General features: G+C 66.0%; 54 protein-coding genes (2 of these 54 running past the window's edge). 28 read left to right on the top strand and 26 right to left on the bottom strand.

All coding sequences use genetic code 11. The features are described from left to right. Positions 1-95, bottom strand: partial view of a hypothetical protein gene (locus tag JQ633_RS07215; protein ID WP_249158900.1) — the 5' portion only. The gene continues 265 nt to the left of window position 1, outside the view; the window shows 95 of its 360 coding nt (coding positions 1-95); its start codon is at positions 93-95; its stop codon lies off the left edge, out of view. A gap of 204 nt (positions 96-299) precedes the next feature. Beyond that, on the bottom strand, positions 300-1358 hold the full coding sequence (locus JQ633_RS07220; protein WP_211983909.1) for a class I SAM-dependent methyltransferase: 1059 nt from the start codon (positions 1356-1358) through the stop codon (positions 300-302). Between the two features lie 299 nt (positions 1359-1657). Between JQ633_RS07220 and JQ633_RS07225 the strand changes: the two genes are divergently transcribed. Continuing rightward, a complete protein-coding gene (locus tag JQ633_RS07225) occupies positions 1658-2926 on the top strand; it encodes a serine hydrolase domain-containing protein (RefSeq protein ID WP_211983910.1) in 1269 nt (422 codons plus the stop codon). Positions 2927-3004: 78 nt separating this feature from the next. Here JQ633_RS07225 and JQ633_RS07230 read toward each other — a convergent pair whose 3' ends face one another. After that, on the bottom strand, positions 3005-3283 hold the full coding sequence (locus JQ633_RS07230) for a hypothetical protein (protein ID WP_211983911.1): 279 nt from the start codon (positions 3281-3283) through the stop codon (positions 3005-3007). A gap of 395 nt (positions 3284-3678) precedes the next feature. Next, on the bottom strand, positions 3679-5025 hold the full coding sequence (locus tag JQ633_RS07235; protein ID WP_211983912.1) for a hypothetical protein: 1347 nt from the start codon (positions 5023-5025) through the stop codon (positions 3679-3681). A 391-nt stretch (positions 5026-5416) separates the two neighbouring features. Here JQ633_RS07235 and JQ633_RS07240 point away from each other — a divergent pair, with 391 nt between their 5' ends. Then, complete coding sequence (locus tag JQ633_RS07240; RefSeq protein WP_211983913.1) at positions 5417-6718, top strand: PQQ-dependent sugar dehydrogenase; 1302 nt, start codon at positions 5417-5419, stop codon at positions 6716-6718. A gap of 10 nt (positions 6719-6728) precedes the next feature. Here the strand turns inward: JQ633_RS07240 and JQ633_RS07245 are convergent, their stop codons facing one another. From JQ633_RS07245 to JQ633_RS07265, 5 genes are all read right to left on the bottom strand, one after another. After that, a complete protein-coding gene (locus JQ633_RS07245; protein WP_211983914.1) occupies positions 6729-7178 on the bottom strand; it encodes a tautomerase family protein in 450 nt (149 codons plus the stop codon). 240 nt (positions 7179-7418) lie between these two features. Further along, entirely contained in the window at positions 7419-8189 is a 771-nt protein-coding gene (locus JQ633_RS07250; protein ID WP_211983915.1) for an SDR family oxidoreductase, read from the bottom strand. 43 nt (positions 8190-8232) lie between these two features. Further along, entirely contained in the window at positions 8233-9087 is an 855-nt protein-coding gene (locus JQ633_RS07255; protein WP_211983916.1) for an alpha/beta fold hydrolase, read from the bottom strand. Between the two features lie 44 nt (positions 9088-9131). Then, the gene (locus JQ633_RS07260) at positions 9132-9731 is read right to left on the bottom strand and encodes a TMEM175 family protein (RefSeq protein WP_211983917.1); all 600 of its coding nucleotides are present in this window, start codon (positions 9729-9731) and stop codon (positions 9132-9134) included. Positions 9732-9765: 34 nt separating this feature from the next. Further along, the gene (locus JQ633_RS07265; RefSeq protein ID WP_211983918.1) at positions 9766-10461 is read right to left on the bottom strand and encodes an alpha/beta fold hydrolase; all 696 of its coding nucleotides are present in this window, start codon (positions 10459-10461) and stop codon (positions 9766-9768) included. A gap of 162 nt (positions 10462-10623) precedes the next feature. Here JQ633_RS07265 and JQ633_RS07270 point away from each other — a divergent pair, with 162 nt between their 5' ends. The 3 genes from JQ633_RS07270 to JQ633_RS07280 all read left to right on the top strand — a co-directional run bounded on the left by JQ633_RS07270 (position 10624) and on the right by JQ633_RS07280 (position 12468). Next, a complete protein-coding gene (locus tag JQ633_RS07270) occupies positions 10624-11226 on the top strand; it encodes a CGNR zinc finger domain-containing protein (RefSeq protein ID WP_211984189.1) in 603 nt (200 codons plus the stop codon). 34 nt (positions 11227-11260) lie between these two features. Next, positions 11261-11947, top strand: coding sequence for a haloacid dehalogenase type II (locus JQ633_RS07275; protein ID WP_211983928.1), 687 nt, complete (start codon positions 11261-11263; stop codon positions 11945-11947). A 173-nt stretch (positions 11948-12120) separates the two neighbouring features. Beyond that, positions 12121-12468: a hypothetical protein gene (locus JQ633_RS07280; protein WP_211983930.1), complete on the top strand. Its 348-nt coding sequence runs from the start codon at positions 12121-12123 to the stop codon at positions 12466-12468. Between the two features lie 295 nt (positions 12469-12763). Here the strand turns inward: JQ633_RS07280 and JQ633_RS07285 are convergent, their stop codons facing one another. Next, positions 12764-13717: a LysR substrate-binding domain-containing protein gene (locus JQ633_RS07285; protein ID WP_211983932.1), complete on the bottom strand. Its 954-nt coding sequence runs from the start codon at positions 13715-13717 to the stop codon at positions 12764-12766. A 117-nt stretch (positions 13718-13834) separates the two neighbouring features. Here JQ633_RS07285 and katG point away from each other — a divergent pair, with 117 nt between their 5' ends. Then, positions 13835-16006, top strand: a complete 2172-nt coding sequence (gene katG / locus JQ633_RS07290; RefSeq protein ID WP_211983940.1) for a catalase/peroxidase HPI — start codon at positions 13835-13837, stop codon at positions 16004-16006. A 115-nt stretch (positions 16007-16121) separates the two neighbouring features. Here the strand turns inward: katG and JQ633_RS07295 are convergent, their stop codons facing one another. The 3 genes from JQ633_RS07295 to JQ633_RS07305 form a co-directional block, all read right to left on the bottom strand. After that, positions 16122-16322 (bottom strand): hypothetical protein, encoded by a 201-nt coding sequence (locus JQ633_RS07295; protein WP_211983942.1) that lies wholly within the window; start codon positions 16320-16322, stop codon positions 16122-16124. Between the two features lie 128 nt (positions 16323-16450). After that, a complete protein-coding gene (locus JQ633_RS07300) occupies positions 16451-17461 on the bottom strand; it encodes an aldo/keto reductase (protein ID WP_211983944.1) in 1011 nt (336 codons plus the stop codon). Positions 17462-17569: 108 nt separating this feature from the next. After that, complete coding sequence (locus tag JQ633_RS07305) at positions 17570-18001, bottom strand: PaaI family thioesterase (protein WP_211983946.1); 432 nt, start codon at positions 17999-18001, stop codon at positions 17570-17572. A gap of 78 nt (positions 18002-18079) precedes the next feature. Between JQ633_RS07305 and JQ633_RS07310 the strand changes: the two genes are divergently transcribed. Together JQ633_RS07310 and JQ633_RS07315 are read left to right on the top strand one after the other, a co-directional pair. Further along, entirely contained in the window at positions 18080-18709 is a 630-nt protein-coding gene (locus tag JQ633_RS07310; protein WP_211983948.1) for an NUDIX hydrolase, read from the top strand. A 12-nt stretch (positions 18710-18721) separates the two neighbouring features. Next, entirely contained in the window at positions 18722-19690 is a 969-nt protein-coding gene (locus tag JQ633_RS07315) for a Bug family tripartite tricarboxylate transporter substrate binding protein (protein WP_211983949.1), read from the top strand. Here JQ633_RS07315 and JQ633_RS07320 read toward each other — a convergent pair. After that, on the bottom strand, positions 19662-19913 hold the full coding sequence (locus tag JQ633_RS07320) for a hypothetical protein (protein ID WP_211983951.1): 252 nt from the start codon (positions 19911-19913) through the stop codon (positions 19662-19664). The genes JQ633_RS07315 and JQ633_RS07320 overlap by 29 nt on opposite strands. Positions 19914-20057: 144 nt before the next feature. On the opposite strand from JQ633_RS07320, the gene JQ633_RS07325 reads away from it, so the two are divergent. Next, positions 20058-21239, top strand: a complete 1182-nt coding sequence (locus JQ633_RS07325) for a hypothetical protein (protein ID WP_211983953.1) — start codon at positions 20058-20060, stop codon at positions 21237-21239. Positions 21240-21376: 137 nt separating this feature from the next. On the opposite strand, the gene JQ633_RS07330 is transcribed toward JQ633_RS07325, so the two are convergent. After that, positions 21377-21703, bottom strand: a complete 327-nt coding sequence (locus JQ633_RS07330) for a hypothetical protein (protein ID WP_249158902.1) — start codon at positions 21701-21703, stop codon at positions 21377-21379. A gap of 217 nt (positions 21704-21920) precedes the next feature. Between JQ633_RS07330 and JQ633_RS07335 the strand changes: the two genes are divergently transcribed. Then, positions 21921-22400: a hypothetical protein gene (locus JQ633_RS07335; protein ID WP_211983955.1), complete on the top strand. Its 480-nt coding sequence runs from the start codon at positions 21921-21923 to the stop codon at positions 22398-22400. A 29-nt stretch (positions 22401-22429) separates the two neighbouring features. Next, positions 22430-23350, top strand: a complete 921-nt coding sequence (locus tag JQ633_RS07340) for an HpcH/HpaI aldolase/citrate lyase family protein (protein ID WP_211983957.1) — start codon at positions 22430-22432, stop codon at positions 23348-23350. Here the strand turns inward: JQ633_RS07340 and JQ633_RS07345 are convergent. Both JQ633_RS07345 and JQ633_RS07350 read right to left on the bottom strand, forming a co-directional pair. Then, positions 23342-24559: an EAL domain-containing response regulator gene (locus tag JQ633_RS07345; RefSeq protein WP_211983959.1), complete on the bottom strand. Its 1218-nt coding sequence runs from the start codon at positions 24557-24559 to the stop codon at positions 23342-23344. The genes JQ633_RS07340 and JQ633_RS07345 overlap by 9 nt on opposite strands. Before the next feature lie 383 nt (positions 24560-24942). Then, positions 24943-26193: an MFS transporter gene (locus JQ633_RS07350; protein ID WP_249158904.1), complete on the bottom strand. Its 1251-nt coding sequence runs from the start codon at positions 26191-26193 to the stop codon at positions 24943-24945. Between the two features lie 176 nt (positions 26194-26369). On the opposite strand from JQ633_RS07350, the gene JQ633_RS07355 reads away from it, so the two are divergent. The 4 genes from JQ633_RS07355 to JQ633_RS07370 all read left to right on the top strand — a co-directional run bounded on the left by JQ633_RS07355 (position 26370) and on the right by JQ633_RS07370 (position 30891). Then, complete coding sequence (locus JQ633_RS07355; protein ID WP_211983963.1) at positions 26370-27317, top strand: TAXI family TRAP transporter solute-binding subunit; 948 nt, start codon at positions 26370-26372, stop codon at positions 27315-27317. 174 nt (positions 27318-27491) lie between these two features. After that, positions 27492-29603 (top strand): TRAP transporter permease, encoded by a 2112-nt coding sequence (locus JQ633_RS07360; protein WP_211983965.1) that lies wholly within the window; start codon positions 27492-27494, stop codon positions 29601-29603. Continuing rightward, a complete protein-coding gene (locus JQ633_RS07365; protein ID WP_211983967.1) occupies positions 29600-29977 on the top strand; it encodes a DUF1850 domain-containing protein in 378 nt (125 codons plus the stop codon). Before JQ633_RS07360 ends, JQ633_RS07365 begins: the two co-directional genes overlap by 4 nt. 107 nt (positions 29978-30084) lie before the next feature. Further along, entirely contained in the window at positions 30085-30891 is an 807-nt protein-coding gene (locus tag JQ633_RS07370) for an SDR family NAD(P)-dependent oxidoreductase (RefSeq protein WP_211983970.1), read from the top strand. Between the two features lie 66 nt (positions 30892-30957). On the opposite strand, the gene JQ633_RS07375 is transcribed toward JQ633_RS07370, so the two are convergent. Then, complete coding sequence (locus tag JQ633_RS07375) at positions 30958-32511, bottom strand: cation:proton antiporter (protein WP_211983972.1); 1554 nt, start codon at positions 32509-32511, stop codon at positions 30958-30960. Between the two features lie 136 nt (positions 32512-32647). Between JQ633_RS07375 and JQ633_RS07380 the strand changes: the two genes are divergently transcribed. From JQ633_RS07380 to JQ633_RS07390, 3 genes are all read left to right on the top strand, one after another. Continuing rightward, positions 32648-33418, top strand: coding sequence for a lysozyme inhibitor LprI family protein (locus JQ633_RS07380; protein ID WP_211983985.1), 771 nt, complete (start codon positions 32648-32650; stop codon positions 33416-33418). A 146-nt stretch (positions 33419-33564) separates the two neighbouring features. Further along, positions 33565-35475: a propionyl-CoA synthetase gene (locus JQ633_RS07385; RefSeq protein WP_211983987.1), complete on the top strand. Its 1911-nt coding sequence runs from the start codon at positions 33565-33567 to the stop codon at positions 35473-35475. Between the two features lie 194 nt (positions 35476-35669). Then, positions 35670-35942: a hypothetical protein gene (locus JQ633_RS07390; protein WP_211983989.1), complete on the top strand. Its 273-nt coding sequence runs from the start codon at positions 35670-35672 to the stop codon at positions 35940-35942. A gap of 239 nt (positions 35943-36181) precedes the next feature. On the opposite strand, the gene JQ633_RS07395 is transcribed toward JQ633_RS07390, so the two are convergent. Then, positions 36182-36883, bottom strand: coding sequence for a DUF1013 domain-containing protein (locus JQ633_RS07395; protein ID WP_211983991.1), 702 nt, complete (start codon positions 36881-36883; stop codon positions 36182-36184). A 221-nt stretch (positions 36884-37104) separates the two neighbouring features. Here JQ633_RS07395 and ispH point away from each other — a divergent pair, with 221 nt between their 5' ends. Genes ispH through rnhA form a run of 3 tightly spaced genes read left to right on the top strand, consistent with a single transcriptional unit; the run spans position 37105 to position 39514 of the window. Further along, positions 37105-38079: a 4-hydroxy-3-methylbut-2-enyl diphosphate reductase gene (ispH, locus tag JQ633_RS07400; RefSeq protein WP_211983993.1), complete on the top strand. Its 975-nt coding sequence runs from the start codon at positions 37105-37107 to the stop codon at positions 38077-38079. A 5-nt stretch (positions 38080-38084) separates the two neighbouring features. Next, a complete protein-coding gene (locus tag JQ633_RS07405; RefSeq protein ID WP_211983995.1) occupies positions 38085-39065 on the top strand; it encodes a homoserine kinase in 981 nt (326 codons plus the stop codon). Then, positions 39053-39514, top strand: coding sequence for a ribonuclease HI (gene rnhA, locus JQ633_RS07410; RefSeq protein ID WP_076860910.1), 462 nt, complete (start codon positions 39053-39055; stop codon positions 39512-39514). The genes JQ633_RS07405 and rnhA overlap by 13 nt, the downstream gene beginning before the upstream one ends. A gap of 353 nt (positions 39515-39867) precedes the next feature. On the opposite strand, the gene JQ633_RS07415 is transcribed toward rnhA, so the two are convergent. The 6 genes from JQ633_RS07415 to JQ633_RS07440 all read right to left on the bottom strand — a co-directional run bounded on the left by JQ633_RS07415 (position 39868) and on the right by JQ633_RS07440 (position 47621). Further along, complete coding sequence (locus JQ633_RS07415) at positions 39868-40353, bottom strand: peroxiredoxin (protein ID WP_211983997.1); 486 nt, start codon at positions 40351-40353, stop codon at positions 39868-39870. Positions 40354-40461: 108 nt separating this feature from the next. After that, the gene (locus tag JQ633_RS07420) at positions 40462-41019 is read right to left on the bottom strand and encodes a DUF924 family protein (protein ID WP_211983999.1); all 558 of its coding nucleotides are present in this window, start codon (positions 41017-41019) and stop codon (positions 40462-40464) included. Positions 41020-41049: 30 nt separating this feature from the next. Further along, the gene (locus JQ633_RS07425; protein WP_211984001.1) at positions 41050-42732 is read right to left on the bottom strand and encodes a long-chain fatty acid--CoA ligase; all 1683 of its coding nucleotides are present in this window, start codon (positions 42730-42732) and stop codon (positions 41050-41052) included. Positions 42733-42919: 187 nt separating this feature from the next. Then, a complete protein-coding gene (locus JQ633_RS07430; RefSeq protein ID WP_211984003.1) occupies positions 42920-44347 on the bottom strand; it encodes a D-alanyl-D-alanine carboxypeptidase family protein in 1428 nt (475 codons plus the stop codon). A 205-nt stretch (positions 44348-44552) separates the two neighbouring features. Further along, positions 44553-46331 carry a glucan ABC transporter ATP-binding protein/ permease gene (locus JQ633_RS07435; protein ID WP_211984004.1) on the bottom strand — a complete coding sequence of 593 codons (1779 nt, stop codon included), beginning with the start codon at positions 46329-46331 and terminating at the stop codon, positions 44553-44555. A gap of 228 nt (positions 46332-46559) precedes the next feature. After that, complete coding sequence (locus JQ633_RS07440) at positions 46560-47621, bottom strand: ABC transporter substrate-binding protein (RefSeq protein WP_211984193.1); 1062 nt, start codon at positions 47619-47621, stop codon at positions 46560-46562. Positions 47622-47870: 249 nt separating this feature from the next. Between JQ633_RS07440 and JQ633_RS07445 the strand changes: the two genes are divergently transcribed. From JQ633_RS07445 to JQ633_RS07475, 7 genes are all read left to right on the top strand, one after another. Further along, a complete protein-coding gene (locus JQ633_RS07445) occupies positions 47871-48308 on the top strand; it encodes a hypothetical protein (RefSeq protein ID WP_211984005.1) in 438 nt (145 codons plus the stop codon). A gap of 112 nt (positions 48309-48420) precedes the next feature. Further along, positions 48421-48822: a phosphoribosyl-ATP diphosphatase gene (gene hisE, locus JQ633_RS07450; protein ID WP_211984006.1), complete on the top strand. Its 402-nt coding sequence runs from the start codon at positions 48421-48423 to the stop codon at positions 48820-48822. 63 nt (positions 48823-48885) lie between these two features. Continuing rightward, complete coding sequence (locus tag JQ633_RS07455) at positions 48886-49467, top strand: YqaA family protein (protein WP_211984007.1); 582 nt, start codon at positions 48886-48888, stop codon at positions 49465-49467. Between the two features lie 47 nt (positions 49468-49514). Next, entirely contained in the window at positions 49515-50057 is a 543-nt protein-coding gene (locus JQ633_RS07460; RefSeq protein ID WP_249158906.1) for a hypothetical protein, read from the top strand. Between the two features lie 175 nt (positions 50058-50232). Next, a complete protein-coding gene (locus tag JQ633_RS07465; RefSeq protein ID WP_211984008.1) occupies positions 50233-51204 on the top strand; it encodes an NAD(P)H-dependent flavin oxidoreductase in 972 nt (323 codons plus the stop codon). Continuing rightward, complete coding sequence (locus tag JQ633_RS07470) at positions 51204-51977, top strand: thioesterase family protein (protein ID WP_211984009.1); 774 nt, start codon at positions 51204-51206, stop codon at positions 51975-51977. The genes JQ633_RS07465 and JQ633_RS07470 overlap by 1 nt, the downstream gene beginning before the upstream one ends. 272 nt (positions 51978-52249) lie before the next feature. Further along, a complete protein-coding gene (locus tag JQ633_RS07475) occupies positions 52250-54286 on the top strand; it encodes an ATP-binding protein (protein ID WP_349631529.1) in 2037 nt (678 codons plus the stop codon). Between the two features lie 181 nt (positions 54287-54467). On the opposite strand, the gene JQ633_RS07480 is transcribed toward JQ633_RS07475, so the two are convergent. Then, on the bottom strand, positions 54468-55558 hold the 3' portion of the coding sequence (locus JQ633_RS07480) for an AMP-binding protein (RefSeq protein WP_211984011.1). The gene runs 472 nt beyond the window's last position; only the last 1091 of its 1563 coding nucleotides appear in the window; its start codon lies beyond the right edge, outside the window — the gene reads right to left on this strand; its stop codon occupies positions 54468-54470.

Genomic DNA, 55558 nt, shown 5'->3' on the forward strand with positions numbered 1-55558 from the left:
TCCCAGGAGCCGTCATAGGCCGATCGCGCATTTGCCTCGCCTCCGAGAACCGCGAGACCGGCGGCGGTGATCACACAGAGCAAGAGCCGCTTCATGGGTTTCCTCACGCTGTCATCGACACCTACCATCGCTTCGGCGCGTCGCGGGAAGCGATACAACCCAAGCGTTTGCGCAATTATAGAACACGATTTGCGTGATGCATCCGCAATCCTGCGGCGATCAATCGACGCGCCCGCCGCAGCCTCGGCACGACCGCGGAAGCGGCATGCAGGCCGGGGCCCGCATGCCGCTTGCACCGCTTACGGCCGTGCTTCGAGGATCAGATTGAACGGCGTCTCAGCCGCGCGGCGGAAGCGGGTCAGGCCGCCCTGGCGGGCGACGTCGCGCAGCCGCGCTTCGCCGGCCTGGGCGCCGAGCGCGAGGCCGACCTCCTGGTCGAGCGAGGCCGGCGTGCATACCATCGTCGAGGCGGCGTAGTAGACCCGGCCGACCGGATTGAAATTGTCCTGCAGCCGGTCGTGGGCGAACGGCTCGATCAGCATGCAGGTGCCGTCGTCGGCCATCGCCTCGCGCGTATGCTTTATCGCGCCGACGGGGTCGCCCATGTCGTGCAGGCAGTCGAAGAAGCAGACGAGGTCATAGCCGCGCTTCGGGAACGACTTTGCCGATTGCACCTCGAAGTGCACACGGTCGGACATGCCCTCAGTGCGGGCGGCCTCGCGCGCGGCCGCGATCGAGCCGTCGTGATAGTCGAAGCCGTGGAAGGTGGAGTTCGGAAACGCCTTCGCCATCAGCCGCGTCGACACGCCGTGGCCGCAGCCGATATCGGCGACGGTGGCACCGCGTTCGAGCTTGGCGACGACGCCGTCGAGGGCGGGCAGCCATTCCTGCACCAGATGATGCTTGTAGCCGGTGCGGAAGAAGCGGGCCGTGCCGCAGAACAGGCATTCGCTGCGCCGGTTCCAGCCGACCCCCTTGCCGGACTTGAAGGCGTCGGTGATCTTCGGCTCGTCCAGGAAGGTCGCCGCGACGACGTTGGCGGCCGCGCCGAGAAACACCGGGCTGTCCTCATCGGCCAGCGCCAGCGCCTGCTCCGGCAGCATCGAGAATTTGTTGGTGGCCGCGTCGTATTCGACATAGCCGGACGCCGCCTGCGCGGACAGCCATTCGCGTATATAGCGTTCCGCCGTGCCGGTCGCCTTGGCCAGCTCCGCGGAATCCATCGGGCCGCTTTTTGCGAGCGCGCGGTAGAGGCCGAGCTTGTCGCCGACCAGCATCAGCGATGTGTTCATCGCCGCGCCGACGTCGCCGATCATTTTTCCCATGAAAGCGTTCAGGCGGTCAGTATCGATGTCCATCTTATTCCTCCATTGAAAAAGTCAGTGGTCCAGACGCAATTCCTTCCCCAATCAACGATAGGCCGCGGATGTTGCGGCACGATTTCACGGCCGGCAAATCAGTTTCGTTTGAAATACCGTTGCCGTTACGACGCGGCCGCTGCCATCTCCTCGCAGCTTCGTGATCGCCGGCGAGGCATGCGTGTGCACCAACGGGCCGCGCCCCGGCAGAGCCTTGCCGCTCCCGCCGGCGTGATCTAAGCCTGCGGCATGCGGGCCCCGATATCCCAGAAGAGCCCGCGGGTTTTGGGGAGAAAACAATGAGAACATTGCTCACTGCCGCGGCGCTCGCCGCCGGCATCGCCGTCACCGCTGCCCATGCCGCCACACCGCTGCCGGAGGCGAAGCCGGAGCAGGCCGGGTTCTCGGCAAAGGGGCTGGCGCGGCTCGACGATTTCTTCGCGCGCGAGATCGCGGCCAAGCGGGTGCCCGGCGCGGTGGTGGCGATCGCGCGCGACGGCAAGCTGGTGCATTACAAGGCTTACGGCCAGCTCGATCCGGCCAAGGGCACGCCGATGCCTGTTGATGCGGTGTTCGCGCTGGCCTCGATGACCAAGCCGATGGCGGCGGTCGCCGGGCTCACGCTGATGGAGCAGGGCAGGCTGCCGCTGCAGGCCAAGGTCGCCGACTATTATCCTGGCTTCGCCGACATGAAGGTCGGCGTGCAGCAGGCCGACGGCTCGCTGAAGATGGAGCCGCAGGCGCAGCCGATCTTCATCCACGACCTCTATCGCCACACCTCGGGCCTGATGTATGGCGGCCGTCCCGACAGTTCGAGCGCGCTGGCGCGGCTCTATCCCGACGGCACCGCGCCGGCGATCGAGGGCGATACGCAGGCCTTCGTCGACCGCATCACCAAGCTGCCGCTGGTGCATCAGCCCGGCACCGAATTCGAATACGGCTTCTCGATCGACGTGCTCGGTGCCGTCGTCGAGAAGGTCGCCGAGCAGCGGCTCGGCGAATATCTCGCCGCCAATGTCTGGACGCCGCTCGGGATGAAGGACGCCACGTTCCATCCGACCGACGCGCAGCGCGCGCGGCTGGCGCGGCCGTTTGCGAACGATCCGCTCACCGGCAAGCCGCAAGCCATCAAGCTGCTGGATACGCCGACCAAATTCGATTGCGGCGGCGCCTGCTCGTTCGCCACCGTCGGCGACTATCTGCGCTTCGGGCAGATGCTGCTCAATGGCGGCGAGCTCGACGGCAAGCGCATCCTTGGTCCGAAGACCGTGCATCACATGACCTCGAACCATCTCGGGCCCGAGATCAAGAACAACGTCGCCAATGTCGAGCCGCATCGCGGCGGCTTCGGCTTTGGGCTCGCGGTCGCGGTGCGCACCAGCGAGGGCCTGTCGTCGGTGGCGGGCAATCCGGGCGAGTTCACCTGGAACGGCGCCTACGGCACGCAGTTCTTCTGCGATCCGAAGGAGCGCCTCGTCGTCGTGGTCGGAACCGCGGCGCCGGGCGAGCTGCGCAAATATTATCGCGAGAACGTGCAGGACATCATCTATGGCGCGATGGTGAAGTGAGCGTCACTGCATCGTGAGACCGGGAACAGCAAAGGGCCCATCGCTCGGCGAGCGATGGGCCCTGATGTTGCGCGCGTGTTACCAGCGCCGGTAGGCGCCGGTCAGCGTGCCGTTGTTGTTCCCGGAAGGTCCAACGTCGCCCTGGGTCGAACTCGGCACCGGATGGTTGGAGCCGTTCATCGCGCCATACCAGCCCGGCTGCGCCGGATAATACGCTGCCGGCGGCGAGGCAGTTTCATAGCGCGAATAGGCGGGACCCATGTCGCTCTGGTAGACGTAACCCTGCGCATACGCACCGGCCGTCGTCGCAAGCAGCGACGCCGCGGCGAGCGAGAGGAACTTGATCTTCTGGTTCATTCACATTGCTCCTTGCTGGTGTCGCGACCAACGACGAGCGCCGAGCAGCGTTCCGAAATTTCGATCAACTCTCGTCCCGAATCCGGACGTGAACATTCGTCCACACGCGATCATGTTTCGGTGAGAGGGCTTGCGCAGTACGATGGAACGTCGTTCCGCCGCTAGGTGGCTGTGAATCTCCTGCGACGAGGTGGCTAAAAGCGGATGCGCGAGAACCACCCACAGCGTCGTCCCGGCGAAGGCCGGGACCCATAACCACCGATCGTTATTGTTGCGCAACGCTCTGGCCACAGCTCGTTTCAACAACCTGACCCTGTGGTTATGGGTCCCGGCCTGCGCCGGGACGACGCGTGGGGAGATGCCGATAGATTCTCGGCTACTGAGGGCGGTCCGCGCTACAACACGCTGATCTTCGCCAAAATCTGGCGTTGCCATGCCTCGCGATCCGGATCGTTCAGATGCGCCTTGGCGCGCTCGCGGATCTCGGCCGACGGCGGCGGCCGGCCGGGCGCGAATTGCCACTGTATCGCGCTGTACAGCAGGGACACGCTCCGATCGGACAACGGCATGAAGGCGAGATCGAGCAGGGGGCCGTCGGCCTCGGGGAATGCCTTCTGCTCGTTCGGCGGCAGCTGATTCATCGCGAACAGCGCAAGCTCGATTCGGCGCGGCTCGCGGCTTTCGAGTTGCGACAGGATGTGACGTTTCATGATGTCAGGGCTCTGCGGCCCATGCAGTCGCGTGACGTGCTCCGATGCGGTCTGCGCGAGGAAAGCCATCGGCATGCCGCTGCTGCCCGGAACGATGTCCTTGCTGTCGAGATAGCCCTCGATCTCGCCGAGCGTCCGGTCGAGCGGGAACGGGTCTGCGGGCTTGAGCAATAAGTCGACCGGCATGTCGATGGCGCTTGCCAGGAAGGTGTCTTCGTCGATCGGCGGGCCTGCATCGAGCTTTGGCGGACGCTTGCCGAACAGCAGCGTCAGGCCCGACATCTGCTGCGCCATCTGTCCGACCATACGGCGCGCCAGCAGTCGGTCCTTGCCGTCGATCCGTTCAAGGGTCTCATAGACCGTTCCCCGGAACGATGTCGGCAACTCGGTGGCAGGCCAATAGCGCGGGTCGGGCGTGCGCACGCGCAGGATCAGCGCATCATCGATAGCGGCGATCGTTTGCCGGGCCGCGCATTTGCCGGGAAATCCGAGCCGGAGAAACTCCAGCGCGAGCGGCGCATTCTCCGTGGCGTGACAGATCTCTCCGCTCGCTCCCGTGTAGAGCGCCCACTCGCTGTTGCGCGCGTGGCCGGAGGTCAGCGCGATGGTGTGGCCCGAGGTGGCGAGCACCTTGATGCAGTTGGTCTCGCAGCTGTGGCCGCCGCGCCAGCCGTCGATGGCGAGAAGGCGGTGATTGGTCTCGACCGGTTCTGATGTCGCGCGGGTCAACCCCGCAATGACATCCTCCTTGCGCTGCAGCTCCGATGTCGAGGTGGCAAAGGTCGCCGCCGCGGCAAGCGCGGGTCCGAGCACAAAGCCAAAGCGCAGCTTCACGAGCCCGTAGATCGAGACGGCAAGAAACGGCGCAGCGATGCAGCCGATGAACAGGACGAGCAGAAACGGCACGAAAGCCACCGCGAAGGCGCCGCCCTGGCCGCTCGCGCCGATGATGCCCCAGGCGGCCTCGGACAGGATGAAGACGCCGACGGCGGACAGCAACGTGTCGACGACAAACGCGGTGATGCGGTTCATGACAGGCGTTCGAGCCAATCCAGTGAGCGTCCGGAATTGCAGCGGGTGGATCGCGGTCTTGTGCGTCGACCCTAGCACCGCTGTTGCGGTGCTTCACGGGAGCTCGCGGCACGATTGCGCGGTGGCGTTAATGCAATCTTATCCGGCGGCGGGAGGCGGCAAGCGATGGCTCGAAAAAGCCGTGGCCGGAAAAGAAGCCCGCCGAACGCGGCGGGCGAGGTCTCAGGGAGGAAGTTGCTCCGACAAGGAACGTATTCGTGAGTTTCGCTGATTCGGCCCCGGCTGCGAAGATCGTATAACTACTGTCATCAGGTACGGCATTATGCCAATGCTGCCGCGGCGGCCCACTGGCGGGGCGCGGATCGCGGGCGCAGTCAAACAGGGGAATTTCATGAGCATGTCCGGCATCTTTGCGCGCGTCGTTGCGGGGGTCGGCGCCGTCGCGCTGGCGTATCGGCGGACGCAGGGCGCGGAGCCCAGGCCCGCCTGGGGCGCGACGCCGCAGATTCCGGAGGCGAAATCGCAAGGCGCGATCCCGACGCTGAAGATGCCGACGGCGCGGGGCTGGGACAAGGGCCAGAAGCCGACCGCCGCACCCGGGCTAAAGGTCAATGCCTTTGCAACCGATCTCGATCATCCGCGCTGGATCAACGTGCTGCCCAACGGCGACGTCCTGATCGCGGAGGCGACGCAGATCGCGGGCACGCCGCGCACCCTGTTCCACTACGCGATGCAGGCGACGATGCGGCGCGCCGCGGCGCTCGGCGTCAGCGCCGACCGCATCACGCTGTTGCGCGACCGCGACGGTGACGGCGTCGCCGAGGTCCGCGGCGCCTTCATGGAAGGCCTGAGCCAGCCGTTCGGCATGGCGCTGGTCGGCGACACCTTCTATGTCGGCAACACCGATGGCGTCGTCGCGTTTCCCTATGTCGCGGGCGCTGACCGCATCACCGCCGAGGGCCGCAAGCTCGTGACGTTCAAGCCCGCCGGGCACTGGACGCGCAGCCTGCTGGCGAGCGCGGACGGCAAGAGGCTCTATGCCGGCGTCGGCTCGCTCAGCAACATCGCCGAGAGCGGCTTCGAGGTCGAGCAGGGCCGCGCCGCGATCTACGAACTCGATCTCGCCGCCGGCACGAGCCGCATCTTCGCCGGCGGGCTGCGCAATCCGGTCGGGCTCGCCTGGGAGCCGACCACGAACGTGCTGTGGACCGTGGTCAACGAGCGCGACGGTATCGGCGACGAGACGCCGCCGGACTATCTAACCTCGGTGCGCGACGGCGGCTTCTACGGCTGGCCCTACTGCTACTGGGGCCAGATCGTCGACGATCGCGTGCCGCAGGATGCCGCCCAGGTCGCCAAAGCGATCCAGCCGGACTACGCGCTCGGTGGCCATACCGCTTCGCTCGGCCTGTGCTGGATGCCGGCGGGCACGCTGCCGGGTTTTCCGGACGGCATGGCGATCGGCCAGCACGGATCGTGGAATCGCTCGACGCTGTCGGGCTACAAGGTGGTGTTCGTGCCGTTCGAGAACGGCCGGCCCTCCGGTCCGGCGCGCGACATCCTGTCGGGCTTCCTCGCGCCGGACGAGAAGGTGTCGTACGGCCGCCCGGTCGGCGTCGCGCTCGGTCCCGACCGCTCGCTGCTGGTCGCCGACGATGTCGGCAACGTGATCTGGCGCGTCACCGGCGCGTGAGGCGAGCCGCTCAGCGCCGCCGGACGATCGACTGCATGAAGGCGCGGTCCTCGTCCGGCAGGCCTTCGGTCCAGGCCGGCTCGTCGCCGGGTTCGGGCAGCACATGCCCGAACTCGATCATCTGCCGCGGCTGCAATTCGTTGAGATAGACCCAGACGGCGCGCCTGCTGTCGACGTTGGCGGCTTCGCCTACAGCGTCGGCCATCAGCCGCACCATCCGCGTTTTGTCGACAGCGGCGCGGCCGGCGCGGATATGGCCGTACACGAACACATGATCATGTGCGACCGGGACGCCGCCCATGAACCAGTTGCCGGCAGTGACCTCGTTGAAGATCACCTGGGCAAAATAGCTTGGTGCGCCGGTCACCTCGGCGTGGATCCGGGTGATCTCACCCGCGATCCGGCCCTTCTGCTCCGCGGTGAGGCGGCCTTGCGCGCTCGTGCAGTAATAGGTCGGCATGTGCGTGGCCCCGGTCGGATGTGGATCCCATCAGCATCCGCATCGCGGCCGTGCCGTCAAGCCGGGACGGCCGAGATAGGCTCCCTCTCCCCGTTCTTACGGGGAGAGGGTTGGGGTGAGGGGCTCGTTCGGCAAACACGGTGATAGTTGGACTCGCGAAGAGTCCCCCTCACCCGGAACGCATCTGACGATGCGTTCCGACCTCTCCCCGCACGCGGGGCGAGGTGAAGTGCGGCGGCGTCACACCGACCTGATCTCGCCGCCGTCCATGCGCAGCACGGTGCCGGTCATCCAGCGCGCCGGCGGCGACACTGCGAAGGCGATGAGATCGGCGATCTCTTCCGGCATGCCGAAGCGCTTGATGCCGGCCTGCTTCAGGAAGCCCGCCTTTGCGGCGTCGACATCGAGCGCCTTCGCGGCTGCGGCCTTGTCCAGCATGCCGAGCCGGCGTCCGGTCATGACCGCGCCGGGCGAGACGCAGTTCACCTGCACGCCGTCCTCGATGCCGCGCTCGGCGAACGCCTTTGCCAGCGCCTCGATCGCCGCATTGATCGCGCCCACCGCCGCCGCGCCGGCGCGCGGCATCACCGCGGTATTGCCCGAGGTGAAGATCACGGCGCCTTGCGCGGCCTTCAGCGCGTCCCATGCGCGGATCGTCAGCCGCCTTGCGCCATGCATCTTGAGCGCGAGGCCGGCGTCCCATTGCTGGTCGGTCATCTCGAATAGATCAAGCCCCGGCACCGCGCCGGCGACGTTGACCAGCGCATCGATCTCGCCGAAGCGCTCCAGTGTGGTCTTGACGACGGCGTCCGCAGCGTCCGGCGCTGACAGATCGAGTTCGAGCACCAGCGGCGTCGCGCCGGAGGCTTCGACCCCCCGGGCGACTTCGCACAGCTTCCCGCCGCTGCGCGCGACGAGGACGATCGTGTAGAAATCGCGCGCGAGCCGCAGCGCCGTGGCGCGGCCGATTCCCGAACTGGCGCCGGTCACGATGGCGACTGATTTGGTCATGGTTGTTGTCCTTGCGTGCAACGATAGATCGGCGTGAGTGCTGTCAGCGATTCAGGAAGTCGCGGATCGCCCGCGCGATCTCGGCGGCGTGGGTCTCCAGCGCGAAATGGCCGGTGTCGAAGAAGCGCACCACCGCTTTCGGATTGTCGCGCTTGAACGCCTCGGCGCCAGGCGGCAGGAAGAACGGATCGTTCTTGCCCCACACTGCGAGGAACGGCGGCTGATGGGTGCGGAAATAGTTTTGGAAGGCGGGATATAGCGCGACGTTGCTCTTGTAGTCGCCGAACAGGTCGAGCTGCACGTCATGCGCGCCGGGACGCGCCATGTAGTAGTTGTCGAGGTTCTGTCCGTCCGGCGACACGGCTTGCGGATCAGTCGTGCCATGCGTGTATTGCCAGCTCGTCGTCTCCGGCTTCAGGAACGCACGCAGCGCGTCGCGGTTGGCTGCTGACGGATCTTGCCAGTAGGCCTTGATCGGGGTCCAGCCGTCGCTCAGCCCTTCCTCATACGCGTTGCCGTTCTGCGAGATGATCGCGGTGATGCGCTCGGGATGCTTGAGCGCGAGGCGGAAGCCGGTCGGCGCGCCGTAGTCGAACACATAGACCGCGTAGCGGTCGAAGCCGATCACCTCGGTGAAGCGGTCGATCACGCCGGCGATCGCATCGAACGTGTAGCTGAACTTGTCGCGCGCCGGCATGTCGGACTGGCCGAAGCCGGGCAGGTCGGGCGCAACGATGTGGAATTTGTCTGACAACAGCGGGATCAGATCGCGGAACATGTGGCCCGCGCTCGGGAAGCCGTGCAGCAGCAGCAGCTTCGGCGCGCCCGGCGTGCCGGCCTCGCGATAGAACACGTTGAAACCGTCGACATCGGCGGAACGATACTTGACGTTGGACATCTCTCACTCCTGTTGATCGCAAAGTTGGTGGTGGGGTTGGTACGTCAGGCTTCGGCCTGCGCCTTCGACCGGCTGAATATTTCGGGCCGCAGATAGAGCAGCAGCGCGCCGCACACGGTTGCAAAACCCAGCAACGGCATGAACGGCGCGATGGCGGCGCCGGCGGCGAAGATCAGCAGCGCGACCAGGGTCCGGCGCTGCGCCAGCGTTCGTGCCCGTGCGGAGATCACGGACTGGTCCGCCTGTGCCAGCACCGCGCGCTCGAAGGCGAGGTAGGCGAGGTCGATCAGGAAGAAGATCACCGCATAGATCACCACCGGCGCGGCGGCCATGTGCGAATCCGCGACCCAGGCGGTCGCGAACGGCAGCAGCGAGACCCCGAACAAATGGAGGAAGTTCAGCCAGATCAGCCGCGGCGTCGGGTGCCCCACCAGGTGCAGCAGATGGTGGTGATTGACCCAGATCACGGCGATGAAGACATAGCTCGCCGCATAGCTGATCGCCGTCGGCCACAGCGGCAGCAGGTCGGCCAACGCCTTGCCGTGCGGCGCCTTCAACTCCAGGACCATCACGGTGATGATCACGGCGATCACGGCATCGGAAAACGCGCCGAGCCGATCCGCGGAAACCTGTCGCTCCTGCATGGCAGCTCTCCTGTCCAAAATTGCGGAAACAACCTCAGGCCTGGATAACGCCGCGGATCGCATCCCGGATGACCTCAGCGACGAGCGCCGGCGCGGTCACGATCGGCGTGTGATCAACTGTGTGCGAGCGCACCACGGCATTCATCCGGGCCGCCATGCTGCGCTGGGTCGCGGGCGCGATCATCCGGTCCTCCTCGGCGATCAGGAACCAGGCCGGCAAATCCTTCCAGCGCGGACGGCCGACCGGCACGGTGATGCAGGCCGGCGAAATCGGCCGCTGCACGGCCGCGAGCACCGCGATGTCCTCCGACCGGGCGCACTGCGCGAAGGCCGATGCGAAGGCGGACTCCGGCAGCCAGATCAGTCCGTTGGCGTCGGGCGCCAGATTGGGCGCGAACGGATGCGGCGGCTCGCGATAGAACACGTCGGCGACCGTCTCGCCTTCATCGGGCGCCAGCGCCGCGACATAGACCAGCGCCTTGACCCGCGGCGAGCGCACTTCAGCGATCACGGCGCCGGCATAGGCGTGGCCGACGAGCACGATCGGCCCCTCGACGCGATCGATCGTGCGGTTCAGCGCGGCGACGTCGTCGGCAAACGAGGTCAGCGGCAGCGGCGCTGCGACGGCGGTGATGCCTTCCGCATCGAGCGCCGTGATCACCCGCGCCCAGCTCGAACCGTCGGCCCACGCGCCATGGGCAAGCACCACGCTGACATCCTTGATCGACATTGTCCGCTCCTGTTCCGAGTAGTAACCTATAAAAAGCCAATTGACAGGTTACATACCTTATGATCCTCTCTTCGTAACTTGTCAACAGCATTTTATCAGGTTATTCGAGGTAAGCTCGAAAGCCGCCAGGAGGGCCCGATCGTGCAACCCCATCCGCCAGCGATGTTCGTCGCGGACTCCTTGGGTCTCGATTTCATCAATTCGATCGCAACGCCCGTCGACACGCCGGTCGACTGGATCGGCGACGGCGACGGCCTGCTGCGCTGGCTGACGCAGGCCAACCTGGTTCCGTCAGATGTGCTCGAGGACGTGAAGTCGCATGCGGCCGCGGGCGAGCTCGACGACCTTGCCGATCAGGCGAGGGCCTTGCGCGAATGGTTCCGCGGCTTTGTCCGCAAGCACATGGGCCGGCCGCTCACGCAGCGTGCGCTGAAGGAGCTGGAGCCGCTGAACCGGCTGCTCGAACGCGACGAGGCGTTCAGCCGGATCGTTCCGCACCGCGACGACGGCCATGACGGTTTCGCGCTCGAGCGCACGCGGCGCTGGCGCGCGCCGGATGCATTGTTGCTGCCGATCGGCGAGGCGATGGCCAAGGTCGTCTGCGAGGAGAGCTTTGCCGATATCAAGGCATGCGAGGGTCCGGCCTGCACGCTGATGTTCGCCGACCACACCCGCGCCCGCGCGCGGCGCTGGTGCAGCATGGCGATCTGCGGCAACCGCGCCAAGCAGGCCGCGCACCGGCAGCGATTGAAGGACAGGGGCTGAGACCAGCAACCACAACCAATAAGGAGACCAATAAATGGCGACGCTTCCCTTGATCGTGTTCGACGTCAACGAGACCCTGCTCGACCTGGAAACCATGGAGCCGGTGTTCGCGCGCATCTTCAACGACAACAGCGCGATGCGGCTGTGGTTCGCGAACTTCATCATGTATTCGGCCTCGCTCACCGTCGCCGGCTGCTACGTGCCGTTCACCGATATCGGCGCGGCCGTGATGAAGATGCTGGCCGATACGCGCGGCATCCGGATCGATGAATCCGACAAGAAGGAGCTGACCGAAAAATTCTCCACCATGCCGCCGCATGCCGAAGTGCCCGCGGCCTTGCGCAAGCTGCGCGCGGCCGGCTTTCGCCTGTTCACGCTGACCGACAATCTGCTCGAAGTGCAGACCCGCCAGCTGACGCATGGCGGCATCGTCGATCTGTTCGAGCGGCGTTTCTCGGCCGACGGCGTCAAGCACCACAAGCCGTCGCGCCAGGCCTATGCCTATGTCGAGCAGGAGCTCGGCGCGTCGCCGTCGCAGTTCTGCCTGATCGCCTGCCACACCTGGGACACGCTCGGTGCGGTCGCCGCCGGCTGGGAAGCCGCGCTGATCAAGCGCCCCGGCAACGACGAGCTCGGCGTCGGCCCGCAGCCCCATGTGGTCGGCAACGATCTCAACGACGTCGCCGACCAGCTGATCCGCCGCTACGGCGCGAAAGTGTGACAGTTCCCGTGAGGCGATGGAGGGGAACTCGAATGCCCCTCCAAGCGATCGCTCTGAAGCGACTAAAACCGGAATGAAATTCGGAGCGCATTTCAACCATGTCCCTTGAGTGTTCCTCAACCTCCGCCGCCGATGCTTCGGCGCGTCAACGCGATCCACGAGGAGCACAGGGAATGCCGGCCAAAGCACGAGCGACCGCGACCAAGCCTCAGGCGCTGGAGCGCGAAGACATCCTTAACGCGCACGCCATCAGCACGCTGAGCGCGGGCGCCGTCAGCGCCATGAGCGCGGTCGGAGCCGCCGTGATCAAGAAGAACAAGGCCGCGCTCGGCAAGAACCCGGACTGGTTCTGGCACATGTTCGCCAAATGCGAGGCCAAGGCCGCGCGTCTCGCCGAGCAGGCCGCCGGCGATCCGAAAGCCTGGGGCGATGCGACCTTCATCGAGACCTACGCCAACCAGCTGCCGAAGCTGCTGACCGCCGCGCTCGACGCGCGCGAGAAGGCGCTCAAGGAAAAGTGAGGGCCGGTGCGCTGACGAGCGAGGCCTCGTTCGTAGGATGGGTGGAGCGAAGCGATACCCATCATTCTCACCGTACATGCAATTGATGGGTATCGCTGCGCTCCACCCATCCTACGAACTGTCGTCCCACCCACCGCTGTCATCGCCCGGCTTGACCGGGCGATCCAGTACGCCGCGGCCTCTCAGTTCAAGCACGACTGTCTCTGGAATACTGGATCACCCGGTCAAGCCGGGTGACGACACCGTGGTGTTGGCGGGCGACCGCGCATCAAACGAACCCGCAACAAAGCAGCCTTCACGCCACCTTTCGCCCCGTGCGCTTCGCCGCCGCCTTCGCCGCATCGCCCTTCGGCGCGCGCAGTGCGGCGGCGGCGAGGCTGACCACCTCTGAGATCTGCTGCAATTGCGCGGCGAGCGGGCTGGTCTTGCGCCAGACCATGCCGATGGTGCGTGACGGCTGCGGGTTCTTGAAGCGCGAGATGGTGACCGGTGCCGAGCGGGTCTCGACGCTGACCGCCATCTCCGGGATCAGCGTGACGCCGATGCCGGCGCCGACCATCTGCACCAGCGTCGACAGCGAACTGGCGTCGAGCACCTCGCGCGGCGGCGAGGACTGCATGTTGCAGAACGACAGCGCCTGGTCGCGGAAGCAGTGGCCTTCCTCGAGTAGCAGGAGCCGCATCTCGCGCAGCATCTCGGCGCTCGGCGCCGGCGTTCCCGCATCCTCGCCCGGCCGCACCAGCAGGAAATTCTCCGAGAACAGTGCCACCTCGGTCAGCGACGGTTCCGACACCGGCAGCGCCACGATCGCGGTGTCGAGACGGCCCTCGGCGACCTCCTTGATCAGCCTCGGCGTCAGCGTCTCGCGGACATGGATGTCGAGCTCGGGATGCAGCCGCGCGAGCGTCTCGATCACTTTGGGCAGCAGATACGGCGCGATGGTCGGGATCATGCCGACGCGCAAGCGGCCCGCCAGGCGGTCGCGCGAGGCGCGCGCGAAATCGCCGAGCTCGTCCACCGAGCGCAGGATGTCGCGAACACGATGCAGCAGTTCCTCGCCGAACGCGGTCAGCGTGACTTGTCGCGCGCTGCGCTCGATCAGGACGCCGCCGACCGCCTGTTCCATCTCGCGGATCTGCATCGACAGCGCCGGCTGCGACACCGCGCAGGCATCCGCGGCGCGGCCGAAATGGCCGTGGCGGGCCAGCGCATCGAAATACCTGAGTTGCCGGAGTGTGACATTTATCATCAGATTATCTTATCGGTGCGATCATTAAAGTCAATTTCACCTGATGAATTGAGCCGCGTAGAATCATTCTTGGAAGAGCTCCAGGCATTCCAGAATCCATCACCTCGGAGAAGAAACATGGACGCAAAAACCGACGACGGCGCGGGCAAATGCCCGTTCGGCGCAAGCCCGCGGGGACGTACGAATCGTGACTGGTGGCCGGAGGGGCTCGACGTCCAGGTGCTGCACCGGAATTCGAACCTGTCCGATCCGATGGGCAAGGAGTTCGACTACGCCACGGCGTTCAAGTCGCTCGACCTCAACGCCGTGATCAAGGACCTCACCGCCCTGATGACGGAGTCGCAGGACTGGTGGCCGGCCGACTACGGTCATTACGGCGGCCTGATGATCCGCATGGCCTGGCATTCGGCCGGCACCTACCGCACCACCGACGGCCGCGGCGGCGCCGGTGCCGGTCAGCAGCGTTTCGCTCCGCTGAACAGCTGGCCCGACAACGCCAACCTCGACAAGGCGCGCCGGCTGCTGTGGCCGGTCAAGCAGAAATACGGCAACAAGCTCTCGTGGGCCGACCTGATGGTGCTGGCCGGCAACGTCGCGCTGGAATCGATGGGCTTCAAGACGTTCGGTTTTGCGGGTGGTCGCGCCGACGTCTGGGAGCCGGAAGAGCTGTACTGGGGTCCGGAAGGCACCTGGCTCGGCGACGAGCGCTACAGCGGCGAGCGCCAGCTCTCCGAGCCGCTCGGCGCGGTGCAGATGGGCCTGATCTACGTCAACCCGGAAGGCCCGAACGGCAAGCCGGATCCGGTCGCCGCGGCGAAGGATATCCGCGAGACGTTCTTCCGCATGGCGATGAACGACGAGGAAACCGTCGCGCTGATCGCCGGCGGTCACAGCTTCGGCAAGACCCACGGCGCCGGCGATCCGTCGCTGGTCGGTCCCGAGCCGGAAGCCGGCGCGCTGGAGGACCAGGGCCTCGGCTGGAAGAGCGCACATGGCACGGGCATCGGTCCTGACCAGATCACCGCCGGCCTGGAAGTGGTCTGGACCCAGACCCCGACCAAGTGGAGCAACTTCTTCTTCGAGAACCTGTTCAAGTACGAATGGGAGCTGGAGAAGAGCCCCGGCGGGGCCAACCAGTGGGTGGCCAAGGGCGCGGATGCGATCATCCCGGATCCGTTCGATCCGTCGAAGAAGCGCAAGCCGACGATGCTGACCACCGACCTGTCGCTGCGCTTCGATCCGGCCTACGAGAAGATCTCGCGCCGCTTCCTGGAGCATCCGGATCAGTTCGCGGACGCCTTCGCCCGCGCCTGGTTCAAGCTCACCCATCGCGACATGGGCCCGATCCAGCGCTACCTCGGCCCGCTGGTGCCAAAGGAGGCGCTGATCTGGCAGGATCGCGTGCCGGCGCTCGATCACGAAGTGATCGGCGACAAGGACATCGAGGCGCTCAAGGCGAAGATCCTCGCCTCGGGCCTGTCGGTGTCTGAGCTGGTCTCGGCGGCCTGGGCCTCGGCCTCGACCTTCCGCGGCTCCGACAAGCGTGGCGGCGCCAACGGCGCGCGTGTCCGTCTCGCTCCGCAGAAGGACTGGGAGGTCAACGAGCCTGCGCAGCTCAAGAACGTGCTGGGCAAGCTCGAAGCCATCCAGAAGGAGTTCGGCAAGAAGGTCTCGCTGGCCGATCTGATCGTGCTCGGCGGCGCTGCTGCGATCGAGAAGGCGGCCAAGGACGGCGGCACCAATGTGAAGGTGCCGTTCACGCCCGGCCGTACCGATGCCTCGCAGGAGCAGACCGACGCCCACTCCTTCGAACCGCTCGAGCCGCGGGCTGACGGCTTCCGCAACTACGTCAGCGGCAAGCATCAGTTCATGATGCCCGAGGAAGCGCTGATCGACCGCGCCCAGCTTCTGCGCCTTTCGGGGCCGGAAATGACGGCGCTGGTCGGCGGGCTGCGCGTGCTCGGCGCCAACGCAAAGAAGTCGAAGCAGGGCGTCTTCACCGCGAAGGCCGGAACGCTGACCAACGACTTCTTCCTCAACCTGCTCGACATGAGCACGAAGTGGGACCATGTCGGCGAGGGCGTCTATGAGGGCCGCGACCGCAAGACCAATGCGGTGAAGTGGACCGCTTCCCGCGTCGACCTGATCTTCGGCTCGCACTCGCAGCTGCGCGCGTTCGCCGAGATCTACGGCCAGTCGGACTCCAAGGAGAAGTTCGTCAAGGACTTCGTCGCCGCCTGGGCCAAGGTGATGAACCACGACCGCTACGACCTGGTCGGCCACAAGTAAGCGGCCGGCACGGGTGACGAGACACGAGGGCGGCGCTACGGCGCCGCCCTCAGGCGTTTCAGCGGGCGTGAAGAGGGCTTTCGCGCTTGGCCGCGCCAGCTCGGTCGTGCAGCTTTCAGTCGTGCAGCTTCATGTCCCGGATCATCTCCTCGATCTCCGCTTTGGTCGGAGTTGCCGGAGCAATTCGCACCGCGCTACCGGTCGTGTACGGCGCATCGCACCGCGTTGTCTCGCGCGGTGATTGGACGATCGCGGTCAGGCTTGCCCAGCAAACGAAGATAGCCACGATCCAGTCGAGCAGATTGGATGCCATCATGGCAGCACCAGCATCAGCATTGTCATGCCGCGATGGTGCAGCCGGCGCAGGGCATGCGCAATTCGGAAGGCGCGAAACGTAGCTTCGGCGCTGCCGAGCGGTTGACGCGAGAGCCTGCGGAGGCTCGGTTACTCCGTCCGCGCCCGGCGTCCCTCGATCGGATACGCCGGGTCGTTGAAGCCCGGCGTCGAGGGATGGCCGGCGACGACGAGACCGTCGATCAGCGCCTCGTCCTCCGCGGTGAAGCGGTAGTCGAGCGCGCTGATGTAGTCGTCCCACTGCGCCTCGGTGCGCGGACCGGCGATCACGGCACTGACGAACGAGGAGTTCAGCACCCACGACACTGCAAACTGCCCGGCGGTGATGCCGCGGGCCTCGGCGTGACGCTTGATCTCCTGCGCGAGCTGCAGCGATTCCGGCCGCCACTCGGTCTGCATCATGCGCTTGTCGTTGCGCCCCGCGCGGGTGTCGGCGGGCGGCGCCGCGTCGGGCGCGTATTTGCCGGTGAGGACGCCGCGCGCCAGCGGGCTGTAGGGCACGATGCCGAGGCCATAAAAATTGCAGGCCGGGAAATGCTCGACCTCGGGCATCCGGTTCATCGCGTTGTAATAGGGCTGGCTGGCGATCGGGCGATCGATGCCGAGCCGGTCGCAGATGTTGCAGATCTCGGCGACGCGCCAGGCGCGATAGTTGGAGACGCCGAAATAGCGCACCTTGCCGGCGCGGATCAGGTCGCTCATCGCGCGCACCGTCTCCTCGAGCGGCGTCGCGTGGTCTTCCTTGTGCAGATAATAGATGTCGATGGTGTCGGTGCCGAGCCGCTTCAGGCTGGCGTCGCAGGCCTGGAACACCCAGCGCCGCGACAGCCCGCCATGGTTGGGATCGTCGCCGATCGGGTTGGCCAGCTTGGTCGCCAGCACCCAGTTGGAGCGCTGGTTGGAGATCGCGCGCCCCACCACCTCCTCGGACTTGCCGCCATTATAGGCGTCGGCGCTGTCGATGAAGTTGATGCCGGCCTCGCGTGCCTTCGCAATGATCCTGCCCGACGTCGCCTCGTCGGTCGGACCGCCGAACATCATGCTGCCGAGGCAGATCGGCGAAATCTTCAGGCCGCTGCGGCCGAGCTGGCGGTATTGCATCGGATGCTCCCTCTCGCTCATTGTCATTCCGGGGCGATGCGCAGCATCGAACCCGGAATCTCGAGATTCCGGGTTCAGCCCTGTGGGCTGCCCCGGAATGACGGTGGACTAGCTCTCGTTCTTCAGAATCTTGAACACGCCGTTCGCCATCGCGATGCAGCGCTTGTCGACGGTCACTTCGGCGGTGATGAAGATCAGGCTCCTCGTCGAGCGCACCACGCGCGGGCGGGTGATCAGGATCTCGCCGATCTTGCCGGCCTCGACGAAATGGGTGTCGAGCTGCACCGTCGCCAGCGTCGGCTTGCCGGAGACGAAGCGGGCGGTCATGCCGCAGGCGCGGTCGGCGAAGGTCATGATCACGCCGCCCTGCACCAGGCCGCGGCGGTTGTGGTGCTTGTCCTCGGTGATCAGCGCGAATTCCGGCGTGCCGTCGACCATGCGCTGCCAAAGCGGCCCGACCAGCTGCAGGAATCCGCTGGTGTCGACGACCTTCCAGCCGTTGGATTTGAGCTTGTCCGCGGACGTCGCGAGATGGTCCATTGCTTACCGATGATTGATCGCAGGAGGCATGTGCTGAGGGTCATTTCATCGAACGGGGGACTGTTGTAGTCAAGGTCAATGGCCCGCACATTTGACGATGCCACCCGGCGGAATATCGCAGAGCTCTGCGCGGCGTTTGCGCGCCTCGCGCCGGCGGACGCCGTGCCCGATCTGAAGCGCGCCGCGGTCGCGATCGCGCTGACCGAAGCCGATGACGGCGACGGCACCGCCTTCCTGCTGACCCGCCGCAGCGCCAGTCTGCGCGCGCACCGCGCGCAATGGGCGCTGCCGGGCGGCCGCTGCGATGCCGGCGAGACCCAGGCGCAGGCCGCGCTGCGCGAATTGCACGAGGAACTGGGGATGGCGCTTGGCGAGCGCGACGTGCTCGGCCTGCTCGACGATTATCCGACGCGCTCGGGCTACCTGATCACGCCGGTGGTGGTCTGGGCTGGGGAGCGGGCCGCGATCGTGCCGAACCCGGACGAGGTCGCTTCGGTGCATCGCATCGCGCTCGACGCGATCGAGGCCGATGATGTCTTCAGCTTCGTTACGATCCCGGAGAGCACGCGGCGCGTGATCCGCTTCCGGCTCGGCGAGTCGCATATCCACGCGCCGACGGCTGCGCTGATCTATCAATTCCGCGAAGTGCTGGCCGGGCGCAGCACCCGTGTCGCCGACCTGGAGCAGCCGGTCTTCGCCTGGAAGTAGGGAGAAAACATAATGAAGAAAATCATTGTCGCTGCCGCGGTGCTCGCCTTCACCGCAATGTCACATCAGGCGCAGGCGCAAAACTATCCGATGCGGCCGATCACGCTGGTGATCCCGTTCGCGCCGGGCGGCAGCACCTCGATCGTCGGCCGCGGCGTCGCCGAGAAGATGGGCGAATTGCTCGGCGAGAAGGTCGTGATCGATAACCGCCCGGGCGCCGGCGGCACCGTCGGGACCAAGGCGGTGGCGAAGAGCGATCCCGACGGCTACACGCTGCTGCTCGGCTACACCGGCACGCTGGCGATCGGCCCATCGCTCTACAAGAATGCCGGCTACGATCCGCGCAAGGATTTCGCGCCGATCGGCATGATCGGCAACGCGCCGAACTCGCTGGTGGTGCATCCGTCGTTTCCGGCCAAGTCGGTCGCCGAGCTGATCGGCTACGCCAAGGCCAATCCGGGCAAGGTCAATTTCGGATCCGCCGGCGCCGGTACCGCGAGCCACATCACCGGCGAATATTTCGCCCGCGCCGCCGGCATCACGCTGGTGCACATTCCTTACAAGGGCACCGGCCCGGCGCTCACCGATCTGCTGGGCGGCCACATCCCGATGGCATTCGCGCCGATCCCGGCGTCGCACACCAACGTCGCGGCCGGCAAGCTGCGTGCGCTCGCGGTGACCAGCTCGACGCGTTCCGGCCTGCTGCCTGACGTGCCGACCATCGCCGAAGCCGGACTGCCGGGCTTCGACGCTTCGCTGTATTACGGCCTGGTGGCGCCCGCCGGCACGCCGCGGCCGATCATCGACAAGCTGAACAAGGCGCTGCACGCGGCGCTGGCCTCGGAGGAGGTGAAGCGGCAGCTCGGCAATGACGGCACCGACATCACGCCGGGCACGCCGGAGGACTACACCGACTTCATCGACAAGGACGAGAAGAAGTGGGCGCAGCTGGTCAAGGCGAGCGGTGTCGAGCAGGAGTGAGATGGTGATGGCCGCGCGGCTTGCGCCGCTGCGGCTGTGCAGCGGCCGGCCGTTCGGCCGGCATCGCCGACGTCGCGGGTTCCGGCGGCGCCCGTGACACGTTATCGTAGCAGGTGAAGCGCGACCGCGCATCCGGGAACAGGCTGCAATCCGGACGCTCGGCGCGCACGGGCGTCGCGAGCGTCAGCGCGGTGGTCGCGGCAAGCCAGATCGCAATCCTCATCGCAGCCTCCCGGTGCTCAAGCATGGCTCCTGTCACAGAACACCGCACTCTGCCGCTTATTCTGGACCCCATCGCGGCATCCCGCCGCTCTCCGGGCCATTAATTCCGGGCTGACTTCGCGGTCGCGCTTGCTACAAGGGAGCGATGCGCCCGCAATTGATTCGCCTGTACTCTGGATTCGTCGCGCTCGCGCTGACCGCGGGCGCTCCGTCGGTTCTGGCCGCGGAGTTGCCGCCCAACGTCGCGAATGCGATGGCGCAGGCCTCGCCGCAGGCGGTCGCCGATTATCGCCGCAAGCTGAAGGAATACCAGGAGGCGCGCGCCGCGTTCGATCAGGAGGCGAGCGCCTATTGGAACGCGATCGCCGAGAAGCGGCGCGGGCGTAACGCCAAGCGCCGCGAGCGCATCCAGATCACGCTCGACGACTACGTGCTGGAACATCCGCCGCTCTATAGCGGCCCGAAGCGGCCGGTGAACCCGGAGCCCGAGGAGGAGCCGGAGCGCCCCGCCCGGAAGCCGATCCCGGTGGTCACCGATTTCATGCGCGCGGCGCAGGAACTCTACCAGTTCACGCCGCAGCGTCCGGTCAATGAGGTCGAGTTCAAGCGCGCCTATGCGCGCTACGCGCTCGCGTCAGGCCTGACGCGCGAGCAGGCGGTGCGGGTCTATTCGTTCGAGACCGGTGGCACCGGCAGTTACGACGTGCAATCGGGGATCGAGCATGGCGGCAAGCGCGCGATCTCGACCGCGATCGGCTACAACCAGCTGCTGACGACCAACAGCGTCGAGCTGCTCGCCGAGCAGGGCAGCGAATTGGTCCGCGCGCTCACCGAGAAGGTGGCGCAGAGCTCGGGGCCGCCGCGCAAATCGCTCGAACACAAGCTCGCCGTGCTGAAGCGCATGGTGGCGCATGCCAAGGCGGTGCCCGACACCTGGTCGGAGCACGAGAAGATCGGCAACACGCCGCAGGGTTGGGCGATGCATGCCATGGTGCTCGACGTCGACGTCGGCCCGATGCTGCAGACCCACAAGCTGCTGACCTCGGTGATCTTCGCCCGCAACAAGGGCTACAACCGGCCGCTGACCGCCGCCGAGCTCGAGATGATGAACTTGACCGGCGACGGCACCGGGCTCGACATGGTCACGATGCCGCAGGCGATGCGCGAGCAGGTGCCGACCTCGAACTTCTTCCAGCGCTCCGGCTACGAGCGCAACCCGGTCGCGATCCGCCACAACACGGTGGCGAAGCTGCTTGCGGTCACCAACGAGCGGATGGACTTCAACAGCAACAAGCCCGGCGCGAAGGAGCTCGCGACGGCGTTCTGACCTTACCGCGGCCGGGCTGCCGCAACGCCGCGTTGCTACGGCGCGATGCGACCAGGTTGAATCGCCATCGCGCTTTAGCTCTTTGTTTGAGCATGATCTTTTTCGGAAAGCCGCTTCGCACTTTTCCGGATCACGCGCTAGTTCGATCCGAACATGAACTTGCCGTCGCCCTCGAGATAGGGGCCGGAGCGCATGTAGAGCTGTCCGTTGTGCCCGATGAAGAACAGCGTGCCCCTCGGCACCTTCTTGGCGCCCTTCAGCAGCGTGCCGGCATTGTTGGTGCCCATCTTGTAGGACTGCGTCGTGCCGTCCTTGCCGTAGGCATAGCCCATGTCGGGCTTCAGCTCCCATGGCGTCGCGTCCTGCGCGCGCGCGGACGGCCCGGCGACGGCCAGCCCGGCGGCAGCTGCAGCGATCAAAAAGGTCCTGGCTGAAAAAAAGCGGTTGGTCGAAAAGCGCGCCATGATCCATCCTCCCGGCGAAAAACAAAACAAAAAGCAGTTGCGTCAATGTCTTGAACAAATCACGAACGCGGTTGCATCGTCAATACGACTAACCGGCAAGGCTCACGGCTGTCCGCGACTTTGTGATTTTCCGCATCGCCCATCGCGACTATGATTCCATTTCCGTCTACAAGCACCTACCTGATTGCCAAAGAAACGCATGCTGGGGAAGATTAGGATGAACCACGTCACGAAGGTCGGTTTCGGGGTCGCGCTGTCGTTCATGACGCTGGCTTCGGTCGCGCGGGCCGATGAGTTCAAGCTGTCCAACAACCAGCGGATCTCCTGCAGCCGCGGCCTGTCGGCCGGCAAGCTGAACACCGCGACCTGCAAGTCCTACGCCTATCTGTTCAACGCCAAGACCTCGGAATATTTCCGCTGCCAGGTGTCGCTGGCGCTGACGCGGGACAACAAGGAGGTCATCAACGTCCAGGCCGACGGCGGCTGCACCAAGAAGCCGCGCATCTTCGACACCGACGGCAATTATTCGTTCGACGCCACCGAGACCGAGCCGCCGAACACCAACTCGTTCTTCGGCCCCGGCGGCTATGCGATCTGGGCCAGCGACAACGCCAGCCAGAAGATCCGCGGCTGCATCACCATCTCGTCGGGCCTCGGCTCCGATATCTCCAAGTGCCTCGACATGACGTTTCAGTGACGGCCGGACATGACGACGGAGCGGGCGGTGTGACGCGTAAACTGCGTCCAGCCCCGCTCTGCCGCTCCTGGCTGTTTCTGGAAGGCGCCAACGAGGATGTGCTGCAGCGCGCCGCCGCCAGCGGCGCCGACGTCCTGATCCACGAGCTGGAGGATTTCACCCCGCCGCCGCTGCGCCGGAAGGCGCGGGCGCTGGCGGCCGATCTCTATGCATCCTGGCGGGAGCAGGGCGCGGTGATCGCGGTCCGCGTCAATCCGCTCGGCCTCGACGGCATGGATGACCTTGCGGCCGTCATGCGCGGCCGCCCCGATATCGTCGCGCTGCCGAAGGTCGCCGAGCCGCATCATGTCGCCGAGCTCGACGCGGCGGTGACGCGGTTCGAGCGCGACTATGGCATCGCCGAGGGCTCGACCGCGCTGCTGCCGAACATCGAGTTCGCCCGCGGCCTGGTGCAGACCGGCGCGATCGCCGCCGCGAGCCGGCGTACGGTCGGCTGCCTGTTGGCCTCGGAGGATCTGGCCGCCGATCTCGGCGCCGAGCGCGGCAGCGACGGCCTCGAACTCGCCTATCCGCGGCAGCGCTTCATCGTCGAATGCCGCGCCGCCAATGTCGTGGCGGTGGATTGTCCCTACACCTGGAGCGATGCGGCCGGCGTCGCGCGCGACACGATCTGGGCGCGGCGGCTCGGCTACACCGCGAAGAGCCTGGTCGATCCTTCGCATGCCGCCATCGTCAACGGTGTCCTCACCCCGAGCAATGACGAGATGCGCGAGGCCGGCCGGATCGTTGCGGCGTTCGAGGCGGCGCGGGCCAAGGGCCTCGGACGGGTCGAGCTCGACGGTTCACTGCTCGAGGTGCCGACCTATTCGAACGCCAGGCGCCTGATCGCCCGCGGCGAGGCGCTGCGAGCGATCGATGCCAGGGAGAATGCCAAGGATGCGTCAGGCTGACGCATCCTTTTCGGGCGGCAGTTGCAGGCGCGAGCGTGCGAACTTCTTGACGCCCATCGGCTTACCGAACAGGTAGCCCTGCACCAGATCGAAATCGAGGTCGTGCGCGGCCAGGAAGTCCGCGCGCGTCTCGATGCCCTGTGCAACGACGCGCGCGCCGTTGTCGTGGGCGAGCTCGACGATGCGGCGGCACACGGTCTGCTTCAACCGCTGGTCGGCGCAGCCGGTGACGAACTGGTGGTCGACCTTCAATTCGACGAAGGGGAAGTTCGGCAGGCCCAGCAGAGACGGCCAGTTGGCGCCGACATTGTCGATCGAGATGGCGATGTTGTGCAGGCGCACGCGCCTTGCGACATCGATCGCAAGATCCAGATTGTCGATGATCTCGCCGCTGTCGATCTCGATCAGGAGGCCGGCGAAGGCCGGATGATCCGGGATGCGGCGGCACAGTGCGTTCACTGCGTCGGCGTCGGCGAGGAACGAGATCGGCAGGTTGATCGAGAGATCGACCGGTCCCTTCTGCTCCACGAGATAGCGCCAATCCTCCACCGCGCGCTCGATCACGAACTCGGACAACGCATGGAAATGCGGATCGCCCTCATCGGGGATGAAGTAGGCCGGCGGGACCACACCCCATGCGGGATGCCGCATCCGGATCAGCGCCTCCGCGCCGTTCGGAGCCAGCGTCCGCAGATGGATCTTCTGCTGGTACCACAGTTCGAGCCAGCCGGCCTTCAGCGCTTCGGGCACGTCCACCGCGGGGCTCGGCGCCGGCTCGACCGGCAGCAGCGAGGCAAGCGTCTGGCGCAACGTTCCGGCGCTGAACGGCGTCGGCAACGCCGGCAGCATCGCGATCCCGTATTCGTCGCCGATCTGCCGGACCGCCTTGACGATGATCGAGTCCGGCTGGCCGATCACCAGGACCTTGCCGCCATAGTCGTTTCTCACCAAAGTCTCTAAAATCTTACTGACTTCGATGCCGTCAACCGACACGCCGAGCACCAGAAGATCGGGCCGTTCGGCATCCAGCACGGCCTCAAGCTCGGCGGTCTGACCGCACTCGCTGGTGATGAAACCGAGATCCTCAAGCGCATCGGCGAGGAAGGTGCGAAGGTGCTTTTTGCTGTCCGCAATGCATGCGCGCGGGGTCAGCTTGCGATGTCCGAACCAGCCGGTTCGCGCGTGTCCGATGTGACTGATGTGATTCATGCCCCGCCTTTTTCGGAGTTACCCCGTTGCAAGTCGTACAACTACGGATCGGCGGCAATCATGGAAATTTCTGGATTATACATACGTTGCCTCGCTAACCTTAAGGCCGCCAATTTGAATCAAATTGCGTCGCGCGCGGCGCGTCGCGCTGCTGTCATGCGTGCAATAAATGCGTCATCTGGCGTTCATCGGCGCGATTGAGCCGAGTTCGATCGCAGGCGGAATGCGGCCTGCGTGTTTCATCGAGAGACGCGCGTTAATGACTGTGTTGCCGGGCCGATGTCGGCGCGATTCTGAACCATTGTTGAACAGCGAATTCGCGAATCACGCGCGAGAAACATCGATCGCGCTGTCCGCGATTTGTCGCGAATGCGAATGTCGGCTCATCCGCCGTGAGGTGCCAGTGCGGCCGACGAACTCGCTGTCGTCGTACGTAACGTCTCCGGCATCAGCACGCAGTATCCGACCAGCCCGGCCGCTGCGATCGCTGCAAGGAACAGGAACGCCGCACCATAACCGGCGTGAACGACGATGAAGCCGGCAACCGCGGCGCTCAGCGCGCCGCCGATGCCGGTTGCGGTAGCGATCGCGCCCTGGCTGACGTTGAAATGCCCGGTACCGTGCGTGAGGTCGGCGACCACCAGCGGAAACAGCGCGCCGAAGATGCCGGCACCGATGCCGTCGAGCAGTTGCACCGACACCAGCCAGTACGGATTGTCGGACAGCGGATAGAGCGCGCCGCGGATCGCCAGCACGGCGAGCGCCACGGCGAAGATCGGCTTGCGGCCCCAGACGTCGGCCTTGCGCCCGACCACGATCGCAACCGGCACCATCACGATCTGCGCCGCGATGATGCAGACCGACATCAAGCTGGTGCCGAGATTGCGGTTGACCAGTGCCAGCTTCTGCCCGACCAGCGGCAGCATCGCCGCGTTGGCAAAATGAAAGATCACGGTGGCGCCGGCAAAGATCAGCAGCGGCCGGCAGGTGAGCAGCACGCGAAAGCCGGATGGTTTTTCGTGCGCCGCCTCGCCCGCGATGTGGTCGAGCCCTCGCGCGACCTGATGATCGATGGCGCCGGCCGGGATCGCCAGCGTCGCGGCGATGCTGGCAAGGGCCATCGCGGCGAGCAGCCAGAACACGACGACCGGCCCGAACCAGTAAGCGGTGCCGCCGGCGACCGCCGCGGCCACGGCGTTGCCGGCATGGTTGAACGCCTCGTTGCGGCCGGTCCGCGCCGCGAAGGCCCTGGGTCCGACGATGCCGAGCGTCACGGCGGCGATCGCCGGCGCGAACACCGAGCCGGCGGCGGCCGCGAGCGCCTGCGTCGCCGCGACCAGCGCGAAGTGGTCGAGCAGGGGGAGCATGAGGCAGGCGGCGGTGACGGTCATGGCGGCGGCGATCATCAGGGCGCGCTTGGCACGGCTGCGGTCGATCAGGGCGCCGGCCGGGGTCTGGGCCAGGATGCCGGCGATCGCGGCGATCGACATCACGGCGCCGATCGAGGCCTCGTCCCATCGCCGCTCGGTGAGCAGGTAGATCGCAAGGTAGGGGCCGAGCCCGTCCCGGACGTCGGCGAGGAAGAAGTTCAGCGCATCGAGCGATCGCCAAACGGTCGTTGCGGATGGCTGCAAGTGATACCTCGCCGGAAGGCTGCGCCCGTCAACCCGCCGGCAGGAATTGAGTTCCCGCATCCCCTGTGGAGCGGTGCTGGCATACGGCCCACGGTGGCCCATGCGTCGTTTGGATGGGTTGACCCGGCGGGGGTGTCCGGCCAATTTCCGGCCGGCTTAAGGGGAGAATAATACTCATGAATTGGAAGTTGGTGGCGGCCGCGACGGTGGCAGCCAGCGTGTTGACCGCGCCCGTCGCGCGGGCCGAGCAGTTCATCAACGTGCTGACCGGCGGGACCTCCGGCGTCTACTATCCGCTCGGCGTCGCGATCGGGAAGATCTTCGGCGACAAGATCCCGGGCGTTAAGACCCAGGTGCAGGCCACCAAGGCCTCGGTCGAGAACCTCGTGCTGCTGCAGCAGGGCCGCGGCGAGATCGCCTTCACGCTCGGCGATTCGCTGAAGGCCGCCTGGGAGGGCGATGCGGAAGCCGGCTTCAAGAACAAGCTCGACAAGCTGCGCACCATCGGGGCGATCTATCCGAACTACATCCAGATCGTCGCCACCGCCGAAAGCGGCATCAAGACGCTGGCTGATCTGAAGGGCAAGAGCCTGTCGGTCGGTGCGCCGAAATCCGGCACCGAGCTCAACTCGCGCGCGATCCTCGCGGCCGCCGGCATGAGCTACAAGGATCTCGGCAAGGTCGAGTATCTGCCGTTCGCCGAGTCGGTCGACCTGATGAAGAACCGCCAGCTCAACGCCACGCTGCAGTCCGCCGGCCTCGGCGTCGCCTCGCTGAAGGACCTCTCGACCTCGACCGATATCACCGTGGTCGCGGTGCCGAAGGAGACCGTCGACAAGATCGGCTCGCCCTTCGTCTCGGTGATGATCCCGGCCAATACCTATACCGGCCAGGACAAGGACGTGCCGACCGCGGCGGTGGTGAACTATCTCGTCACCTCGAGTGCGGTGTCGGACGAACTCGCCTATCAGATGACCAAGCTGGTCTATGAATCGCTGCCGGAACTCGCCAACGCGCATGCCGCCGGAAAGGAGATCAAGCTCGAGGCCGCCGCGAACGGCAGCCCGGTTCCGCTGCATCCCGGCGCGATCCGTTATTACAAGGAAAAGGGCCTGATCAAGTAAGGCCAGTTACGCTTCGAGGTGTCATGGCCGGGCTTGACCCGGCCATCCATCTTTCTAAAGACTTTCATTTTCGATGGATGCGCGGGTCGAGCCCGCGCATGACGTGCGGGGGACACGGCCAAGGCATCACACGGGTGCGACGGCCGGCGTAGGGCACGGCGGGGGACCAATCATATGCAGCAGCAGACCGAGGGCGCAGAGCAGCCCATCAAGGTTGAATTCGACAATTTCGAGCACGGCTTTCCGGAAGGGTTCGGGCCGGGCGGCTGGGGATATCTGGCCTACACGGTCGGGCTCGCCTTCGCGGTGTTCCAGCTCTATGTCGCGGCGTTCAACTACCTGCCGAGCCAGGTGGTGCGCGGCGTCCATGTCGGCTTCCTGATCCTCTTGACCTTCGGTCTGATCGGCAACTTCACCGCAAAGACCGATTTCGGCCGCGCGGTGAGCTGGATCGTCGGCGCCGCCGGCTTCCTCTGCGGGCTCTATCAGTGGATCTTCTACGCCGACCTGATCGCGCGTGACGGCGATCCGACCAACACCGACCTTGCGGTCGGCACGCTGCTGGCGATCCTGATCTTCGAGGGCACGCGGCGGCTGATGGGCGCGGCATTGCCGCTGATGTGCGGCGCCTGTCTGCTCTACTGGTTCTTCGGCCAGTATTTGCCGTCGCCGTTCAATCATCGCGGCTATGACTTCGACCAGATCGTCACGCATCTGTCGTTCGGCACCGAAGGCTTCTACGGCGTGCCGATCTACGTCTCGGCAACCTACATCTTCCTGTTCATTCTGTTCGGCTCGTTCCTTGAGCGCGCCGGCATGATCCAGCTGTTCACCGACGTCTCGCTCGGCCTGTTTGGCCGCACCCGCGGCGGACCTGCGAAGGTTGCGGTGTTCGCCTCGGGCATGATGGGCACGATCTCGGGATCCGGCGTCGCCAACGTCGTCACCGTCGGGCAGTTCACGATTCCGCTGATGATCAAGTTCGGCTACCGCCGCGCCTTTGCCGCCGGCGTCGAGGCCACCGCCTCGATGGGCGGACAGATCATGCCGCCGGTGATGGGCGCAGTCGCCTTCATCATGGCCGAGACGCTCGGCGTGCCCTATTCGGAGATCGTCAAGGCGGCGGTGATCCCGGCGATCCTCTATTTCGCCTCCGCGTTTTGGATGGTGCATCTGGAAGCCGGCAAGCACGGTCTCGTCGGCATGAAGCGCTCAGAGATCCCGAGCGCCTGGAAGGCGCTGGTGGCGCGCTGGTATCTCGTGCTGCCGCTCGCCGCGCTGGTCTACATGCTGTTCGAAGGCTTCACGCCGCTCTATGCCGGCAGCATGGGGCTCGCGCTCACCGTCGCGCTGATCCTCGGCGCCAGCATCACGCTCGGCTTCTCCAACACCGTGATCCGCTACATCTTCTGGATCGGGCTCGCGCTGGTGGTTGCCGCGGTGTCGCGCAAGGGGCTGGAGATCGTTCAGGTCGGCAGCGTCGTCGCCGGCCTGATCGTGATTGCCGCGCTCACCCGCGGCGGACGCGCCACGCTTGCCGCGTGCCGCGACTCGCTGGCCGACAGCGCCAAATCGGCGCTGACAGTCGGCATGGCCTGCGCGATCGTCGGCACCATCATCGGCATGATGACGCAGACCGGCGTCGGCACCATCTTCGGCAGCTGGATCATCGGGCTCGGCGCCAAGAGCCTGTTCCTGGCGCTGATCATGACCATGCTGCTGTCGATCCTGCTCGGCACCGGCATTCCGACGATCCCGACCTACATCATCACCGCCGCGCTCGCCGCGCCGGCGCTGGCCAAGCTCGGCGTGCCGCTGATCGCGAGCCACATGTTCGCGTTCTACTACGGCATCATGGCCGACCTCTCACCGCCGGTCGCGCTCGCCGCGCTGGCGGCGGCGCCGATCGCCAAGGAGAACCCGGACAAGATCGGCTGGGAGGCGATGCGGATCGCGCTCGCCGGCTATGTCATCCCCTTCATCTTCGTCTATTCGCCGGCGCTGATGCTGCAGGCGGGCGACCCGATGCAGGCGCAGCTCGGCTTCTACGGCGCGGTGGCGCTGGCGACGTTCAAGGCGCTGGTCGCGATTGGGCTGTTCGGCGTGGTCGCGATCGGCTTCCTGTTCACGCGGCTGAGCCTGATCGAGATCGCGGTCGCGTTCGCGGCCGCGCTCTGCCTGCTCGGCGATTTCCAGTTCTCGGACACGGCGGGCTTCACGCTGGCCGCGGCGGTCGTGCTCTGGCAGTGGCGGCAGCGTCCGCGTGATGCGGTGGCGGCGGCTTGAGCCTCTGCCTCGCCTCCGCCGGCGTGGTGAAGGCGCTGCAGGTCGCGGCCTTCACGCTCGCCTGGACGCATTCGATCGAGAAGACCGCCTGGCAGGAAGACTGGGTGGTCACGCCGGCCGGGCTCGAACTGAGGCAGGCCCGCATCAAGGGCACCGGCGCCGGCATGGAGCCGCCGCCGGAGGCGCGGCTCGTCAACGGCTGGTTTCAATGGTCGCTGCCGCCGGCGCCGCGGCCGGAGGTCGTGCTCGGCAATTCCGGTGCGGCAGGCGAATGGCGGCTGTGCCAGGCGGGACGCTGCCAGACCCTATCGGAGATTTTCGGCCATCCGATCGGTGCTAATGTCACGACGATGAGCGTTTGCAAGGATCCGTAGATTCGTAGCCCGCATGAGCGAAGCGATATGCGGGAACACTACCCCGGATATCGCTCCGCTCATCCGGGCTACAAGAACGACGAAAAACAACAACGGAGAAACAACCGATGGATCGGCTCAAGGGCAAGGTTGCGATGGTGGTCGGCGCGGGCTCGATCGGGCCCGGCTGGGGCAACGGCAAGGCGACCGCCGTGACCTTCGCGCGCGAGGGCGCCAGCGTGTTCTGCGTCGATCGCAACGGCGCCGCTGCCGAGGAGACCGTCGGCATCATCACCGGCGAGGGCGGCAAGGCGACCGCGTTCACCGCCGACGTCTCGCGCGCCGCCGAGGTCGAGGCGATGGTCGCGGCGTGCCTGAAGGCTTACGGCCGCATCGACGTGCTCGACAACAATGTCGGCATCGCCGAGGTCGGCAGCGTGGTCGAGGTGGCGGAAGCCGAATGGGACCGCGTCTTCGCCGTCAATTTGAAGAGCGCGTATCTCTCGATGAAGCACGTCATTCCCGTGATGATCGAGCAGGGCGGCGGCTCGATCATCAACATCTCGTCGATCGCCTCGATCCGCCATGTCGGCATCTCCTATGTCAGCTACAACGCCAGCAAGGCCGCGATGAACCAGATGACGCGCTCGACCGCGGTCGAGTTCGCCTCCAAGCATGTCCGCGTCAACGCGATCCTGCCCGGGCTGATGAAGACGCCGATGGTCGCGCACTCGGCCGGACTGGCGCAGAGCTATGCCAAGGGCGATGTCGAGGCGATGTGGCGCGCCCGCGACGCGCAGGTGCCGATGGGCCACATGGGCGACGCCTGGGACGTCGCCAACGCCGCGCTGTTCCTGGCGTCGGATGAGTCGAAATATGTCACCGGCATCGAGCTGGTTGTCGACGGTGGCATCACCAGCAAGTCGGGTGCCTAGTTCTGCTGCGTCATCTCCCCACACGTCGTCCCTGCTTTCGCAGCGACGGGTGGGCACGCGCTCCCCTCAACTCCCTGAGCCCTCGACGCTGAGCTCGACGCGGTCGAGCTCTTCTTCGACCAGATGGAAGGCGTCGTCGCCGATCGTCTCGGTGTGGCGCAAATTGAGCAGCGCCCGGCGGGCCGCGGCGATGGCGCGACGGCGCAACGGGTCGGCCGGCAGCTCGCGCGAGGCGATGCCGCCATCGGGATCGGTCTCGGCGCGCAACAGCACGGCGCGATATTCGAGCCGGAGAATCTCGGCCTCCTCGGACGGATCCGCTTCGATCGCCGCAAGCCCGGCCCGGAAGACAACGCTGCGGGCGTGGGCAGCCTCGCGCGCGACCGGATCGTCGTCATCGAAATTCAGCGCCAGGATCAGCGGCCGCAGGGTCAGGCCCTGGATCACCAGCGAGCCCAGCACCACGGCAAAGGCTGTCAGCAGGATCAGGTCGCGATAGGGGAAATACTCCGGCAGCGCGAACGCGGCCGCCAGCGTGACGATGCCGCGCATCCCGCACCACGACACGATGATGCCGCGCTTCAGGGTCGGCACTGCCGGCACCACATGGGCGGGAAGCAGATCGTGCCGCATCAGGATGCGCAGAAAGGCACCATAGGGCATCACCCAGAGAATCCGGGCCAGGATCACGACGGCGAGGATGATGGCGGCGAAGCTGCAATATTTCCACCGCACCTCGTCGTCGAGCCCGGACCAGATTGGCCGCAGCTGCATGCCGATCAGCATGAAGGCGAGCACGTTGAGCACGAACACCACGGTCTCCCACACCGCATAGGACTGCACGCGCAGCCGTGCCGAGGTGCGGGCCGGCGCGGTGCGGGCGATGGTGATGGCATAGGCGATGATGGTGAGGATGCCCGACAGCCCGATATGCTCGGCGATGATCCACACCATGAAGGTGCCGCCGAACTGGGTGATGATCGCGCTCGGAGCCTCGGTGATGCGGCGGGTGATCATCATCCAGACCTGCGCGAACAAATAGCCGGCGGCGAGGCTGCCGACCAGCGCGACCGCGATCGACGGCACGAATTCGCGCACCTTCATGTGTTCGGCGACGACGAGGCCGACCGCGACGCGATAGACCAGCAGCGCGCTGGCGTCGTTGAGCAGGCTTTCGCCTTCGAGGATCTTCTGGATCCGGTAGGGCAGGTTGACCTGGCGCAGGATCGCGGTGGCCGCGGCGGCATCGGGCGGTGCGACGATGGCGCCGAGCGCGATCGCGACCGCCCACGGCATGTCGGGCTGCAGCCAGCGCGCCACCAATGCGACGCCGATCGTGGTGACGCCGACCGCGACCACCACCAGCGTCGAGACCGGCAGCCAGTTGTTGCGGAGATCGCGCAGCGAGGTGTCGAAGGCGGCATCGAGCAGCACCGGCGCCACGAACAGCGCCAGTGCCAGCTTCGGTTCCAGCGCCCAGGATGGGCCGTCCGGAAGGAAGGCCAGCAGCACGCCGCCGGCCGCAAGGAACGTCGGGTAGGGCACCTTGAGGTGCCGCGCCAGCGCCGAGAGCGCCACGGCCGCGAGCAGCAGCCCGATGATCCATTCGAATGTCAGCAAGCCCGCCCCCCGTGCGCCGATCGTCGCAATTGACGTATAATCCAGTGTGTGGTTTTGCGGCAAATGACCTGCTGTCCGAATGACGCCGATCTGGCTGGTTCAGGCGCGGGGGAGGGACGCCTCGTCGGCGGTTGTAATGCGACGCAAATCTGCAAACCGGACGCTATCGCTGCTGTGCCTCACTCTGTCGTGCCTGCTCGTGGCCGGGAGCGCACGCGCGACCAGCAGTGAGCCAGGCAAGGACGTGCAGGCCGATCCGGGCCGCTGCGTCGCCGCGGCCGCCGCCGGCGATGACGACAAGACCATCGACGTCTGCGGGTCGCTGATCGACAACGACAAGGCGGAGCGGGCGGATCGCGTCAGGGCCCTGACGGCGCGCGCCGGCGCCTGGCGCCGCAAGCAGATGACCGATCGCGCGATTGCCGACTACGATGCCGCGCTCAGGCTCGATTCCTCGCTCGCCGATGCCTACAACGCGCGCGGCGAGTTGTGGCGCGGCAAGGGCGACCGGCGCAGGGCGATCATGGATTTCGGCGCCGCGGTCAAGCTCGATCCGAATCATGCCGCCGCCAAGGCCAACTACAAATCGCTGTCGCTGGAATTGGAGCGGATCGGCGCCATGATGGCGGTCGCCGGCAAGCCGAGCTTCGATTGCCGCACTGCCCGCCGCGCCGTGGAGAAGGTGATCTGCGCCAATCCCGCGCTTGCCGACCTCGATCGCGAGGTCAACGCATCAAGTGTGCGCGCGATCCGCGAGGTGCAAAATCCGCGGCAGGCGCGCGAGTTGCAGCGCGCACAGGACCAGTTCATCGCCCGCCGCAATGCCGAATTCGGCAAGCCGGGCTACGACCTGGAAAAGGTGATGCGCGAGCGGCTGCAGAAGATCAACGGGGTCGACGGGTATTAGTGCTCGATCCGGAAAGGCGCGCGGCGACGTTCCGAGGTCATCCTCGAGCCGGGGTAGTGCCAAGGTCCCGGTGATTTCGACTTGAAACGCTGCCGCATCCCGTGAAAATGGCGGGCAAAGACGCGCCAGGCGCGAGGGAGAACGCCATGACCATTCAGCAGACGGGCCGGTATCATGAGGTGCACGCCCGCTCGCTTCGCGACCCCGAGGGATTTTGGGCAGAAGCGGCGCGCGAGATCGACTGGATCGAGCCGGCGAAGAAGATCTTCGACCCGGCGGTGGGCACCTATGGCCGCTGGTTCACCGGCGCCGTGGTCAACACTTGCTACAACGCGCTGGATCGCCACGTCGCCGGCGGCCGCGCCGACCAGGTCGCGCTGATCCACGATTCCACACTCAGCAACGCGATCACGAAGTTCACCTATGCCGAGCTCTTGAAAGAGGTACAGGCGCTCGCCGCGGTGATGCAGGATTTCGGAGTCACGAAAGGCGACCGCGTCATCCTCTATATGCCGATGGTGCCGGAGGCCGTGGTCGCGATGCTGGCCTGCGCGCGGATCGGCGCCGTGCACAGCGTGGTGTTCGGCGGCTTCGCCGCCAAGGAGCTGGCGAGCCGGATCGACGACGCCAAGCCGAAGCTGATCTTCTCGGCAAGCTGTGGGCTCGAGCCCGGGCGCATCGTGCAATACAAGCCGCTATTAGATGAGGCGATCAAGCTGGCGAGCGCGAAGCCTGAGGTCTGCATCATCCTGCAACGGCCGCAGCACGGCTGCGATCTGATTAAGGGTCGCGATCATGACTGGGCGGCACTTCGCCGCGCCGCGCTGGAGGCCGGCAAGGCCGCGCCCTGCGTGCCTGTGCTCGCGACCGATCCGCTCTACATCCTCTACACCTCGGGTACGACAGGCATCCCGAAGGGCGTGGTGCGCGACAATGGCGGGCATCTCGTCGCGCTGAAATGGTCGATGTTCAACCTCTACGGCGTGAAGCCGGGCGAAGTCTGGTGGTGCGGCTCCGACATCGGCTGGGTGGTCGGCCACAGCTACATCGTCTACGGCCCGCTGCTGCATGGCGCGACCTCGGTCATGTATGAGGGCAAGCCGGTCGGCACGCCCGACGCGGGGGCGTTCTGGCGCGTGATCTCCGAGCACAAGGCGGTGGCGCTGTTCACGGCGCCGACCGCATTCCGCGCCATCAAGAAGGAAGATCCGGAAGGCAAGCTGATCGGCAAATACGATTTGTCGAGCTTCCGCACCCTGTTCCTCGCCGGCGAGCGCGCCGATCCGCCGACGGTGGAGTGGGCCGAGCAGCAGCTCAAGGTGCCGGTGATCGATCACTGGTGGCAGACCGAGACCGGCTGGTGCGTCGCCGGCAATCCGGTCGGCCTCGGCATGCTGCCGGTCAAGCACGGCTCGCCGACGGTGCCGATGCCGGGCTATCAGGTCGATGTGGTCGACGAAGCGGCGAAGCCGGTCGCGGCGGGCACCATGGGCTCGATCGTGATCAAGCTGCCGATGCCGCCGGGCTGCCTGCCGACCTTGTGGGAGCAGGATGTTCGCTTCAGGGAGGCCTACCTCTCGGAATTCCCCGGCTACTACAAGACGTCGGATGCCGGCTACAAGGATGCGGACGGCTATGTTTGGGTGATGGGCCGCACCGACGACATCATCAATGTCGCCGGCCACCGCCTCTCCACTGGCGGCATGGAAGAGATTCTAGCCTCGCATCCCGATGTCGCCGAATGCGCGGTGCTCGGCATCAAGGATGCGATCAAGGGCGAGGTGCCTTGCGGCTTCCTGGTGCTGAAGGCCGGCGTGACCAAGAGCGCGGGCGATGTCGAGAAGGACGTCGTCGCGCTGGTGCGCGAGAAGCTCGGCCCGGTCGCGGCCTTCAAGCTCGCCATCACCGTGGCGCGGCTGCCGAAGACCCGCTCCGGCAAGATTCTCCGCGGCACCATCAAGAAGATCGCCGACGGCGAACCCTGGACCATGCCGGCGACGATCGAGGACCCCAAGGTGCTCGACGAGATCGGCGATGCGCTGAAGGGCAAGGTGTAGCGGCTGGTGTGTCATTCCGGGGCGCGTCGAAGACGCGAACCCGGAATCTCGAGATTCCGGGTTCGATGCTGCGCATCGCCCCGGAATGACGTGAGATGCGGGGAACGCATCCCGAAGCAAAACCGCCTTGATTTTGATGGATTGCCGGGTCATTCCCGGCTGACGTCACTTCGCCACGAGATACGGACCACCGGATGCGATCCCTTTCTGCACGCGCGCCCTTTGCATTGCTGCTCGCACTGCCGCTGCTCACCGGCTGCCTCGAGCGCGGCAACTCGCCGGTCGCGGCGAGCATGGGCGATGACGATCAGTACTGCCAGGGCAACGGCAAGGTGGCGGTCGGCTCGCCCGAATATGTCGCCTGCCGCAAGGACCGCGACGTGCAGCGCCAGAACGCCGAAGCGCGCTACGACCGCCGGCAGCGCGATCTCGGCGAGTACATGATGAACAATCCGAACCGGCCGTAGCGCAGCAACTGCTCGCCTCACACACCGGCGTCATGGCCCGCGAAAGCGGGGTATCCAGTACGTCGCGGCTTCTCGGTGAAATTACAGCCGTCTCTGGAATACTGGATCACCCGGTCAAGCCGGGTGATGACAGCTGAGATTGTGGTGTGGGCGAAGGATTGCGGCGCGCTCCCTCCAAACAAAAACGCGGCGGGTTGCCCGCCGCGTTTCGCATTCCATTTGCCGAAAGCGCGTTGCGCTTACTGCTCGTCGTCGTCGTCGGGCTTCTTGCCGCCGATCGTCTTCAGCTTGGCGAACACGGCGTCGACGTTGAGGTCGTCGTGGCGCTCGGTCGGCTGGTCGTCGAGCTCGTCCTTGCGCGTGGTCTCGGAGGCGGGCAGCAGCGTGGCGCCGCCGTAGACGGTCGCGGCGGGCTTTTCCTTGGCGGCGCGCTGCACCTCGAAATCGAGCTCGATCTGCGAGCACAGGCCGAGCGTCACCGGATCCATCGGCGTCAGCGTCGACGCATTCCAGTGGGTGCGGTCGCGCACGCTCGCGATGGTGGTCTTGGTGGTGCCGACGAGGCGCATGATCTGCGCGTCCTTCAACTCGGGATGGTTGCGCAGCAGCCAGAGGATCGCGCTCGGCCGCTCATGACGGCGCGACACCGGGGTGTAGCGCGGGCCCTTCTTCTTGGCGGCGGTCGGCAGCACAACCTTGCTCTCCTGCAATCGGAGGCGGTAGTTCGGGTCGCGCTCGCCTTTTTCGATCTCCTCGCGGGTCAGCTGGCCGTTCGAAATCGGGTCCATGCCCTTGATGCCCTGGGCGGCGTCTCCGTCGGCAATGGCGCGGACTTCCAGCGGGTGCATCTTGGTAAAATCGGCCACCTGATCGAACGTCAGGGCGGTATTGTCGACCAACCACACGGCAGTCGCCTTCGGCATCAGCGGTGCGTTGCTCATGGCAAATCTCCTTAGTGCTTCGCCCACCTCTGTCGAGGCGAAGCTGGTAGTCATCGGCGATGACGGGAATTATGGCGCCTATATAAGCCCTCAGGGGGGAATGGCGCAATGGGCCAGCAAAATCGCCTTGACAGAGCCCCAAAGCAGTCCCAAGTCCTTACTCAAACAGGCCGTTCCCCGCCCGCCGGCGAGGGGTGATTCGGTCCCGAGATTTGCCCCATATGTCAGCGAAGAAACCCGACCTCAGAATCGTGCTTTGTTCCCCGCGTGGCTTCTGCGCCGGGGTGGTCCGCGCCATCGACACGGTGGAACGGGCGCTCACCATCTATGGTGCGCCGGTCTATGTCCGGCACGAGATCGTCCATAACAAATACGTCGTGGACAGCCTGAAGACCAAGGGCGCCATTTTCGTCGAGGAACTGGCTGAGATCCCCGACGACACCAATGCGCCGGTGGTGTTTTCGGCCCACGGGGTGCCGAAATCGGTTCCCGCGGAGGCCAAATCGCGCAATTTCTTCTCGCTGGATGCGACCTGCCCGCTGGTGACCAAGGTTCATCGCGAGGCGGCGATCCACTTCAAGCGCGGCCGCGAGATTTTCCTGATCGGGCACTCCCATCATCCGGAAGTGGTCGGCACCCTGGGCCAGCTCCCGCCGGGCGCCGTGACCCTGATCGAGACCGCCGAGGACGCCAAGACCATCGCCCCGAAGGACCCCGACAACCTCGCCTTCGTGACCCAGACCACGCTGTCGATCGACGACACTGCGGAGATCGTGGCGCTGCTCAAGGAACGCTTCCCGAACATCAACGGGCCGCACAAGGAAGACATCTGCTACGCCACCACCAACCGCCAGCTCGCGGTGAAGAAGGTGGCGCCGGTGGTCGACGCTTTGATCGTGGTCGGCGCGCCGAACTCGTCGAACTCGCAGCGCCTGCGCGAGGTCGCCGAGCGCGAGGGCTGCCCGATTGCGGTGCTCGCCCAGCGCGCCAGCGACATCGACTGGGGTCGGTTCGAAGGCATCAGCAGCCTCGGCATCACCGCGGGCGCCTCGGCGCCGGAGGTGATCGTCGAGGAGATCATGGGCGCCTTCGCCGAGCGCTACAATCTGCACGTGGAGACGGTCTCGGCCGCGGAAGAGAACGAATTCTTCCCGCTGCCGCGCTCGCTGCGGCCCGACGCTGCCGCAGCGGAATAGACCATATGGCGGTCTACACCGACGTTGCCGCCGAAGACCTCGCGGAATTCCTCAAAAGCTACGACATCGGCGAATTGCTCTCCTACAAGGGCATCGCCGAGGGCGTCGAGAATTCGAACTTCCTGCTGCACACCAGCCAGGGCGCCTACATCCTCACGCTCTATGAGAAGCGTGTGGCCGAGGACGACCTGCCGTATTTCCTGTCGCTGATGGCGCATCTCGCCGGGCGCGGCGTGTCGTGCCCGCAGCCGGCGCGCAATCGCAAGGGCGAGGTCTACAGCCGACTGGCCGGCCGGCCGGCGGCGATCATCAACTTTCTCGAAGGCATGTGGCCGCGGCGGCCGAACGTCGTGCATTGCGCCGGCGTCGGCGAGGCGCTCGCGAAAATGCATCTGGCCGGCCATGATTTTCCGATGGTGCGGACGAATCCGCTGTCGGTCGAAGGCTGGCGGCCGCTGTTCGATCTCGCAGCGGCGCGTGCCGACAGCGTGCAGGCGGGCCTGTCCGACTTCATCGCGCGCGAGCTGGATCATCTCGAGGCGAACTGGCCAGGCGACCTGCCGGTCGGCGTCATCCATGCCGACCTGTTTCCCGACAATGTGTTCTTCCTCGGCGATCAGCTGTCCGGCCTGATCGACTTCCCGTTCTCGTGCAACGACATCCTGGCCTATGACGTCGCGATCTGCCTGAACGCCTGGTGCTTCGAGCCGGATCACTCCTTCAACGTCACCAAGGCGCGCGCGCTGCTCAACGCCTATCGTCGCGTGCGGCCATTGTCGGCGGCGGAGGAGGCGGCGCTGCCGCTGCTGGCGCGCGGCGCCTCGATGCGATTTTTGCTGACGCGGCTCGTCGATTTCCTCAACGTACCCGAGGGCGCGTTGGTGCAGCCGAAGGATCCGCTGGAATACGTCCGCAAGCTGCGCTTCCAGCAGAACGTCGCTGCCATCAACGACTACGGTATCACGCCGGCAGGATGCGCGGCGTGAGCGACAAGCCGCATGTGATCGTTTTCACCGACGGTGCCTGCTCCGGAAATCCGGGGCCGGGCGGCTGGGGCGCGATCTTGAGGTTCGGCGAGGTCGAGAAGGAATTGAAGGGCGGCGAAGCGCACACCACCAACAACCGCATGGAGCTGATGGCGGCGATCTCGGCGCTGGAAGCGCTGAAGAAACCCTGCGTGGTCGATCTGACCACCGACAGCCAGTATGTCCGCCAGGGCATCACCGGCTGGATCCACGGCTGGAAGCGCAACGGCTGGCGCACCGCGGACAAGAAGCCGGTCAAGAATGTCGAACTGTGGCAGCGCCTCGATGCCGCGCTGAAGCCGCACGAGGTGCGCTGGCACTGGATCAAGGGCCACGCCGGCCACGCCGAGAACGAGCGCGCCGACGAACTCGCGCGCGAAGGCGTCGCGATGGCAAGGCTGAAGGCGTAGGCGTCGCTGCGTAGCGTGGGTAGAGCGAAGCGAAACCCACCGGCCGTGATACGCGGCTGATGCCCTACCCACAACTGTCATCGCCCGGCTCGACCGGGCGATCCAGTATTCCAGAGACGGCAGTGATTGAGCCGAGAAGCCGCGGCGTACTGGATCGCCCGGTCGAGCCGGGCGATGACAGTGTGTTTTGCGGCGCTGTATCAGGCAAAGGCGCCCTTGCGCCATGCCCACCATCAAATGCCGTGCTCGCGATGGTGGGCACGCTTCGCTTTGCCCACCCTACGAACTGCCTCGCCAATAACCGGTGTCATCGCCCGGCTTTACCGGGCGATGACAGTCCGCGGGGCGTCAGCTCAGAGCTGGCCGAGCAGCGTGTCGCCGCCGGAGACCTCGACCTTGCCCGGGGCGGGCTCGAGGTTGAGCTTCTTCACCACGCCGTCCTCGACCAGCATCGAGTAGCGCTTGGAGCGGATGCCGAGGCCGTTGCCGGAGGCGTCGAGCTCCATGCCGATCGCCTTGGCGAAGTCAGCATTGCCGTCGGCGAGGAAGACGGCTTCGTCGCGCTGGTCGGTGTCGCGCTTCCAGGCGTTCATCACGAAGGCATCGTTGACCGAGACGATCGCGATGGTGTCGACGCCCTTGTTCTTGATGGCATAGGCGTTGAGGAAGATGCTCGGCAGATGCATCTTGTGGCAGGTGCCGGTGTAGGCGCCGGGTACGGCGAACAGGGCGACCTTCTTGCCCTTGAAGATATCGTCGGTGGTTTTGACCTGCGGCCCTTCGGCGGTCATCACGCGAAACTTGGTTTCCGGCAGCTTGTCGCCAACATTGATGGTCATCGTCATTCTCCCTCGCTGAAGCGGACCTGTCTTAGACCCGGCGCTTGAACGGCACAATACGAACTGGCGGCGGATCGGCAATGGCGGCGGACGGTCACTGTTCCGTCATCAGCCGGAAAACCCGCCGCCGTCGAGGAAGGCCTGCTCCTCGGCGGTCGTCTGGCGGCCCAGGATCCGGTTACGGTGCGGGAAGCGTCCGAACCGGCGGATGATGTCGGCGTGGTCCTCGGCGTATTTCAGGTTGTCGGGATGGCCGCCGTGCTCCGTGAACAACGCGACGCAGCGCTGCTGGTCGGCGAGGTGCTCGGAGTGCTCGAACGGCAGATAGAAGAACTCGCGCAACCGCGGGTCGACCCGCGCGTCGGCGCCGCGGTCGATGGCCCGGCCGGCCACCTCGCGCGCCAGCGCATCACTGGCATAGGTCATGGCGTCGCCACGAAACATGTTGCGGGGAAACTGGTCGAGCACGATGGTCAGCGCCAGCGCGCCCTCGTCGCTCGCCTCCCATGATGCCAGCTCGCCGGCGGCCGCGTTCTGCCAGGTGGCGAGAAAGCGGTCGCGGATCTCGGCATCAAGGGCGGCGTTGTGCGTGTACCAGCCGTCGCGGCCGGCCGCGCGCCAGAACGCGACGATCTCGTCGGGCGTCGCAACGCGGGCGTCAGTCATGTATTCTTCCAACGCCCGCATCGCTTTTGTTCAGGCCGCAGCCTTCTTCTCGTCGCGCAGCTCGCGGCGCAGGATCTTGCCGACATTTGTCTTCGGCAGGTCGGTCCTGAATTCGATCTGCTTCGGCACCTTGTAGGCTGTCAGCTGGGTGGTGCAATACTTGATGACGTCCTCGGCGGTGAGGTTCGGGTCCTTCTTGACCACGAAGGCCTTCACCGCCTCGCCGGACTTGGCGTCCGGCACGCCGATCACGGCGCATTCCAGCACGCCCGCATGGCTCGCGATCACTTCCTCGATCTCGTTCGGATAGACGTTGAAGCCGGAGACCAGGATCATGTCCTTCTTGCGGTCGACGATCTTGGTGTAGCCCCTCTCGTCCATGACGCCGATGTCGCCGGTGCGGAAATAACCGTCCGCCGTCATCACGCGCGCGGTCTCATCGGGTCTGTTCCAATAGCCCGACATCACCTGCGGACCCTTGGCGCAGATCTCGCCGGCTTCGCCGAGCGGCAATTCATTGCCGTCGTCGTCGCGGATCGAGATCCAGGTCGACGGCACGGGCAGGCCGATGGTCCCGGAGAACTCGGTGATCGTGGCGGGATTGCAGGTCAGCGTCGGCGAGGTCTCCGACAGGCCGTAGCCTTCGGACAGCGAGACGCCGGTGACCTTCAGCCATTTGTCGGCGACCGGCTTCTGCGTCGCCATGCCGCCGCCATTGGCGATCTTCAGCTTGGAGAAGTCGAGCTTGTCGAAGCCGGGCGTGTTCAGCAGGCCGTTGTAGAGCGTGTTGACCGCCGGGAAGAAGCTGACCTGGTATTTCGACAGCTCCTTGACGAAGCCGGCCATGTCGCGTGGGTTCGGAATCAACAGATTGGTGCCGCCGGCCCGCATGCCGAGCAGATAGCACGCGGTCAGCGCAAACACGTGATAGAGCGGCAACGCGCAGACGATCACCATCTGCTCGACGATCGGCGGCTTTGCCAGCGCCGGCTGCAACCAGGCGTCGTTCTGCAGGACGTTGGCCAGGATGTTGCGATGGAGCAGGGTCGCGCCCTTGGAGACGCCGGTGGTGCCGCCGGTATATTGCAGGAAGGCGACGTCATCGAGCGTCAGCGCCGGCTTGTTGAGCCTGGTGGCGCGGCCGGCCGACAGCGCCTCGTTGAAGGTGACGGCGCCCGGGATTGACCAGGGCGGCACCATCTTCTTCACCCGGCGCACCACCAGATTGATGATCATGCCCTTGAGGCCGAGCAGGTCGCCCATGCTGCCGACGATGACTTGCTTCACCTGGGTGTTGGGGAGCACCTTCTGCACGGTGGTGGCGAAGTTCTCCAGCACGACGATCGCTTCGGCGCCGGAATCCTTCAGCTGGTGCTCGAGCTCTCGCGGGGTGTAGAGCGGATTGACGTTGACCACGGCAAAGCCGGCGCGCAGCACGGCGGCGGTTGCGATCGGGTACTGCAACACGTTCGGCATCATCAGCGCGACGCGCGCGCCCTTCTGCAGGCCCTTGCTCTGCAGGTAGGCGCCGAGCGCCGTCGACATCTCGTCGAGCTCGCGATAGGTGATCGCCTTGTCCATGCAGATGAACGCCTTGCGATCGGCGAACTTCTTGAAGCTCTCCTCCAGCAATTCGACCAGCGAGGAATATTGCGTGACGTCGATGTCGGCGGGCACGCCGGCCGGATAGTGCTTGAGCCAGATGCGCTCCATGGTCGTGATTCCCCTCTCTCAAATTCTGCCTGATGTCCCGGATTGCTTCCGGGTTGGTCCGGCCCTCGGGCCGCCGCGTGGCGGACCCTTTGCCGCCTTGTTTTAGGCAGTATTGAGCAATGCCACGGTCGATGGCAAGCCGCTGCGCGCTAACGACGCAATGGGTGACGGCGGGCCGGGTGGTCCGCTAGCTGGCCGGCTTGGCGTCGGCCTTCGGTTTGGCGGCAGCCTTGGGTTTCGCGGCGGGTTTTGTCGTGGCCGCCGGCTTGTCGACCGCAGGCTTTGCCGCAGCCGCGGGCTTGGCGGCCGGCTTGCTCGCGACCGGCTTCGCAACTGCGGCATCCGGCTTGGCATTGGCGTGGCGCGCCGGCTTGGCGTCACCCTTGGCAGTCTTGCTATCGCTCTTGGTCTCGGCTGCGTCGGGCTTGTTGACCCTGACGACGACGCGGGTGCGCTTGCCGCGCTTGACCGGCTGCAGCTTCTCGCTGTCGGCCTCGGTGGCCGCGATCAGCGCCGCGCCGGACTTGGTCGGACCGGTATAGACGATCACCGGCTCCGATGCCGCCGCCGGCAGCGCCAGCAGTTCCGAGGGCTTCGGCATCGCCGCCTGCAGACCGGTCGCGAAGAAGGCCATGCCGCCCTCGCCGCCGTTGCCCGAGCTGGCCACCGTGTCCTCCTGGTCCTCGTCGCTGGCCGGCCGCTTGTGCTTGCCGCCGCACATCTCCTCACGCAGGTTCGGCGGGGTGGTGTCGACGGGGACGAGGTTGTCGACGCTGCCGAGCGAGGGGCGCAGCCAGGTCATCCCTGAGCCGTTGAAGCCGCGATCCAGCAGCTGTGCGGCGCGGATCGCGCGCATGCGGCCGGAGGAGGCGCCGAGCACCACGGCGATCAGCCGCCTTCCGTCGCGCGTCGCCGAGGCCACGAGATTGTAGCCGGAGGCGCAGATGAAGCCGGTCTTGAAACCGTCGGCGCCGGGATAGCGTCCGATCAGCTTGTTGAAATTCGCGGTGACACGGCGGCCGAAGCGGATCGAGGGAATGTGGACGAAATATTCGTATTCGGGCAGGTCGCGAATGATGGCGCGGGCGAGGATCGCCATGTCGCGCGCCGAGGTGATCTGGCCGTCGGCGGGCAGGCCGTTCGGATTGACGTAGCTCGTTTGGGTCATGCCGAGCTTCTGCGCGGTCTGGTTCATCATCCCGGCGAAGCCGTCGACCGAGCCGCCGATGCCTTCGGCGAGCACCACGGCCATGTCGTTGGCCGACTTCACCAGCATCATCTTCAGCGCATTGTCGACGGTGACCTGCGTGCCCGGCCGGAAGCCCATCTTCGAGGGCGATTGCGCGGCCGCGGTCGGCGACACCGTGATCAGCGTGTCGAGCGACACGCGGCCCTGCTTCACCGCCGTCAGCGTCACATAGGCCGTCATCAGCTTGCTGAGCGAGGCCGGATACCACGGCATCGTCGCATTGTCGGCCTGCAGCACCTTGCCGCTGTCGGCTTCGATCAGCAGCAGCGCCTCGGCCGCGGCCATGCGCGGCAGCGCGATGGCGAGCATCGCGACGGCAAGAATCCATTTCAACGATGGGCGCAGCAACGGGCGAAGAAAGTGCACGAGTCCGGTTCCGGTCCTTTGAGACCCGCCTCGAAGAAGGAAGGAGGTCTTCGCGAATGTGACGTCGGGTTTCAAGCGTGTCCGGGGCCGCTTTGCGGCAATGCAAACCCTATACCGGCTTGCCAGTCGAGAACAGAGGCCGCCCAACTTAATCGTGGACGAAACAGGCTGAATTTCGGCAGCCGCCTCAATTGGAAAGCTGGAATCATGGTGCCTCGATACTGGCCCGTGCCTGGTCCTGCACCATGAACTGGGCGCGCGCGAGTTCGGCAAAACGCCCGCCTTTCGCCACCAGTTCATCGAAAGTTCCGCTTTCGATCACGCGTCCCTGGTCGAACAGCAGGATGCGGGTGGCGTGGCGGATGGTGGAGAGGCGGTGCGCGATCACGAAGGTGGTGCGGCCCTTCATCACTTCATCGAGAGCAGCGTTAACCTTTGCCTCGGTGACGGCATCGAGCGCGCTGGTCGCCTCGTCGAGGATCAGGATCGGCGGATCCTTCAGCAGCGCGCGCGCGATCGACAGCCGCTGACGTTCGCCGCCCGACAGCATGCGGCCGCGCTCGCCGGCATGGGTGTCGAACTTCTTCTCGCTGCGCTCGATGAAATCCAGCGCCTGCGCGCGGCTGGCTGCGGTCCGCAGTTCCTCGTCGGTGGCGTCGGGCTTGCCGACGCGCAAATTCTCGGCGATCGAGCGGTTGAACAGCAGCGCCTCCTGGAACACGACGCCGATGTTCCGCCGCAGCGCGGTCAGCTTCAGCGCGCGGATGTCCATGCCGTCGATCTCGATGATGCCGGATTGCGGATCGAAGGCGCGATGCAGCAGCGCGATCGCGGTGGACTTGCCGGCGCCGGTCGAGCCGACCAGCGCGATGGTCTGGCCGGGCAGCGCGGTGAAGGACAGGTCCTCGATCGCCGGCCGCTTGCCGTCATAGGAGAACGAGACGTCCTTGAACTCGATCAGGCCGGACAGCCGTCCGGGATCGACCGCGTCGCGGCGGTCGCGCACCGCCGGCACCGCGTCGAGCACGTCGAAGAATTCCTGCAGGCGCGGCGCTTCCATGAACACGTTGTTGATGAAGCTCACGACCTGCTCGAGCTTCTGGATCAGCATGGTCGCGAACGAGACGAACATCACGATCTCGCCGACCGTGGTGAGATTCTGATTATGCAGCGCGATGCCGACGGTGAAGATCGCCAGCACCGTGATCGTGGTCGAAGCGCGGGTGATCACGGTGACCAGCGCCCACCACGACAGCACCGGCATCTGCACGGCGAGCAGCTTGTCGGCGACGAAGCGCAGGCCCTGCACCTCGGAATCGATCCGCACGAAGCTCTGCACCAGCGCGACGTTGCCGAGCGCGTCGGAGGCGCGCGCGGAGAGGTCGCTGTAGAAGGCCTCAACCTCGCTCTGCATGCCGTAGGTCTTGCGCACCACCAGCGTGGTCAGCACGGTGAACACGACGCAGAGGATGAACAGCAGCACCGCCAGCCGCCAGTTGATGTAGAGCGAGAGCGGCAGCAGCACGACCAGCGACATGATCGCGGCGAAATGTTCGCGGAAGAAGCCGAGCCAGAGCCGCCACAGCGCATCGGTGCCGTTCAGCATCACCTTCATCAGCCGTCCCGAATGGGTGCCGGAATGGAAGGTCAACGGCAGCTGCATGATGTGCTCGAAATAGCCGGTCAGCACCGCCTGGCGCTGGCGGTGCGCCAGGCGGTCGGCCTGCAACGCCACGAACGCGCTGCAGCCGATCGTGAACAGGCCGAACGCCACCCAGGCGGCAAGCAGCGGCCAGGCTGAATCGGTGGCGAACATTCCGGTGGCTGGCCGGCCCGACAGCACGTCGACGATCTTGCCGAACAGCACGGGCTCGGCGAACTGTGCGCCGGCGAGCAGCAGGTTGGCGGCGGCGAGGATCCAGCCGAGCCGCGCCTCCTTGCCGAGCAATTCCAGGACACGGGTGTAGAGGCGGATCATGGACATGCCGGCGGGACTCTCAAGCGATCGGCGCCTGATCAGGCGGGACACGATCTAATCAGGGTTTGCGGTGAAGGGCCAGCGGCCTCCCCACGCCGTCGTCCTGGCGAAAGCCAGGACCCATAGCCACCGAATTTGATTGGTGGTGGGATCGCGGCCCTAGCGTCGCGCAACAATCAACGGCTGGGGTAATCGGTCCTGGCTTTCGCCAGGACGACGGCGACTCCTATGGCCTCAATTCACCAGTCGGCCGTCGATCGGCGGCAGGAACTGTTCGTCGAAGATCTCGGACAGATGCGGCGGCTTCTGGAATTTGAAGTCCTCGCCGAGCTGCTCGATCGAGCGCTCGAAGCGCGCCGGCTCGATGCCGCCGATGCCGTCGCGCTTCACCTCCGCGGTGAGGATGTTGTCGCGGATGATGGCCTGCAGCCGCTCGAGCTCGAGGTCGCGCGAGCCGCCGTCCATCCGGCTCGCGACCTCGGTCGCGGCGCGGGCCGGGTCCTTGATTGAAAGATTGGTGCCGCCGATCACCGCGCGGATGAATCCCTTCACCGCCTCGGGCTTCGCCGCGGCGAGGTGCGGGCTGACGATCACGGCAAAGCCGTAGGCCTCGCAGCCATAATCGGCGAAGCGCAGCACCGCAAGATCGTCGGCGGGCACGCCGCGATCGCGCAGATTGATCGCCGACAGATAGGAGAAGCCGGTGACGGCATCGACCTGCCCGGCGGAGAGCATCGGCTCGCGCACCGCGGCGCTGATCGTGCTCAGCTTCACGCTCGAGAGCTTGATGCCGTTCTGCCTGGCGACCGCCGGCCACAGCCGGATCGACAGGTCGCCCTCGGCGACACCGAGGCTCTTGCCCGGCATGTCCGACAGCGCCTTGATGCCGCGGCTCTTGCGCGCGATGATCGCGTAGGGCGCCTGGTTGAACAGCACGAACACCGCCTTCACCGGCGAGGCGCCCTGTTTGTCGCGAAACCGGATCAGCGCGTTGATGTCGACCAGGGCGAAGTCGCTGGCGCCGTCGGCGACGCGCGCGATCGCATCCGCCGAGCTGGTGGCGACATTGGTGCCGACCGCGAGCCCTTCGGCGCTGAACAGGCCGCCGATCGTCGCCATCACGAACGGGGCGGCGGCGGCATCGAGCGGACGATCGAGCGTGAACTGGATGGTGACCGGCTGCGGCGGCGGATCGCTCTCGGCGCGCAGCGGCGCCGCGCCGGGCCACGCGCCGCCGCCAAGGCCGAGCACGACGGCCAGCATCAAGCGAAGGAAGGTGGGCCGACTTATCTGCATCACGTCTGCATCACGACATCCGGGTGGCGAGACAAAGTGCCGCGCCGGCTGCGCCTGTTTCATGACATCGAGCACGTCATGGCAAGCGTCAATTGCGGACATTCTGCCTCATGCAAGCTGAATGGCCGATGACTGCCACGATTTCGCCCGGGGTTGTTCAGCTTGCATTCGGGTTGCGGAACCCAATGTAGGCAAAGTGGTTAGCTACATGGTGGCCCGTCGGGCCAGCTCCCACAAAGGAAGACTGCAATGTTTGCGCGAAAAGGTGTTTTTTCGTCCATTGGCCGCGCAGCCACGCTGGCAACGGTTGCCGCCGTGGCGTTGACGGCCGTTGAGCCGACGATGGCGTTCGCAGGCTCCGCTCAGGCGGGCAAGCCCGCCGCGGTCACCACGTCGCACGGCACCAGCGGTGCGACCGACATCAGCGCGCGCCGCCGTTATTATGGTGGTGGCGGTGCAGCCGCCGCGGCCGCGTTCGCCGGTATTGTCGGCACGGGTCTCGCGATCGCCGCGGCCCAGAGCCGCCGCGACTACTACGAAGACTCTTATGGTTACGCCCCGGGCTATTACGGCGGCGGACCGGTCTATTACGGCGGCCCGGCCTATTATGGCGGTGGACCGTACTATGGCGGATACGGTGGCTACGGCGGTTACCGCAGGTCGCAGCTGCCCTATACGCCGTACTGACATCGAAGCTTCTCGCAGCTGTCACAAACCCGCCGGCCGAGGCCGGCGGGTTTTCTCGTTGTGGTGCGCGGCGTTAACACGCTGGCGACAGGTTTCGATTAGGCTCGTCAGTATGAGTGATTCGATCGAGCGGCTTTATCGGGCGGTGATCGCGGCCAAGGATCTTGATCCGGCCACGTCACGCACGGCACGGCTGTTTCAGCGTGGCCCGGCGAAGATGGCCAAGAAGCTCGCCGAGGAAGCGATCGAGGTCGTGATCGACGCACTCGGCCGCAAGCCGGATGCCGTCGTGCGCGAAAGCGCCGACCTGCTCTACAACCTGGCCGTGATCTGGGCGCAGGCCGGCGTCAAGCCGGAGGACGTCTGGCGCGAGATGGAACGGCGCGAGCGTCTGCTCGGGATCGCGGAGAAGCTGCCGAAGACGCGGGTCAAGTTGCCCAAAACCGCGCCCGTTCCCGTGGTTCGGCGTCGAATTGTCGCGTTGGAAAGCTCCCTGCGCAAACGGCAGTCCTAAATCGCCGAAAATCAGTTCATTCCCGGCATGGACAAATCCGCTCCATGATGGTTCATCGCGGCCATGCTGAAACGGATTTACGACTGGTGCATCGGCGCCGCCGACAAGCCCTACGCGCTCTGGATTCTCGCAGCGGTCGCTTTCGCTGAGAGCTCGTTCTTCCCGATCCCTCCCGACATCATGCTGCTGCCGATGTCGCTGGCGCGGCCGCAGCGGGCGTGGTGGTTCGCCACCGTCTGCACCATCGCATCCGTCGCCGGCGGCGTGGTCGGCTACGCGATCGGCGCGCTGCTCTACGACTCGCTCGGGCAGTGGCTGATCCATCTCTACGGGCTGTCAGACAAGGTCGATGCGTTCCGTGCCTCCTACAACGAGTGGGGCGCGGTGATCATCCTGCTGAAGGGCCTGACGCCGATCCCTTACAAGCTCGTGACCATCACCTCGGGCTTCGCCGGCTACAACATCTGGCTGTTCGTCCTGTGCTCGATCGTCGCGCGCGGCGGCCGCTTCTTCTTCGTCGCGGTGCTGCTCAACCGCTATGGCGACACGATCCGCAAGGAGCTCGAGAAGCGGCTCGGCCTCTGGGTCGCGATCGGCGCCATCGTGCTGGTGCTCGGCTTCGTCGCCGCGTTCAAGCTGATCTAGCGTCTGCTTGCTTTGCGGGGGGCTGGCTTCGCGTTACGCTCGCCGCAATGGCTGATCGAATCGACAGGCTGAACTCCGGCAGGGCGCGCGTTGTGATGGCGGGGCTGGCCCTGTCGATCACTCTGGCAACTCTCGACCGCGGCTGGGCGCAGGCAGCACCAGTGCTGGGCGTGCAGCCGGGCGCGCAACAACCGCTGCCGGCCGAGCCTCCGCCGCAGCAGATCGCGCCGGCGGCGGCCCCGGCCGAACGCGAGAACCCGGGGCTGATCAACGAAATCGGAAAGCTGTTCAAGCAGTCGGGCACGCCCTCGCAAGCGAGCCCCGGCGAGACCGTGAACGTCCTGCCGAACATCGCGCGTCCGTCCTCGATGGTGTCGGGGCGCACGGCCTGCGTCGTGGCGTCGAACGGCGCGCCGGACTGCAAGCTCGGCGCCGACCTGCTGTGCCAGAGCAAGGGCTTCAAGGAAGGCCGCAGCCTCGATATCTCCACCACCGAGAAATGCTCGCCGCTGGTCTATCTGCCCGGCCACAAGCGTGGCCCGAACGATTGCAAGGCCGAGAATTTCGTGACGCGGGCGCTCTGCCAATAGCCTGGGCAGATTGATGTCTGGGATGCCAGACACCTGAGAAAAATCTGCTGTCCGGATGAGGTTTTATCATCCATTTCGCAGCGCCCAAACGCAATACTTGACAGTGGAAAGATTGCCCTGTTGGTATGATAGCCAACACATCGAGATCAACCGCTAGCCAGAGGATCCGCTCGCTATGTCCATGCCTGCTCTGTTCAAGGGCCGCCTGTCTCTTCCCGTGATCGGGGCACCGCTGTTCATCATCTCCGTGCCCGATCTCGTCATCGCGCAGTGCAAGGCCGGCGTGGTCGGCTCGTTCCCGGCGCTGAATGCGCGGCCGCCGGAACTGCTCGACGAGTGGCTGTACCGGATCAAGGAAGAGCTTGCGGCTTACGACAAGGCGCATCCGGAGCGGCCGTCGGCGCCGTTCGCGGTGAACCAGATCGTGCACAAGTCCAACAACCGGCTCGATCACGACATGGCGCTTTGCGAGAAGCACAAGGTGCCGATGATCATCTCCTCGCTCGGCGCGCGCGAGGAGCTCAACCAGGCCGTCCACGGCTGGGGCGGCATCGTCTTCCACGACGTGATCAACCAGAAGTTCGCGCACAAGGCGATCGAGAAGGGCGCCGACGGCCTGATCCTGGTCGCGGCCGGCGCCGGCGGTCATGCCGGCACGCTGTCGCCGTTCCCGTTCGTGTCGGAGACGCGGCAGTGGTTCGACGGCCCGATCGCGCTGTCGGGCACTATCGCCAACGGCCGCGCGATCCGCGCCGCGCGCATCATCGGCGCCGACTTCGCCTATATCGGCTCGGCTTTCATCGCCACCCAGGAGGCGAACGCGGTCGAGGGCTACAAGAGCATGATCACCAATTCGTCTGCCGAGGACATCGTCTATTCCAACCTGTTCACCGGCGTGCACGGCAACTATCTGAAGCCGTCGATCGTCGCCGCCGGCATGGATCCGGAAAACCTGCCGACCTCCGATCCGTCGAAGATGAGCTTCGGCACCGATTCCTCCGGCGAGCGCGCCAAGCCGAAGGCCTGGAAGGAGATCTGGGGTTCGGGGCAGGGTGTCGGCAGCATCGCCAAGGTGGTGCCTGCAGGCGAACTGATCGCGCGCTTCAAGAAGGAATACGACGAGGCGGTCGATCCGGCGCTTGCTTGATGGAGCCGATCTTCCGCGTAGACGGCAATCGCGTCGTCACCAGCGCAGATGCCGCGGGTCCTTGGGACCCGCGGATGCAGCACGGCTCCGCGCCGGCGGCACTGGTGGTCTGGGCTGCCGAAGGCGTGCCGACACCGGTGCCGATGCGGATCGCGCGCATCACGATCGATCTGATGCGGCCCGTGCCGGTCGCGCCGCTGACGGTCGAGCGTGAAGTGCTGCGCGAAGGCCGCAAGATTCAGCTCTGCGGCGTCAGGCTGCTCGCCGACGGCGTTGTCGTGGTTTCCGCCAGCGTGCTGAAGATCAAGCAGCAGGCGGCCGAGCTGCCGCCCGACATCGCGGCGCTGCCGGTCGAGCTGCCGGGGCCCGACCAGAGCATGGCCGAGCCGGGCAACCTTGCGGGCAGTCCGTTCGTGAAATGCATCTCGATGCGCGCCGCGCGCGGCCGCTTCGGCCAGACCGGGCCGGGCGCGATCTGGTTCCGCGTCGACCGCCCGCTGATCGCGGGCGCCGCCGTCTCGCAGGCGATGCGCGCGGTGGTCGCCTCGGATTTCTCCAACGGCACCTCGCCGGCGCTGGATTTCCGCAACTGGACCTTCATCAACGCCGATCTCACCGTCAGCATGGCCCGCGAGCCGGTCGGCGACTGGGTGCTGCTCGACGGCGAGACCTGGATCGGGCCCGATGGCGCCGGGCTTGCGATGTCGCGGCTGGCCGACCAGCACGGCTATTTCGGCCGCGCCGTCCAGAGCCTGGTGATCGAGCAGCGCTAGCCCGCCGACGCTCCGGTGGCCCCGTTGCCGCCGTCTTTTCGACAAAAATAATCCGGCCTGCCGGGAACGGTTGGCTGCCCCCGTGAGTTCTGCCCGGCGTAAGGGGGAGTCATGCCGCGTGTCGATCTTGCCGCCGGTCCCTTGGCGATCCGGCGGCTTTGTGACTTGGCGTCGATCGGTGCTGGAGCCGCGCGGTCCGCAGGACGGCCGCGGTGAGGCCCGGCCCGTCCTCAGAGCGTGCCGTCATCCTCGCCGCGAGCGAGCGGGACGCTGTGAAGACCGCCCACCTGATCAAGGAAGCCGGCTACTACGCCAACATCTGCGGCGACCTCGCCGAGCTCGAGCTCCAGCTCGCAAGCGGGGCCGGCCTTGCCATCATCGCCGACGAGGCGGTCCGGCACGCCGACCTCTCCGGCCTCACGCGCTGGCTGAACGAGCAGCCTTCATGGTCGGATTTCCCGATCGTGCTGATGAGCGAGGGCGGCGGGCCTGAACGCAATCCCGAGGCAGCCCGGCTCGGCCGCGCGCTCGGCAACGTCACCTACATCGAGCGTCCGTTTCATCCGATGACGCTGGCGAGCCTGGTGGCCGCGGCGGTGCGCGGCCGCCGCCGGCAGTATGAGACCCGCTCGATCCTCGAGGATCTCACCGAGAGCGAGGGCCTGTTGCAGACCGCGCTCAACGCCGGCCATCTCGGCGCGCTCGAGATCCATCTGCCGGATTTCGAGCTCGAGGCGTCGCCGACCTGCAAGCGCTTCTTCGGCCGCACGCCCGGCGATCCCTTGACCTATCAGGAGCTGGTCGACGCCGTGCACCCCGACGACCGCACCCGCCGCAGCGAGGCCGTCGAGCACACGCTACGTACCGGCAAGGACTACAAGATCGAATACCGCAACACCTGGCCCGACGGCAGCCAGCATTGGGTCGACGTCCGCGCCCGCGCGGTCCGCGCGCAGGACGGCAGCATCACGTCGCTGGTCGGGGTCTGCTCCGACATCACCGCGCGCAAGACCGCGGAGATCGAGCGCGAGGCGCTGGTGGCGCAGCTCGCCGCCGAGCGCACTGCGCTGGCCGAGCTCACCGCGACGCTGGAGCAGCGGGTCGAGCAGCGCACCGCCGACCTCATGAAGGAGGTGGCCGCGCGTGAACGCGCGCAGGAGCAGCTCCGCCACGCCCAGAAGATGGAGGCGATCGGCCAGCTCACCGGCGGCGTCGCGCACGATTTCAACAATCTCCTGATCGCGGTGATGGGCAACCTCGATCTGTTGCGCAAGCGTATGCCCGACGATCCGCGCCTGCACCGGCTGGTCGACGGCGCGCAGCAGGGCGCCGAGCGCGGCGCAGCGCTGACGCAGCGGCTGCTGGCGTTCGCGCGCCAGCAGGATCTGCGCGCCGTGCCGGTCGATCTCGGCGCGCTGCTGCGCGACATGAGCAATCTGCTCGAGCGCTCGCTCGGGCCGCGCATCGCGCTCCGGCTCGACATCCCCGAGCAGTTGCCGCCGGCCCATGTCGACACCAACCAGCTCGAGCTTGCGGTGCTGAACCTTGCGATCAACGCACGTGATGCGATGCCGGACGGCGGGTCGATCGATATCCGCCTCGCGCCCCTGCGCGTGAAGAACGATCCGGCGCTGCAGGCCGGCAATTATCTGAAGCTGTCCGTGGTCGACACCGGCACCGGCATGTCGCCGGAGGTGCTGAAGCGGGCGATCGAGCCGTTCTTCTCGTCCAAGCCGCTCGGCAAGGGCACCGGCCTCGGCCTGTCGATGGTGCATGGCCTAGCCGTGCAGCTCGGTGGCGCGCTGCAGCTGGCGAGCACGCCCGGCAAGGGCACCACCGCCACCCTGGTGCTGCCGGTCGCCACCGCCGCGCCCGAGCTGGAAGGGCGTTTGCCGGCGGCGCAGATCGTCAGGCGCACCGCGGTGATCCTGCTGGTCGACGACGATCCGTTGATTGCGATGTCGACCACGGAAATGCTGGAGGATCTCGGCCATCGCGTGATCGGCGCCAATTCCGGGCCGCATGCGCTCGACATCCTCAGGAGCGGTCAGGAGATCGACCTGATGATGACCGATCACATGATGCCCGGCATGACCGGCCTCGAGCTCGCCGCCGCCTCGCGCGAACTGCGGCCGCAACTCCGCGTCCTGCTCGCCACCGGCTACGCCGAAATGCCCGACGGCATCCAGGTCGACCTGCCGCGGCTGGCAAAGCCCTACCATCAGGACCAGCTGCGCGCGCGGCTCGATCAACTGCTGGGGCAAGGCGCTGGGCCGGCCACCGATGCATTGCTCTCCCCGTCACCCTGAGGAGCCGCGCAGCGGCGTCTCGAAGGGGCGACGGCCCAGTTGTTGCTAAGCCATTCGTGGAAGATTCGTAGGGTGGGCAAAGCGAAGCGTGCCCACCATCACGCGCACGTCGTGGATGGTGGGCACGTCGCTACGCTCCTTTGCCCACCCTACGCACCCAGGATGACGGGATGCTTCGCGCTCAGCCCACCAAGCGGTCGCGGCCGGCCCAGAAGGCGGCCTTCAGCACCTTCTTGTCGACCTTGCCGACGCCGGTCATCGGCAGCTCCTTGACGAAGCGGATCTGCTTCGGCGCATGGGCCGAGCCCTTCTTCGCCTTCACCAGGCCGATCAGCTCGTCGGCATCCGGCGTTGCGCCCTCGCGCGCCACCACGACGGCGGTGACCGCCTCGCCCCATTTCTCGTCGGGCACGCCGACCACGGCGACCATCGCCACATCGGCGTGCTGCGACAGCACGTCCTCGACCTCGCGCGGGAAGATGTTGAAGCCGCCGGAGACGATCATGTCCTTCTTGCGGTCGAGGATGAACATGTAGCCGCGCTCGTCCATGCGTGCGATGTCGCCGGTGTGCAGCCAGCCGCTCTTCAGCGTCTCGGCCGTGGCGTCGGGCCGCTTCCAGTACTCGGCCATCACATGGCTGGCGCGCACGCAGATCTCGCCCGCCTCGCCGGTCGCGACCTCCTGGTCGTCCTGGTCCAGAATCTTCACCTGGCAGGCGGCGATCGGGAAGCCGCAGGACAGGAACAGCTCGGGCGTCTTCGGATCGTGGTCCGCCTTGCGCAGCACCGAGACCGGATAGCATTCGGTCTGGCCGTAGAGCTGCGAGAACACCGAGCCGATCCGCTCGATGCCCTCGACCAGCCGGCTCGGCGACATCGCGGATGCGCCGTACAGCAAGAGCTCGAGCGAGGACAGGTCGGTCCTGTCGAGCGCCGGATGATCCAGCATCACGTAGATCATGGTCGGCACGAACAGCGTGAAGTTGATCTTCTCGCGCTCGATGGTCTTGAACACCGCCTCGGGATCGAAGCCCTTCAGCATGTGCACGGTGCCGCCGCGGATCAGCGTCGGCAGCACCTTGGTGCCCGCGACATGGCTGATCGGCGCCACCGTGAGGTAACGCGGGTTCTCCGGAATCTCGAAGTCGGCGAGAATCGCATTGGCGAAGCCGGCATATTGGTGGTGGTAGCGCAGCGCGCCCTTGGATTTTCCGGTGGTGCCGCCGGTGAAGTTCAGGTTCGAGATGTCGTCATGCTGCGCGAAATTTTTCG

This window comes from Bradyrhizobium tropiciagri, from assembly GCF_018130505.1.
Classification (GTDB): Bacteria; Pseudomonadota; Alphaproteobacteria; order Rhizobiales; family Xanthobacteraceae; genus Bradyrhizobium; species Bradyrhizobium tropiciagri_B.

Coding starts and splice junctions, on each gene's coding strand:
- JQ633_RS07405 (WP_211983995.1), top strand. CDS start 38,085: ATGGCGGTCTACACCGACGTTGCCGCCGAAGACCTCGCGGAATTCCTC.
- JQ633_RS07220 (WP_211983909.1), bottom strand. CDS start 1,358: ATGGACATCGATACTGACCGCCTGAACGCTTTCATGGGAAAAATGATC.
- JQ633_RS07445 (WP_211984005.1), top strand. CDS start 47,871: ATGTTTGCGCGAAAAGGTGTTTTTTCGTCCATTGGCCGCGCAGCCACG.
- JQ633_RS07355 (WP_211983963.1), top strand. CDS start 26,370: ATGAATTGGAAGTTGGTGGCGGCCGCGACGGTGGCAGCCAGCGTGTTG.
- JQ633_RS07300 (WP_211983944.1), bottom strand. CDS start 17,461: ATGCAATACCGCCAGCTCGGCCGCAGCGGCCTGAAGATTTCGCCGATC.
- JQ633_RS07250 (WP_211983915.1), bottom strand. CDS start 8,189: ATGACCAAATCAGTCGCCATCGTGACCGGCGCCAGTTCGGGAATCGGC.
- JQ633_RS07240 (WP_211983913.1), top strand. CDS start 5,417: ATGAGCATGTCCGGCATCTTTGCGCGCGTCGTTGCGGGGGTCGGCGCC.
- JQ633_RS07275 (WP_211983928.1), top strand. CDS start 11,261: ATGGCGACGCTTCCCTTGATCGTGTTCGACGTCAACGAGACCCTGCTC.
- JQ633_RS07455 (WP_211984007.1), top strand. CDS start 48,886: ATGCTGAAACGGATTTACGACTGGTGCATCGGCGCCGCCGACAAGCCC.
- JQ633_RS07305 (WP_211983946.1), bottom strand. CDS start 18,001: ATGGACCATCTCGCGACGTCCGCGGACAAGCTCAAATCCAACGGCTGG.
- JQ633_RS07310 (WP_211983948.1), top strand. CDS start 18,080: ATGGCCCGCACATTTGACGATGCCACCCGGCGGAATATCGCAGAGCTC.
- JQ633_RS07315 (WP_211983949.1), top strand. CDS start 18,722: ATGAAGAAAATCATTGTCGCTGCCGCGGTGCTCGCCTTCACCGCAATG.
- JQ633_RS07245 (WP_211983914.1), bottom strand. CDS start 7,178: ATGCCGACCTATTACTGCACGAGCGCGCAAGGCCGCCTCACCGCGGAG.
- JQ633_RS07320 (WP_211983951.1), bottom strand. CDS start 19,913: ATGAGGATTGCGATCTGGCTTGCCGCGACCACCGCGCTGACGCTCGCG.
- JQ633_RS07425 (WP_211984001.1), bottom strand. CDS start 42,732: ATGGAGCGCATCTGGCTCAAGCACTATCCGGCCGGCGTGCCCGCCGAC.
- JQ633_RS07465 (WP_211984008.1), top strand. CDS start 50,233: ATGTCCATGCCTGCTCTGTTCAAGGGCCGCCTGTCTCTTCCCGTGATC.
- JQ633_RS07415 (WP_211983997.1), bottom strand. CDS start 40,353: ATGACCATCAATGTTGGCGACAAGCTGCCGGAAACCAAGTTTCGCGTG.
- JQ633_RS07420 (WP_211983999.1), bottom strand. CDS start 41,019: ATGACTGACGCCCGCGTTGCGACGCCCGACGAGATCGTCGCGTTCTGG.
- JQ633_RS07370 (WP_211983970.1), top strand. CDS start 30,085: ATGGATCGGCTCAAGGGCAAGGTTGCGATGGTGGTCGGCGCGGGCTCG.
- JQ633_RS07385 (WP_211983987.1), top strand. CDS start 33,565: ATGACCATTCAGCAGACGGGCCGGTATCATGAGGTGCACGCCCGCTCG.
- hisE (WP_211984006.1), top strand. CDS start 48,421: ATGAGTGATTCGATCGAGCGGCTTTATCGGGCGGTGATCGCGGCCAAG.
- JQ633_RS07380 (WP_211983985.1), top strand. CDS start 32,648: ATGCGACGCAAATCTGCAAACCGGACGCTATCGCTGCTGTGCCTCACT.
- katG (WP_211983940.1), top strand. CDS start 13,835: ATGGACGCAAAAACCGACGACGGCGCGGGCAAATGCCCGTTCGGCGCA.
- JQ633_RS07395 (WP_211983991.1), bottom strand. CDS start 36,883: ATGAGCAACGCACCGCTGATGCCGAAGGCGACTGCCGTGTGGTTGGTC.
- JQ633_RS07265 (WP_211983918.1), bottom strand. CDS start 10,461: ATGTCGATCAAGGATGTCAGCGTGGTGCTTGCCCATGGCGCGTGGGCC.
- rnhA (WP_076860910.1), top strand. CDS start 39,053: ATGCGCGGCGTGAGCGACAAGCCGCATGTGATCGTTTTCACCGACGGT.
- JQ633_RS07260 (WP_211983917.1), bottom strand. CDS start 9,731: ATGCAGGAGCGACAGGTTTCCGCGGATCGGCTCGGCGCGTTTTCCGAT.
- JQ633_RS07440 (WP_211984193.1), bottom strand. CDS start 47,621: ATGCAGATAAGTCGGCCCACCTTCCTTCGCTTGATGCTGGCCGTCGTG.
- JQ633_RS07335 (WP_211983955.1), top strand. CDS start 21,921: ATGAACCACGTCACGAAGGTCGGTTTCGGGGTCGCGCTGTCGTTCATG.
- JQ633_RS07280 (WP_211983930.1), top strand. CDS start 12,121: ATGCCGGCCAAAGCACGAGCGACCGCGACCAAGCCTCAGGCGCTGGAG.
- JQ633_RS07470 (WP_211984009.1), top strand. CDS start 51,204: ATGGAGCCGATCTTCCGCGTAGACGGCAATCGCGTCGTCACCAGCGCA.
- JQ633_RS07295 (WP_211983942.1), bottom strand. CDS start 16,322: ATGATGGCATCCAATCTGCTCGACTGGATCGTGGCTATCTTCGTTTGC.
- JQ633_RS07255 (WP_211983916.1), bottom strand. CDS start 9,087: ATGTCCAACGTCAAGTATCGTTCCGCCGATGTCGACGGTTTCAACGTG.
- JQ633_RS07235 (WP_211983912.1), bottom strand. CDS start 5,025: ATGAACCGCATCACCGCGTTTGTCGTCGACACGTTGCTGTCCGCCGTC.
- ispH (WP_211983993.1), top strand. CDS start 37,105: ATGTCAGCGAAGAAACCCGACCTCAGAATCGTGCTTTGTTCCCCGCGT.
- JQ633_RS07360 (WP_211983965.1), top strand. CDS start 27,492: ATGCAGCAGCAGACCGAGGGCGCAGAGCAGCCCATCAAGGTTGAATTC.
- JQ633_RS07330 (WP_249158902.1), bottom strand. CDS start 21,703: ATGGCGCGCTTTTCGACCAACCGCTTTTTTTCAGCCAGGACCTTTTTG.
- JQ633_RS07390 (WP_211983989.1), top strand. CDS start 35,670: ATGCGATCCCTTTCTGCACGCGCGCCCTTTGCATTGCTGCTCGCACTG.
- JQ633_RS07285 (WP_211983932.1), bottom strand. CDS start 13,717: ATGATAAATGTCACACTCCGGCAACTCAGGTATTTCGATGCGCTGGCC.
- JQ633_RS07435 (WP_211984004.1), bottom strand. CDS start 46,331: ATGTCCATGATCCGCCTCTACACCCGTGTCCTGGAATTGCTCGGCAAG.
- JQ633_RS07325 (WP_211983953.1), top strand. CDS start 20,058: ATGCGCCCGCAATTGATTCGCCTGTACTCTGGATTCGTCGCGCTCGCG.
- JQ633_RS07230 (WP_211983911.1), bottom strand. CDS start 3,283: ATGAACCAGAAGATCAAGTTCCTCTCGCTCGCCGCGGCGTCGCTGCTT.
- JQ633_RS07225 (WP_211983910.1), top strand. CDS start 1,658: ATGAGAACATTGCTCACTGCCGCGGCGCTCGCCGCCGGCATCGCCGTC.
- JQ633_RS07270 (WP_211984189.1), top strand. CDS start 10,624: ATGTTCGTCGCGGACTCCTTGGGTCTCGATTTCATCAATTCGATCGCA.
- JQ633_RS07460 (WP_249158906.1), top strand. CDS start 49,515: ATGGCTGATCGAATCGACAGGCTGAACTCCGGCAGGGCGCGCGTTGTG.
- JQ633_RS07345 (WP_211983959.1), bottom strand. CDS start 24,559: ATGAATCACATCAGTCACATCGGACACGCGCGAACCGGCTGGTTCGGA.